The organism is Streptomyces sp. NBC_01750 (assembly GCF_035918095.1).
GTDB lineage: Bacteria > Actinomycetota > Actinomycetes > Streptomycetales > Streptomycetaceae > Streptomyces.
Genome location: NZ_CP109137.1, coordinates 1944647 through 2001171, shown reverse-complemented (window position 1 = coordinate 2001171; position 56525 = coordinate 1944647). Strand labels below are relative to the sequence as shown.

Here is a 56525-nt window from a genome sequence, read left to right as displayed (position 1 = left end):
GCCTTGGACCGTGCCGAAGACCTCGGCGCGCCTGGCGATGCGCTCGCCGGTCACGGCGGGCCTCCGCCGTGTGTGTTGCGGGGGCCGCGCGCAGCCGCGTCCCGGTGGCGGACGATGTCGTCCTCCACCCGTGCGACGAGTGCTTCGACCCTCGCGGCAACCGGCTCCGACAGGCCCGTGCCGAGCGAGGTGTCCGCCCCTTCGACGGCGTACACCACGAGATGGCCGGGCAGGCGCCCCAGCGCCCGCGACAGCTCGACGGCGTCACCTAGGCCCAGCCCGTGCGAACTCGTCGTGCTCGGGCGCCCCAGCTCGGCTGCGTCCAGCTCCAGCCGGTGCACCCGACCCGGGTGGCCGGGATGGGCGTGCGCGGCGTCCAGCACCACCGCCAGGTCCGCGTTCTCCCACAGCTCGATCAGCCGCCCCGGATCTCCGTCGCACACCGACAGGACCGTTCCCGGGGGCAGGGGACGGCCGTCAGCCCGCTCCCGGAGCCGGGCGATCACCGCCCAGGCCGCCCCGTCGTCGTGGCGGAACTCGTTGCCGACCCCGATGATGGCGATACGGGCGGAGCGTGGGGAGCCGGACATAATTCCTCTCCCTCCACTGCGTTTGTCTCAAGCCTGCGTGCGGACCTGCCGTGGAGCGTTGGGCCGAAGGGCCCCAGGAAGGGTCTGGGTGGCCCCTGCGCACCCGACCGCGCACACGCCAGGCTCGACGGCAAGGCACGAAGCAGAGCCCTGCAGAGGAGGTGCGGATCATGCATCGACACGTCGTCGCCGGAATCGACGGATCCCCCGAGAGCCTAGCCGCCGCGCACTGGGCGGCCCGGGAGGCTCTGCGCCGCAGCCTGTCGCTGCGGCTGGTGCACGCCTGGCAGTGGCAGCCGCGTCCTCCCGTCTACGTACCCGTCGGCACGACCCAGCGCTACTGGGCACACCGGACCCTCAGCCAGGTGAGCGACACCGTGCGAGCCTCGCACCCCGCGCTGCACATCGCCGACGAGGCGGTGGCCGAATCGCCGGTCACCGCCCTGCTGACGGCGGCCGAGCAGGCCGAGATGCTGGTGCTCGGCTCCCGAGGACTCAGCGGCGTCGCGGGATTTCTGGTCGGCTCGGTGTCCCAGGCGGTCGTTGCGCGGGCACCGCGTCCCGTGGTTCTCGTACGTGCCGGTGAGGAAGCGTCCGACGAACAGTTTCCTGCCCCGGACGGAGCGTCCCCGGACTCGGACCGGGATTCGGTCGAGACCCCGTACCGGAATGTTGTCCTCGGCCTCGACACCAGCAGCCCGTGCGACGAACTGATCGAATTCGCTTTCGACGCCGCGCAGCATCGTGGTGCAGCGCTGCGCGTGATTCACACCTTCAGCGCCCCGCCCCCGTATGCCGCCATCGACCAACTCGTCCCGAAGCCCGGCCCGGAACTGCTCGCCGAGCACGAACACGCCGTGAGTGCGGCGCTGTACCCGTGGCGGGAGAAGTTCCCCGAGGTCACTGTCACCGGGACCGTCACCGAAGGCCGGGCGGCATCCGAACTGACGCGCGCCTCGACCGGGGCTGGCATGGTCGTCGTCGGGCGCCGGATCCGGAGCGGGCACCTCGGCATCCACATCGGCCCCGTCGCCCACGCGGTGCTGCACCACGTCGGCTGCCCCGTGGCCGTCGTCCCGCACGTCTGACCCACCCCGCAGGAGATCGAGACCCATGAGGCAGTACGTGTACGGATTCGGCGAGGGCAGCCGTGAGATGGCGGACCTGCTCGGCGGCAAGGGAGCCAACCTGGCCGAGATGACCCGGCTGGGGCTGCCCGTGCCCCCTGGGTTCACTGTCACCACGCACGCCTGCCGTGAGTACCTGGCCGCCGGCGAGGAACCGGCGGAGCTCGGGGTGCAGGTCGCGCGGGCACTCGCGGATCTGGAGCGGCGCGTCGGCCGGCGGCTGGGCGAGAGCGACAACCCGCTGTTGCTGTCCGTACGTTCGGGCAGCAGGTTCTCGATGCCCGGCATGATGGAGACGATCCTCGACATCGGCCTGAGCGACACATCCGTACGCGGACTCGCCAAGGCGACCGGGCAGGAGCGGTTTGCCTGGGACTCGTACCGCCGGCTGCTGCAGATGTTCGGCCGCACGGTGCTGGGCGTAGCCCCGGAGCTGTTCGAGGACGCCCTGGCCAGGCACAGCGCGGACCGCGGTGCGGCGAGCGACACCGGGCTGGACGCGCACGATCTCGCGGCGCTGGCCGACGAGTTCAAGACGCTGATCCGGGAGGCGAGCGGTGAGGAGTTCCCACAGGACCCGGTTGAGCAGCTGTACCAGGCGATCCGTGCCGTCTTCCGTTCCTGGAACGGCGAGCGCGCCCGCCTCTACCGCAGGCGTGAGCACATTTCCGACGACCTGGGCACCGCCGTCAACATCCAGGTGATGGTGTTCGGCAACCTCGGTCCCGATTCCGGCACGGGCGTCGCTTTCACCCGTGACCCGGCCACCGGGGCACGCGGCGTCTACGGCGACTACCTGACCGACGCGCAGGGGGAGGACGTCGTCGCCGGCATCCGCAACGCCGTACCCCTCCAGGAGCTCAAGCACATCGACCCGTCCTCCTATCTGCAGCTCGGCGACCACCTGCGGACTCTGGAACGCCACTACCGGGACCTGTGCGACGTCGAGTTCACCATCGAACGCGGCACGCTGTGGATGCTCCAGACCCGGGTCGGCAAGCGCACAGCCGGGGCTGCGTTCCGTATCGCGCACGAGCTCGTCGACGAGCGCCTGATCAGCGAGGACGAAGCGCTCGCCCGGGTCGGCGGGCATCAGCTCGCCCGGCTGATGTTCCCCCGCTTCGACGAGGACACGACCGGCCAACCGCTGGCACACGGTGTCCCGGCCTCGCCGGGCGCGGCGGTCGGAGCGGCCGTGTTCGACTCCGCCGAAGCGGTACGCCGCGCCGCGGCCGGGGAGAAGACAGTCCTCGTACGACGTGAGACCACGCCCGACGACCTGCCGGGGATGGTCGCGGCGGAGGCGGTACTGACCAGCCGGGGCGGCAAGACCAGTCACGCGGCCGTCGTCGCGCGGGGCATGGGCAAGGTCTGCGTGTGCGGGGCCGAGGAACTCGTGGTGGACACCGGGGCACGGCAGTTCACCGCGACCGACGGGACCGTGGTCACCGAAGGAACGGTGATCTCCGTGGACGGCACGGCGGGCACGGTCCACCTCGGCGCTCTGCCGTTGACCGAATCGCCGGTTGCGCGCTTCCTGGAGACCGGCGAACAGGACGGGGCGCTGACGAGTGCTGTGGCCCGAACCCTCGAATGGGCCGATGCCGTACGCCGACTTGAGGTCCGAGCCAACGCCGACACCCCCGAGGACGCGGCCCGTGCCCGGCGCTTCGGCGCCCAAGGCATCGGGCTGTGCCGCACCGAGCACATGTTCCTGGGCGAGCGCCGAAGCCTCGTCGAGGCGATGATTCTCGCTGAGGACAAGGCCGGGCAGCGCGCGGCGCTGGAAGCCCTCCTGCCGCTCCAGCGCAGCGACTTCACCGGAATCCTCGCCGCCATGGACGGCCTGCCGGTGACGATCCGCCTCATCGACCCGCCCCTGCACGAGTTCCTGCCCGACCGCACCGAACTCGCCGTGCGTGTAGCCACCGCCCCGACGGGCCACGACAGGCGGCTGCTGGCGGCCGTGGAGCGCATGCACGAGAGCAACCCCATGCTCGGGCTGCGCGGTGTGCGCCTGGGGCTCGTCATCCCGGGCCTGGTGCAGATGCAGGTACGGGCGATCGCGGAGGCCGTCGTGGAGCGGACGCGGGCAGGCGGCGACCCACGGGCCGAGATCATGGTCCCGCTGGTCGGTACGGCCGAGGAGCTCCGGATCGTACGGGCCGCCGCGGAGCGCGTCCTTGCCGAGGTGTCGGAGGCATCCGGCATCGCTGTGCGGTGCCCGGTCGGCACGATGATCGAACTGCCTCGCGCCGCGCTGACCGCCGACCGGATCGCCGAGGCCGCCGACTTCTTCTCCTTCGGCACCAACGACCTGACCCAGACCGCTTGGGGTCTTTCCCGGGACGACGTCGAAGCCTCGTTCTTCCCGGCCTACCTCGACCAGGGGATCTTCGCCACCTCGCCCTTCGAGACGCTCGACAGGGACGGCGTCGGCCGGCTGATCCGCATCGCTGTCGAAGAGGGGCGCGCAGCCCACCCGGGCTTGAAGATCGGCGTCTGTGGCGAGCACGGGGGTGACCCGGACTCCATCCACTTCTTCCACGACGCCGGACTCGATTACGTCTCCTGCTCCCCGTTCCGAGTCCCGGTCGCCCGACTCGAAGCGGGACGCGCCGCCCTCGAGGGCCGGGCGGCCTGAGCGGCCCGTGCCATCAGGCGTATCTGTGGAAGAGGCGGGGCGTGAACTCGTCGGAGAGCAAGGGTTCGCGGGCGCGGCTCGCCGGGTGGTCACTGGTCGTTCCCCCGGGCGCGGCTCCACTGCTGGTATGCGGCCACGGCGGTCGGCAGTGTGGGGAAGATCCGGTCGGGGCCGACCGATTCGGTCAGCCCGTACGCGTCCAGTTCTTCGCGCAGGTCCTGCTTTACACGGGCGAGTGCGAAGACGATGCCGCGACCGGTCACTTCGTGGCGCAGCGATTCCACCGAGTCCAGCGCGGTGATGTCCACCTCCACATTGGCCTCGGTGTTGAGGACGAACCACGACACGTGACCTTCCTGCTCGTCCACGGAAGCCAGGGCGCGGCGTCTGAAGTCCTCGGCGTTGGCAAAGAACAGCGGCGAGTCGTAGCGGTAGACGAGCAGCCCGGGAATGGTGCGGGCCTGCGGGTAGTCGTCCACGTCGTGCATCCCGGCCACACCGGGCACCAGGCCCTCGACGGCGTCGTGCGGCCGGGCCACCCGAGCCAGCAGCTCGGCCACCGAAAGGCCGACCGCCACCAGCACGCCGTACAGGATGTCCAGGACCAGCACGCCGGCCAGGCAGCCGAGTGCCAGCAGCAGTTCCCGGCGGCGGAAGGAGGCCAGCCGCCGAAACCCCGCCAGGTCGATCATGCGGACGGCGGCGTAGACGACCAGGGCTCCGAGCACGGTCGCGGGCGTGTCCGCCAGCAGCGGGCTGAGGAAGAGCAGCACCGCCAGCACGGCCGCGCACGCGACGAGTGAGTACGCCTGGCTGCGGCCGCCCGCCGAATGGGCGAGCGCGGTACGGCTGGCGCTGCTGCTGACGGGGAAGCCGTGCAGGACGCCGGCGCCGAGGTTCGCCGCGCCCAGGGCCAGCAGTTCCTGGTTGGCGTCGAGCCGTCGGCCGCCGTCGCGTGCCGCGAAGGCCCGCGCTGTGAGGATCACATCGGTGTAGGCGACGAGGAGGACGCCGAGTGCGGGCAGCAGCAGGTGCGGCAGCTCGCCCAGGGCTGGTACATCGGGCCGCGGGAGTCCCGCAGGGACCTCGCCGATCACCGTGATGCCGTGGTCCGCGAGGCCGAAAGCCGCCACGACGGAGGTTCCGAGGACCAGGGCCAGCAGCGGGGCGGGCACGGCACGGGCGTACCGCGACATCGCGAAGAGGAAGATCAGCGTGGCCGCCGCGAAGACGGTTGTCGCCGCGTGGATCTGGGGAAGATGCCGCACGAAGGAGGCGAGCTGGGGGAAGAATCCGGACCCCTCAGTTCGTACGCCGGTGAGCTTGGGCAGCTGGTCCACGATCATGATGAGCGCCACGCCGGCCAGATAGCCGACCAGGACCGGCCGCGACAGCAGATCGGCCACGAAACCCAGCCGTACCGCCCACGCCACCAGGCACAGCAGCCCGACCGCGACGGCGAGCGCGGCCGCCAGCACGGCGTACCTGCCCGGATCTCCGGCGGCGAGCGGCCCGACCACCGTGGCGGTCATGAGAGCGGTCGTCGACTCGGGGCCTACCGAAAGCAGCCGCGACGAGCCCAGCAGGGCGTACAGCACCAGTGCGGGAAGGATTGCCCACAGCCCGGCGACCGGCGGCAGTCCCGCCACGCCCGCGTATGCCATGACCTGTGGCACGAGATACGCGGCCACCGTCACCCCGGCCAGCAGGTCGCCACGCAGCCAGGAGCGCTCGTAGCCCACCAGTACTGCCATCCCGGGCACCAGGCGCCACCTCGGGTCGTCCGTACCGGCGCGCTGGGACATGGCACTCCTTTCGTTCCGGCCCCTCAGCATCCAGCCGCCCCCGCGCAGTCGCGAGGGCCGACCGGCCCCATGATCCGCTTCCGTACCCCAACGAGCCCCGGAACCAGGGCCGTTCGGCCCCAGCAGTACCGCCCTTCGGCCCCCGGCGGCTCGGGGCGCCGACCACGACAGTGAGCGATATCAGGCACCGACCCGGCATCCTCCGAAGGGAACACCACCATGGCTGTGCACGAGCACCCTCACAAGCGCCCCGTCTTTCACTTTCCCTCTTGGCGCAGGGCCAGGACCGCATCCGCGACGGGCGCCGGAACACAGACCCGGCCGGCCTACGCCATCGCGGCCCTGCGACTCCTGACCGGCTTCGTCTTTCTGTGGGCTTTCCTCGACAAGACCTTCGCCTGGGGGTATGCCACCCCGTCGGGCAAGGGCTGGATCGACGGCGGCTCGCCGACCAAGGGCTTCCTGAGCTCCGTCGCGGCCGGGCCCATGGAGTCCACGTTCCATGACTGGGCAGGGGCCGCCTGGGTGGACTGGCTGTTCATGCTCGGTCTGCTCGGCATCGGTGCCGCCCTGCTGACCGGTACCGCGCTGCGCCTGGTGGCAGTCGCCGGCACGGCGATGATGGCGTTGATGTGGCTCGCGGAGTGGCCGCCTGCCCAGCACCTGTCCGACGGCTCGCCGAGCATGTCCACCAACCCCGTCGTGGAGTACCACGTCATCTATGCGGCCGCCCTTGTCGCCCTCGCCCTGACGTCCGCGGGCGAGACCTGGGGGCTCGGGCGGATCTGGCTGCGACTGCCGTTCGTACGCAGCAACGGCTGGCTGCGCTGACCCCTGTGCCACCTTCCGAAGAGGGGGCTGCCGGTCCCCGGTCGCCGGTCGCCGGCCGCCCAGGGTATGGGCCGGTCGGCCCCGGCCGGGGACCTGCGGCCCTTCCAAGGCGCCCGCCCCGCCCACGACGCTGGAAGCGGGTCGTCCGACAGATCCGCCCGCCACCCAGGAGGTACGCATCATGTCCCGCACCGTGACCGTGGGCCTGGACGGTTCGAACGAGAGCCTGGCCGCCGCCGAATGGGCGGCCCGCGAAGCGCGGCTGCGCGCTCTGCCGCTGAGGCTCGTCAACGTCTGGGAACCGCAGCCCTACATTCAGGCTCCGCTCCTGGGTGGCGAGACGCTGCAGCACTGGGCGGAGCGTATTCCCCGCGAGACGGCCGACGAACTGCGGATCCGTCACCCCGACATGGAGATCACCGCGGATCAGGTCGCCGGCCGGCCCGGCACCGTTCTGCCCGACGAGGCCCGGGGCGCCGAGCTGCTGGTCCTGGGCTCCCGTGGCCTGAGCGGCGTCGCCGGATTCATGGTCGGGTCCGTCGGCATGGCAACCCTGGCCCACACGGAGCGGCCCGTCGTCCTCGTAAGGGCAGAGGAGAAGGCCGAGGACGAGCACGCGCCCGGTCCCACTGCGAACCGGCCCGTTGTGCTGGGCCTCGACACCGAGCACCCGGACGACTCGGTGATCGAGTTCGCCTTCGATGCGGCTGCGCGCCGTGCCACGGCCCTGCACGTCGTCCACGGCTGGAACTTGCCGCCCTACTTCGCATACGGGCTTCCTGCCGACCCCAGGATGAACGCCCAACTGGCAGCCCAGGAGGCGGACTCCCTGGCCGAGACGCTGCGCCCCTGGCGGCAGAAGTTCCCGGCCGTCAGGGTCGTCGAGCGGTCGAGATCGGGCAAGCCCGCCAACCACCTCGTGGACGCCTCCCATGACGCGTCCCTGGTCGTTGTCGGCCGCCGTACTCGCCGTTCGCCGCTCGGCGCCCACATCGGGCCCGTCACACATGCCGTGCTCCACCACGCCACTTCGCCCGTTGTGGTGGTCCCCCACGACTGAGCCCACGCCAAGGGCCCGCCCCAGGAGAAACGGACCATGAAAGCAGCAGTCGTACGAGCCTTCAGCGAGCCTGTGGTGGTCGAGGAGCGTCTGGACGGACCCGGCCAAAGTCCTCAAGCGGCGTGGCGATGCCCACACGACCTCGACGAGGTGTTCCAGTTGCACACCCGCGGGCCGCGGCCGGGTGGTCTCCGTGCCTCGGCCGCGGGCCTCGGTGCACGACTCCTTCGAGGACGTACTGCGCGGCCAGGCCGATGCCCGCATTGTCTTCGAACGCTGAGAGAAGTCCGCACTCCGAAGGACTAGGAAGAAGGTGGGGACAATGGAGCTGCCCCTTGTTGTGGGCGTGGACGGATCCGAGTCCAGCCTGCGGGCCGTGGACTGGGCGGCGGGCGAAGCAGCCCTGCACGGTGTACCGCTTCGCCTGGTGAACGCGTCGATGTGGGAGCGGTACGAAGGGTCCGCGCTCGCCCAGGAGTTGGGACGTCCCTCGGAGCAGGTCATGGCCGAGAACATCGTCGGTACCGCCGCGGAACGCGCCCGCCGTCGCGACCCGGACCTCAAGATTCAGACGGACATCTTGCCCGAGGACACGGTGAGCGCCCTGCTGAGTGAGGGCCGCAACGCCTTCGCCCTCGTCACCGGCTCGCGCGGCCGTAGCGGACTCGCCGGGATGCTGCTCGGCTCGGTCGGCCTGGCAGTCGCCGCCCGCGCCGACTGCCCGGTGTTCGTCATTCGGGGCAACCACGACCCGCAGAGCGGCACGCATCGGCGGATCATCCTCGGCGTCGATGAACCCCCGGAGGGCTCGGCCGCTGTGCGTTTCGCGTTCCGCGAGGCGGAGAGGCGCCGGGCTGCCCTGCACGCCATCCGGGCGTGGCGCTGCCCCGCGCACGAGGCGGCCGACCATCCTCTGCTTGTGGGAGACGCCGCCCGTTACCACGAGAGCCAGGCCGCGGAGATCCTCGAAGCGGCGCTACGGGAAGCCGTAGCGGACCACCCCACCTTGGAGCTGCACCGGGCAACGGCCGAGGGTCCCGCCCGCGTGGTGCTCATGAACGCCTCGGCCACGGCAGATCTGCTGGTTGTCGGCGCCCAGCGGCGGCACGGGCACTTTGGACTCCAGCTCGGCCGGGTCGCCCACGCGGTGCTGCACCACTCCGTGTGCCCCGTGGCCGTCGTACCGCAACTGGTCTGAGCGGGTGAGCGCCCCCTGCGGTCTCAGTCCGCCAGACCGGCCGCGTGGTCGGGCACGTACGTCTGCAGATCGCGAGGCGGCCGCACATAGCCGGTGGACGGCGGCCGGGGCGGCAGTTCGAGCGCAGTCGGGGACACATCGTGGTACGGGAGGGATGTGAGCAGATGGGCGATCATATTGATGCGAGCCCTGCGCTTGTCGTCGCTCTCCACGACGTACCAGGGCGCCTCCGCGATGTCCGTGTGCACCAGCATCTCGTCCTTGGCCCGGGAGTACGCCTCCCAGTGGGTGATCGACTCCAGGTCCATCGACGAGAGCTTCCACCGCCGCGTCGGGTCGTCCAGGCGGCGGCGGAACCGCTGCTCCTGTACGGCGTCGCTCACCGAGAACCAGTACTTGCGCAGCAGGACGCCGTCCTCGACGAGCATCCGCTCGAAGATCGGGCACTGGTGGAGGAACCGCTGGTGCTCCTCCTTCGTGCAGTAGCCCATGACGTGCTCGACACCCGCCCGGTTGTACCAACTTCTGTCGAACAGCGCGATTTCGCCTGCGGCGGGCAGATGCGCAATGTAACGCTGGAAGTACCACTGGGTGCGCTCGCGCTCGGTGGGCTTGGGCAGAGCCACGATCCGCGCGACCCGGGGGTTGAGATGCTCCGCGACCCGCTTGATGGTGCCGCCCTTGCCCGCCGCGTCCCGCCCCTCGAACACCACTACGAGCCGCGCGCCCTCGGCGCGCACCCACTCCTGGAGCTTCATGAGCTCCGTCTGCAGCCGCAGGAGCTCCCGCTCGTAGAGCCCGTGCGGCAGCGCCGCCGACCGATCCTTCTTGCCGGCCATGGCCGCCTCCTCCCTCCTACGGAGTCACTCATGCCCAAGGTCAAGCACCAGGACAGCACCGTACTGACCGACGAGGAACTGCGCACCCTGGACGCTCACTGGCGGGCAGCGAACTATCTTGCCGCCGGTCAGATCTATCTGATGGCCAACCCGCTGCTGAAGAAGCCCCTGGAACCCCTGCACATCAAGCCGCGGCTCCTCGGCCACTGGGGCACCTCCCCGGGGCTCAACCTCGTCCACACCCACCTCAACCGCGTCATCAAGGCCCGCGACCTGTCGGCCCTGTGCATCTGGGGTCCTGGCCACGGCGGTCCGGCGGTCCTGGCCAACTCCTGGCTGGAAGGCAGCTACAGCGAGATCTATCCGGACGTCAGCCGGGACGCGGCCGGGATGGACCGGCTGTTCAGGCAGTTCTCCTTCCCCGGCGGGGTGCCCAGCCATGTCGCCCCGGAGACCCCTGGCTCCATCCATGAGGGCGGTGAACTCGGCTACGCCCTGGCGCACGCGTACGGGGCCGCACTCGACAACCCGGATCTGCTGGTCGCCTGCGTGATCGGCGACGGCGAGGCCGAGACCGGCCCGCTCGCCGCCTCATGGCATTCCAACAAGTTCCTGGACCCCGTCCACGACGGGGCGGTGCTGCCCATCCTCCACCTGAACGGGTACAAGATCGCCAATCCGACGGTCCTGTCCCGCATCCCCGAGCCCGAACTCGATGACCTGCTAAGGGGATACGGACACGATCCGATCCATGTCACCGGCGACGACCCGCTCCAGGTCCACCGGGACATGGCCGCCGCCCTCGACCACGCCCTGGAGCAGATCGCCCTCCTGCAGCGCACCGCGCGCGAGGAGGGCGTGACGGAGCGGCCGCGCTGGCCCGTCATCGTCCTGCGCACGCCCAAGGGCTGGACCGGACCGGCCGAGGTCGACGGTCAGCCGGTTGAGGGGACCTGGCGCGCACACCAGGTCCCGCTGGCCGGCGTACGGGAGAACCCGCAGCACCTGCGGCAGTTGGAGGCATGGCTGCGCTCGTACCGGCCCGAGGAACTCTTCGACACGCTGGGCCGGCCCACTGCGGACGTCCTCGCCTGCGTCCCCGAGGGCACCCGGCGTCTCGGTGCCACCCCGCACGCCAACGGCGGCCTTCTCGTACACGAGCTGCCGATCCCGGAGCTTGACCGCTTCGCCGTGCCCGTCGACAAGCCGGGATCGACTCTGCACGAGCCCACCCGTGTTCTCGGCGATCTCCTCGAAAAACTCATGGAGGCTACGGAGGGGCGCCGTGACTTCCGGCTCGTCGGGCCCGACGAGACCGCCTCCAACAGGCTGGGAGCCGTCTTCGGCGCCACCGGCAAGGCCTGGCAGGCACAGACCACGGGGACGGACGTACACCTTTCCCGGCACGGCCGGGTCATGGAGATCCTCTCCGAGCACCTCTGCCAGGGCTGGCTGGAGGGCTATCTCCTGACCGGCCGGCACGGACTGTTCTCCTGCTACGAGGCCTTCGTCCATATCGTCGACTCGATGGTCAACCAGCACATCAAATGGCTGAAGACGTCCAGGGGACTGCCATGGCGGGCTCCCGTCGCCTCCCTCAACTACCTGCTGACCTCCCATGTCTGGCGGCAGGACCACAACGGCTTCTCCCACCAGGACCCCGGCTTTGTCGACCACGTACTCAACAAGAGCCCCGAGGTCGTACGGGTCTATCTGCCGCCGGACGCCAACACCTTGCTGTCCGTGGCTGACCATGCCCTGCGCAGTCGCGACTATGTCAATGTGATCGTCGCGGGCAAACAGCCCTGCTTCGACTTGCTGTCCATGGATCAGGCCCGCGCCCACTGCGCACGCGGCGCCGGAATCTGGGACTGGGCGGGCACGAACCACGAACGTGAGCCGGACGTCGTCCTCGCCTGCGCCGGCGATGTCCCCACCCAGGAGGTGCTGGCCGCCGCGCAGTTGATGCGCCGACACTTGCCGGACCTCGCGGTGCGCGTCGTCAACGTCGTCGACATGACCCGGCTGATGCCGCGCGAGGAACATCCGCACGGGATGAGCGACTTCGAGTACGACGGACTGTTCACCGGCGACAAGCCGGTCATCTTCGCCTACCACGGCTACCCCTGGCTCATTCACCGGCTCGCCTACCGCCGCACCGGACACGCCAACCTCCATGTTCGCGGCTACAAGGAAATGGGCACCACCACGACCCCGTTCGACATGGTCGTCCGCAACGACATGGACCGCTTCCGGCTGGTCATGGACGTCATCGACCGCGTCCCAGGCCTCGGTGTCCGGGCCGCCGCCGTACGCCAGCAGATGGCCGACGCCCGCACCCGCCACCACGCCTGGATCCGCGAACACGGCACCGATCTGCCCGAGGTCGCCGACTGGACCTGGACCGGCTGACCCCCTTCACCACATCAACGCCGAGGAGCCTCACCATGACCGCACGCGTCGGCATCAACGGCGCCCTGGAGGGCATCGCGGTCCGCGTCCCCGTCGAGGACGGCTCGCTCACCGACCTCGCGGTGCTGCTCCGGCGCGCGACCACGACAGAGGAGACCAACGCCGCCTTCACCGACGCCACCGAGGGTCCGTTGCGCGGCATCCTGCGCGTGTCCACCGCGCCGATCGTCTCCCGCGACGTCTTCGAACCCGCCTCCTGCGTCTTCGACCCCGCCTTGACCCAGGCAAACGGCGAGAAGGCGAAGGTCTTCGGCCGGCACGACAATGAATGGGGACACAGCAACCGGCTCCTCGAACTCGCCGCCCTGGTGGCCGACGACTCATGAACCCGACGCAGAACGGTACGGCCGACGTGCCCCGCGCACTGCGGGGCACGGAGGCCGTGGTCCTCGACACCGACGGAGTGATCACCGACTCGGCTCGGGTGCACGCCGCCGCCTGGAAGACCGCCTTCGACGCCTTCCTGCGAGATCACCCGCCCGCCGATCCCGCCCAGCGGCGACCCTTCGACGTCCGGGAGGACTATCGGCGATACGTCGACGGCAAGTCGAGGCTTGACGGTGCCGCAGCCTTCCTGGAATCCCGCGGGCTGCGGCTGCCCGACGCGGAAGTGCAGGAAGTCGCCGCAAGCAAGGAGCGACTGTTCACCACGCGGCTGCGTGAGCACGGCGTCGACGCCTACCCGGGCACGGTCCGGCTGCTGCACACCCTGCGCTCCGCCGGCGTACCCCTGGCCGCCGCCTCCGCCTCCCGGCACGCCCGCGAACTCCTCGAGCACGCGGGAGTGCTGAGCCTCTTCGACGCTCTTGTGGACGGCGGCGAAGCGGCACGCCTGCATCTGCCCGGCAAACCCGACCCCGCCCTCTTCCTGGAGGCAGCCCGCCGCCTCGGCGCCTCCGCCTCCCGTACCGCGGTCGTCGAGGACGCCCTGGCCGGAGTCGAGGCCGGGCAGCGCGGCGGCTTCGGCCTGGTCATCGGCGTGGACCGGGCACGTACGCCGCAGAGCCGCGCTGAACTGCTGAAGCACGGCGCGGACATCGTGGTCCGCGACCTCGCGGAACTCCTCACCGACAGCGACTGCCCGGAGGGCTGACGATGCGCGACTGGACCTGGGAGTACGAAGGCTACGACCCGGCACAGGAGCGGCTGCGCGAGTCGCTGTGCACGCTCGGCAACGGCTACTTCGCGACCCGTGGCGCGGCGCCCGAGTGCACGGCGGACTCCGTCCACTATCCGGGCACGTACGTGGCCGGCTGCTACAACCGGCTGACCTCGGACGTGGCGGGACGGCACGTCGAGAACGAGGACATGGCCAATCTGCCCAACTGGCTGCCGCTGCGTTTCCGTACGGGCTCCGGGAATTGGCTCTCCCCTGACACCCACAAGCTCCTCGACCACCACCAGGCGCTGGACCTGCACGCAGGCACGCTGGAGCGCACGCTGCGGTACGAGGATGAGAACGGCCGGCGCGTCGCTGTACGACAGCTGCGCGTGGTCCACATGGCCCACCCTCATCTTGCCTTGCTGCGCACCGAGTTCACTGCCGAGGGCTGGTCCGGGGAGATCGAGGTCGAGTCGGCGCTCGATGGAGCGATCGCCAACACCGGCGTCGAGCGCTACGGACAACTGGCCAGCCGTCATCTCACCCACGTTCACACGGGGACCTCCGCGTCGGACACCGTGTGGATGCGCTGCCGCACCAGTACCTCCGACATCCGGGTGGGCCTGGCCGCCCGCACCGTGGCTGACGTCCCGGCCCAGGCCACCACCCGCCACGAGGACCTGCGGGTTGCCCACGTCCTGCGCCTTCCCCTGGCCGCGGGCCGGACCGTCACCGTCGACAAGACGGCCGCCCTGCACACCTCCCGGGACCGGGCGATCAGCGATCCGCTGCACGCCGCCGTCGACCGGGTGGGCCGTGCCCCGGACTTCGATGCCCTGCTGGCCTCGCACCGCACGGCCTGGCAGCAGCTGTGGCGCACCGCCGAACTCGACGTGCCGAACAGCGCGGGCCCCATCCTGCGGTTCCACCTCTTCCACGTCCTGCAGACCCTGTCCCCGCACACCGCGGACCTGGACGTCGGTGTCCCGGCCCGCGGGCTGCACGGCGAGGCCTACCGAGGGCACGTCTTCTGGGACGAACTGTTCGTCCTGCCCTTTCTGAACCTCCACTTCCCCGAGGTCTCCCGGGCCCTGCTCGGCTACCGCCACCGGCGTCTGGAACGAGCTTGCTTCGCAGCCCGTGACGCGGGACGGGCCGGGGCCATGTACCCCTGGCAGAGCGGCAGCAACGGCCGCGAGGAGACCCAGCAGCTGCACCTCAATCCGCGCTCGGGGCGCTGGCTGCCCGACCACTCCCGGCTCCAGCACCATGTCGGCTCGGCGATCGCGTACAACGTGTGGCAGTACTGCGAGGCGAGTGGCGACACGGAGTTCCTGCACACCAAGGGCGCCGAGATGCTGCTGCAGATCGCCCGGTTCTGGGCGGACGCGGCGGTGTACGACGAGACGCTGGGCCGCTACCGGATCCGCGGAGTCGTCGGCCCCGACGAGTATCACGACGCCTATCCCGGGGCGAAGGAGCCGGGCCTCGACGACAACACGTACACCAATGTCACCGCGGCCTGGGTGCTCGCCCGCGCCCTCGACGTGCTGCACTCTCTCGCGGAACCGCGCCGCCGAGACTTGGCCGAGCGCATCGGGCTCGCCGACGGCGAGCCCGATGCGTGGGAGGAGGTCTCCCGCAAGTTGCATGTCCCCTTCCATGCCGGGGTGATCAGCCAGTTCGAGGGCTATGGCGAGCTCGCTGAACTCGACTGGGACAGCTACCGGGACCGCTACGGCGACATCCGGCGCCTCGACCGGATTCTTGAGGCCGAGGGCGACACGGTCAACCGGTACCAGGCATCGAAGCAGGCCGACGTGCTGATGCTCGGATATCTCTTCTCACCGGCCGAGCTCCAGGGGCTCTTCCGTCAGCTCGGCTACGAGGTGGACGACACCGTCTGGCAGCGGACCGTCGACTACTACCTGCGCCGCACCAGTCACGGCTCGACGCTCAGCAGCCTCGTGCACGGCTGGGTGCTGGCGAGAGTGCGGCGCGCGGAAGCCTGGACGTTCTGCCAGGAGGCACTGGCAGGAGACATCGCCGATCTGCAGGGTGGCACCACCGGCGAGGGCATTCACCTCGGCGCCATGGCCGGCACCCTCGATCTCGTGCAACGAGGACTGACCGGCCTGGAGACCCGGGGCGGTGCGCTGCGGCTCAACCCGGTGCCGCTGCCGGAGCTGTCGGAGTACGGCTTCGCGATCCGTTACCAGGGCCACTGGGGCGTACGGCTCCGGCTGCGCGCGGGGGAGCTGCAGATCACCGTGCCCGAATCCGACCGCTCCCCGATCGACATCGCCCTGCCGGACCGGACGGTCTCGGTGGCGCCCGGGGAATCCTGCACGCTCATCCTGCCCCAGGAGTAGCGCCAGGACATGGACGGTGCGACAGCCCACCGGGCACGGTGCGTGACCGCGTGGCCTCGCGACGGAAGCATTGCTTCGGAGCGTAGACATCGGATGAGCTGCCCGGCGCCAGTTCGGGGCCCGGTCGGCCCGATGTAGGTCCGGTCGGCCCTTTCAGCAGGGCATGTCGCCTCATGCGTCGGCATGCTAGGGCGTGGCACGTTGGGTGCGATGAGCCGGAAGGCGGTGACGGTCATGCGAGCCCAACTCGGTGATCAACTCGTGGTGGAAAGCCCGACCACGGGCGTAACCGGACGGGACGGCGAGATCGTCGGACTCCACCACGAGGACGGCACGCCTCCCTACGACGTTCGCTGGTCGGATACCGAACGGATCACGCTGGTGTTCCCCGGGCCCGACGCGCATGTACAACACATCGAGCACGGGCCCAAAGCGCCCCGACACCTGTCCTTCCCGAGGACGGACGATTCAGGAGGGGAGGCGGTCGCCGGGTCCGACACGACCCCGTCACAACGAGCGCCCGACCCCGGCGACATCGGCCGGCGCGTGGCCCTCGAACGCAAACGCCAGGGACTTACCCAGGCGGAAGCGGCTCGCCGCGCCGGAATGGCACCGGCGTACCTGAAGTATCTCGAAGAGCGGCCGGCCGACCCGAGCCCGGCGACTCTCATCAGGCTGGCCGGCGCCCTGGGGACCAGGGTCGCCGACCTACGCGGAGCCGGCATCGATCTGCCGCCCGGCCAGGGACAGGCGCTCCTCCACCCCCGGCTGCAGGACCTGACCGCGGAGGAATGCCGCTCCCGGCTCTCCACACATGGCGTCGGGCGCGTCGCGGTATCCACGCCCGATGGCCCGGCGGTCATCCCGGTGAACTACGAGGTCATCGACGACGCGATCCTCTTCAGGACCGCCCCTGGCTCCAGCCCGGCAGTGGCTGTGGGAACAGACGTCGCCTTCGAGGTGGACCATGTGGACGAGGCCATGAGCCGGGGCTGGAGCGTGCTCGCCGTCGGCCCCGCGCGGGCGGTTACCGAGCCCGACGACGTGCGCCGGCTGGCCGAGCGGGCCCACACCGAACCGTGGGCAGGGGGCAACCGCGAGCTGTGGGTGTCGATCCAGCCGACGCGCCTCACGGGACGCCGCATCACTCCATCTGATCAGTGAGTGGCCGCCGGGTGCCTCCCACGGCCACGATCCCCTGACGGCCGAAGAAACGGGCCCGCATGTGGTAGCACGCCAAATAGGCTCCGGTGAGCGTGTGACGGGACGCTGCTGCCGTCCCGTTGCTGAACAACGCGCAGCCGTGGCGCTGCAGTTACTTTCAAGGCGCCGGACCGTGGGCTACTCCTCGGGTCGGACGAGGACGTTGTCGCTGGTGCGTCCGGCGAGATAGTCCGCGACGTTTCGCACCGTAGTGTCGATGATCTGGCCGACCGCGTCCCTGGTGAAGTACGCCTGATGGGAGGTCACCAGGACGTTCCGGAAGGTCATTAGGCGGGCGAGGGTGTCGTCCGTCATCACCTCCAGGGAGTGGTCGACGAAGAACACCCCGGCCTCTTCTTCGTAGACGTCCAGTCCCACCCCGTCGAGTCGGCCCTCGCGCAGCGTTGCCACCAGCGCGGCCGCGTCGATGAGCCCGCCGCGGCTGGTGTTGATCAGGATTGCGTCGCCTTTCATCCTTCCCAGGGCGTCGGCGTCCACGATGTGGTGAGTCGCGGGCAGCAGGGGGACATGCAGGCTGATCAGGTCGGCTTCGCCGAACAGGCGCTCTTTGTCCACGTACTCCATGCCGAGTGCCAGGCAGTCCCTGTTCTCCTGCACGTCCCAGCCCAGCAGGCGCATTCCGAAACCGTGGGCGATGCGGCTGAACGCGGTGCCGATCTTTCCCGTCCCCATGACGCCGACGGTTCGGTCGTGGAAGTCCCTGCCCATCAGACCGTTGAGGCGAAAGTCGAACTCCCGGGTGCGCCCGACAGCGCGGACGGTACGGCGGTTGAGGGCCAGGGCGAGAGACCAGGCGAACTCGGCGACCGAGTACGGGGAGTAGGAGGAGACTCGTGCCACGGTCAGGCCCAGCTCCCTGGCCCGGTCCAGATCGATGTTGTTGTAGCCGGTCGAGCGCTGGGCAATCATCCGGGTGCCGCCGTCGGCGAGGGCAGCGAGGACGTCCGCGTCCAGGACGTCATTGACGCTGCTGGAGACGACCTCGTATCCGCGGGCCGCCGGCGCGGTGTCCGGGTTGAGGAACAGTTCGAGACAGCGCACCGCGTGTTGGTCGGCGAACGCCTGCTCCAGCTGCGGGCGCTCATCGGCGAGCACCCCGAACGCGATGATGTCCATCCCTGTCCTCCTCGATTTCGGCGGATGCGGCGGAGTCTGCCGTGCGTGGTGCCAAGCCGGCATGAACCGGCACTGCGCGGGGCCCCACGTTACGGAGGCCGGCAGGCTCTCATTCGTGCGGAACTACCGCGACGGGGCAGGTCGCATGGTGGAGGACGGCATGGGCGACGGACCCGATGCGCGTACCGATGGGGGAGCGGCGTGCGCGGCGGCCGACCACGAGCAACCGCGCACGAGAGGCGGCCGACAGGAGCACCTGCCCCGCGCTCCCGATTTCGACATGCTCGATCACCGGCACGTCCGGAAACCGCTCGCGCCAGGGGGCGAGTGCCTGCTCCAGTGCCTTCTTCTCGAACGGTTCCAGCCCTCCTGCCTCGTCGGCAAGGCGCATCGAACCAGGGCTGTAGGCGAAGACGGGCGGCAGACTCCAGGCCCGCACCGCTCGCACGGTCGCCCCCCGTACCGCCGCGGCCTCGAAGGCGAATCCCAGCACCGCGTCGCTGTACTCCGCCCCGCCCTGCTGCCCCACGACGATCTCAGCGCCCTCCGGCTCGCCTGCGTCCCCTGCCTGCGCCCGGACCGAGACCACCGGACGCGTGGCGGCAGCGATCACTTGCTGACCGTACGAGCCGAGCATGAAGCCGACGAGGGCGCCGTGCCCCCGTGATCCCAATACCAGCATCTCGGCCTGCTCGTCGGCGCCGAGCAGCGCCGCAACCGCGGTGTCGGGCACCACCTCGGCGGACATCGACAGGTCGGGATACCGGGCGGCCACATGCGTCTCGGCTTCCCGCACCACAGCGTTCGCCGATTGCGACAGTGCCTCCCTGTCCTGGACCACGGGCACGTCGAGGGGCTGCCAGAGCCAGGCGTGCACGATCCGGACCGGCAGCCCCCGAAGTGTCGCTTCGCGGGCTGCCCAGTCGGCCGCGGCCAAGCTCTCCGGGGAACCGTCCACTCCTACAGCGATTGCGCGGGCCATGAGGCTGCCTCCGTACCGGGTAGAGGGCACGGTCACCTGAACCGGCCCATGCCCTTCAGCATCTCGGAACCGGGGCAGCCGGGCCGAGAGCCGGTCGGCCCAACACTGGTACCCGTTCGGCTGCCACGGCTGAAGCGGCGACAGCTCCGATGCGGACCGATGCCAGAGAGCACCGACAGCACGGTCCCGCACAGCAAAGTCCGTTGCCCAGTTCGATGGCTTCAATGGCGCCGGGTGTGTTCGACGACGCCGTGGCGGTTGGCCGTCGCGGCCGCCCCAAGCTCGTTGCTGTCGCGGGCAGCACGGGCACCGGGGGGCGGCTCCTTTGCGCGGAGGGGGGACGTTTGGCCCCTGAGTCGGGCCTCAGCGGCCCTCCCGGCCTCGCGGACACCGTGGCAGCGTCAGCATATGTCCCCCCGCCAACCGCGACACGAGGAGGAGGACACCATGGCCAACATTGCTTCCGCGCCGGGTACGGAGACACCCGGGCCCGTAGTGGTCGGCACGGACGGCTCGGCCCATGCGACGAAGGCCGTGCTCTGGGCCGCAGGCGAGGCCGAAGCCCGGAAACAGCCTCTCAACATCGTTCACGCGACAGATACTGAGGCCAGAGCACGGCACTTGTCCTCTGACGCCGTTCGGCTCGTCCACGACTCCGGCGGCGGCCTGCTGGACGGGGCGGCCGGCGAGGTGCGCGGTGCTTTCCCAGGCGTACCTGTGGCTATGACACTCAGCGAAGCAGGTGCTGCGGAGTCCCTGCTGACGGCGGCCGGAGCCGACGGCACGATCGTCGTCGGCTCACGCGGGCTCGGCGGATTCTCAGCGCTGCTCCTGGGATCGGTGGGTCTGCGGGTCGCGGCGCGGGCGGAGGGCCCGGTGATCGTCGTGCGGGGCGATGCCGAGCCCGCGGCGACGGGCGTCGTGGTTGTCGGGATCCGGGACGACCGGGACCTCGACGCGCTCCGCTTCGCCGCGTGGACCGCCCAGCAGCGCAAGGCGTTGCTACGTGTGCTGAGTGCGTGGATGTTCCTGCAGAACGTCGGGAGCATGGCGCCGATGTTCGACGACGCGAGTGAAATCGCTTCGGCGCAGCTCGCTGAGACAGCTCGCATCGTCGCCCCAGTCCGCAAGGAGTTCCCGGACCTTGCGGTGACGGAGCACATCGTCCGGGCGGTGTCCGCTGCAGGGGCGCTGGTGGAGGCGGCTGCGGACGCAGACCTGCTGGTGGTGGGTGCCCGCAGGCCAACGCATGCGATCGGTTCACGTCTGGGACCTGTCGCCCACGCGGTCCTGCACCACGCGCCCTGCCCAGTGGCTGTCGTGCCCCACCGGGACGCGACGCCTCGGGCGCACGAGGGCTGAACGGTCTGGTGTCACGGTCGTCCCCGCTCACCAGGGGTGTGGAGTGAAGATGAGGAGCAACGGGCCTAGAAGTACGAGGTTCTGGCGATGGCGGCGCAGCCCGCTCAGGCGCCGCAGCGACGTGGTCGAGGCCTGGATCGTGCTGGCCCTATGGGTGCTGGCGCTGGTCGGCGGAGCAGCGGTCACCCTCGCGGCGGGCTCGACCGTCGTGCACACCCATGAGCGGCATCGGGCGGAACGCTATGCCGTCCAGGCCGAGCTCACCGAGGCCGTGCCGGCCGCTATGCCCACGGCAGACGGTGTGAAGGCGCAAGTCCGGGCGCCGGTGCGCTGGAGGGACCGATACGGCGTGGTCCAAACCGCGACCGTGAGTGTCGAGGCAAGCGGCCCTGCCGGATCGAAGGTCGTGTTCTGGACGGATCGCTGGGGGACTCCGACCACGCCGCCGGTCACCGGCGCGGGGGTGGCGGCTCAGACGCTTGCCGCCGGAGCACTGGCCCTCGGCGCCTGGGGTGGCCTGGTGGTGGCCGTCGGCTTTGCCGCGCGCGGGCGCCTTGACCGCATCCGCATGGACCAGTGGGCGAAGGAGTGGGCCGAGGTCGGCCCGGCGTGGCGGCGCAGGACCACCTGATCCGCCCCAGCCGGTCCCCGACGGGGCCGGTCGGTCCTGGAGTACGGACCAGGAGCGGGAGGCTGGAAGCGACGGTAGGCCCACCCGCGGGAGCGCATGATGAGTGCAATGATCGAACGGCTGCCTGCCTGGCCACCACTTCTGCCGGACCCGTTCGGGTGGGTCGAGGGCGGAGTTCCGGGTCTGCACCAGATCCCCGGACTGCACAGCATCCGCATCGAGGAGAGCTTCACGGACGGTACGTACGTCTCACGGGCTGAGCTCCCGGGCATCCCCCCGACAGCGACATCGAGATCAGTGTCGCGGAGGGTGTGCTGACCCTGCGCGCAGCGAGGAGACGACCGAGAGGCACCACACAGAATCCGCTACGGCACTTTCGCCCGCTCGGTCCGGCTGCCCGCCGGAGCGCGCGGCGACGATGCGACTGCCGACCTCAAGGACGGGCGTGCTCACCATCCGGTGCCGGTGCCGAAGTCGGGTACCAGGACCATCCCCGTGCGGCAAGGCTGAGGGCCGACGGCCCGTGCCGCACATCTCGCACCCGCGCGCCATGGGCACCAGAGCGCGCGGGCGCTTCTATCCGTGAACATTGCTGCTCACACCGCCCGGCGCGGGCCGTTCGCCCCGCCTGCCAGGGACTCTCGGCCCATTCCCAAGCACCGGCCGACGCCGGAGCGTTGGGTGCATACAACCGCAGTTCGGGGCAAGGGAGGTATCGACGAGGCCTTGCGTGCCCTACCTCAATCCGGGCGGACCGCCCCAAGGATGGACGCCATGCACCACCACGACGGCTTCCGAGAGCTCGACCGGCAGGAGTGCCTGCGTCTGCTGGGGCAGGTGTCGATCGGCCGCATCGTCTACACGGACCAGGCCCTGCCTGCGGTCCTGCCGGTGAACTTCTCCCTGGACCACGACTTCTCCGTGCTGCTGCGAACTTCGGCGGCCTCCCGCGTGGCCCGCGCCGTGGGCCAGGCCGTGGTGGCGTTCGAGGTGGACCGGTTCGACGAGGCGGCCGGCACCGGGTGGAGTGTCGTCGTCATGGGCCCGGCGAACCAGGTCACTGACCCGGGGGAGCGCGAACGGCTGCTGCGGACCGGACCGCGCTCGTGGGTGCCGGTGCCGGACGGAGTATTCATCCGGATCCGTCCCGAGCTGGTGACCGGACGTGTTGTGGACCGCAATGAATTCCGTTCGGACGCGCGCGCGTCGCACGAGCAGCAGTCCGCCCCGTGATCCCGGTTGGACCTGGGAGTGGGACTCAGGGGGTGCCTACGGGTACGCGCCAGACCAGCGAGGTTCCGCCACCGGACGGGCAGGTCAACTCCAGCTCGCCGCCCAGCTGCTTGGCCCGCTCCGAGATGTTGGCCAGGCCGCTGCTGCGCCGGTCGGGAGGGAGCCCCACACCATTGTCGGCGACCGTCAGCACCACTTCCCGTCCGTCCGTCTCCAGGGCCACGTCAGCCCGGGTGGCGTGCGCATGGCGGCAGACATTGGTCAGCGCCTCGGAGAGAACCGCCACCAGGTGGTCGGCAATCTCCCGCGGCACGTCGGTGTCCAGCAGCCCTTCCATCCGGAGGCTCGGCGCGAAGCCCAGCACCGGAGCCGCTTCTCCGACCGTCCGCACGGCGCGTGCCCGCAGGCCCTGCCCGGTCCCCGCCTCATGTGAGCGCAGCCCGAAGATGGTCGAGCGGATGATCTTGATGGTCTCGTCCAGGTCGTCAACCGCGCGCAGCACACGCTCCGAAGCCGGGGAGTCCTCGATCAGACGCCCCGCGCTCTGGAGTGTCATGCCGGTCGCGAAGAGCCGTTGGATCGCCAGGTCGTGCAGGTCACGGGCGATCCGGTCGCGGTCCTCCAGCAAGGCGATCTGCTCCGCGTCGCTGCGTCGCTCCGCCAGCTCCATCGCCACCGCCGCCTGACCGGCGAAACTCCGCAGCGGGTCGGTCTCCTCGTCCGCGAAGACCGTAGCGCCCGCCTCACGGGCCAGCAGCAGCACTCCTCGTACCCCGTCCGCGGTGCCAATAGGCACAGCCACCGCGGGCCCCAGCCCGGCGAACCGCGGCGGCCCGGCCGTAACACGCTCGTCGTGGGTGACATCCGCGCTCGTTACCGGCGCGCCCGCGGTGAAAGCGGCGCCGCTCAGGCTTCCCTCCACCGGCAGCACCAGCCCACGGTGAGCGTCCGCGTTCGGCCCGATCGCCAGCTCGATCGCCAGCGTGCCGGTGTCGGGCATCGGCAGCGCCACCACGGCCAGTTCGGCGCCCGCGATCTCCTTGGCCCGTTCGGCGATCAGAGTGAGAACCTCGCTGCGGGGGCTGCCCGACATAAGGCTGTGCGTGATGTCCGCGTTCGCGCGCAGCCAGCGCTCGCGCAGCTTGACCTCCTCGTACAGCCGGGCATTGTCGATCGCCACCCCGGCGGCGACAGCCAAGGTGGACAGCACTGACTCGTCCTCATCGTCGAACTGAGCCCCGCCCCGCTTCTCAGTCAGATAGAGATTGCCGAAGACGTGGTCGCGCACCCGGATCGGGACGCCGAGGAAGGTGTTCATCGGCGGGTGATGGGGCGGGAAACCGTACGACGAAGGGTGCTCGGAGATCTTCGGCAGCCGCAGCGGCCGGGGATTCCTGATCAGCTCGCCGAGGATGCCGTGCCCGGAGGGGTACGGGCCGATCGCGGCGATCTCCTCGTCGCTGACCCCGACCGTCAGAAACTGCGAGAGAGACGTCCCGCTCGGCGCGATCACACCGAGCGCGGCGTATTCGGCGTCGACCAGTACGGCCGCCGCCTCGACGATGCTGTGCAGCACCTGCTCCAGGTCCAGCTCGCGCCCGACCGACAGCACGGCCTCCAGCAGGCTGTGCACCCGGTCCCGGGTGCCACGCGCCGCGTCCAGGCGGGCCTGCAGCTCCTCCAGCAGCTCGTCCAGCCTTAGATGCGGCAGCCGTACGCGGCCGTCCTCCGAGCTTGCCACCGCTGCTCCCTCCAGGTGTGCCTCGACGGGCCGACGGCTGACTCTGGCGACATGGCTACCGTACCGGGCCAGTTGGCGCGGCGGCATGGGGAGCTGTGGTCGGCTGCTGGGTTACCGGTCGGGCGTCTCGTCGGGCGGCGACTGCGGGCGCGCAGACTGACACTGTGTGCGGCAGAGGGCAGGGTGGGTCATGGCGCGGGCCTTCGAGCGGTCGGAATCAGCGGACCAGAACGGCCTCACCGGAGCGGGGCACGACTGTGGTCCAGCCGAGCTCCTGGTCGATACGGCCGCGAAGGGCCCCGGCGGCGCCGGGCTCACCGTGGACCATGTATGTCGTGCTGGGCGCGGGAGCGCCACGAAGCCAGTCGACGATCTGTCCCGCGTCGGCGTGCGCCGAGAAGTGCGGCACATTGGCGATCTCGGCCCGCACGGGCACGTACTGGCCGAACATCTTGAGCGTTCGGGCGCCGTCGACCAGGTCCCGGGCCCGGGTGCCCTCGGCAGCGAACCCCACGATCACGACTGCGTTGCGTGAATCGGGAAGCACACGCCGCAGATGGTGCAGGACGCGTCCGCCGGTGGCCATGCCCGCCGAAGACACGATCACGGCAGGCCCGGGGCGTCGTTGATGTCGATCGACTCCTGGACCGAACGGGCCGCGAGGAAGGGGTCCGGGCTGATCGCGGCCATGCCCTGGGCGATGACGGAAGGGTGCAGCTCGGGAGCGCGGGCGAGGATCGCATCGCGGTACACGTCCAGTGCGGCCAGTGCCATCGGGCTGTCCACGTACACGGGAACCGCGGTCGGCAGCACGCCCTCGCGCCGGAGGTCGGCGAGCCCCTGGAAGAGGCCACAGTCGAGCAGGATCCGGGCGTTGTCGCTCTCGACGAGGAACTTGCTGCCCGTGACGGTGCCTGCACCGCCGAGAAAGGACAGCAGTGCCGGCCTCGGCCGGGCCGTCGGCGCCGCTGCCGGGTTCGAGACTGTCTCGTCTTCCATGGCTGCACCCTCCTCGCTTCGCGGAGTGGGCCTCCACTGTCACACTCCGGGCGTCTCGTTCGGATGAGCCGACAGGTCCCGGCCGCAAGGTCGTCCGGCCTCGCTTCGGCCCAGTGGCCGCACTCACTGGAACGCCGCGTGGATCTCCTGCTCGGTGGCGCTGTGCGAGACGAGGAGCAACGCGTCACCGGGCTGGAGGCGGACAGCCGGTCCGGGCACGGTCGGCCGGCCGTCTCGTATGACGGTGGCGACGACGGTTCCGTCGGGCAGAGGGATGTCCGAGAGGGGTTTGCCGACTGCGCGAGAGCGCGTGGTGATCACGGTTTCGATGATGTCGACGCCCGCCTTGCTGAGGCGCAGCAGTGCCACGGTATCGGTGGCACCGGTTGCCTCCTCGATGAGGGAGATCAGCGGAGTGGCAACAGGGACGGCGATGTCGACACCCCAGCGCTGGTCGAACAGCCAGGCGTTCTCAGCATCGTTGATGCGGGCAACGACACGTGGCGCGGCACACTGCCGTTTGGCAAGCAGGCTGATGACGAGGTTGTCCTCGTCTTTTCCGGTGGCAGCGATGACGAGGTCGGCTGTGTGGGCGCCGGCCTGGTCCAGAACCGCAGGTTCGCAGGCGTCCCCCAGCATGAGGTGTACGGCGAGCTGTCCCTGAAGCGCATTGATGCGGTCGGCGTCCGCGTCCACCACAGTGACGTCGTTCCCGGCGGCGGCGAGCACCTGCGCGATCTGGGTGCCCAGTCGCCCGGCGCCGACGATGAGGGCCTTCATGTTCCCAGCTCCTTGTCGAGAAAGCCACGCAGACGACCGAGCGCGGTGGCGGCGACGGCGAAGGTGACGAGATCTCCGGGCTCGGCTGCCGTGCCGTGGGCGGGCACCAGCGAGCGGCCCGCTCTGGTCACTTCCACGACACGGATCTCACTGTCGACGTCGAACTCGGCGAGCCGGCGCCCGGTGAGGTAGGCCGGGAGCTGCGAACGGACCAGGAGCGTTTCGCCGTTGCCGAAGGTGAGTTCCGGTGTGAGATGGCGGTGCAGCAGCATCTGATGGATCTGGTTCACCGTCCAGCGGACACTCGCGATGGTGGGGATGCCCAGTTCCCGGTACATGTCGGCGCGCCATGGGTCGTAGATGCGGGCGAGCACGATGGGTACTCGGTACGTGTCCTTCGCGGTCCGCGCGGTGACGATGTTGCTGTTGTCCCCGGAGGTGACGGCGACGAGCGCGTCGGCGTGCTCGATACCCGCTTGCTCCAGGACGGCCCGGCTGAATCCGTTCCCTTCGAGGAACTGGCCGGGGAACCCTGCGGGCAGCCGCCGTCGGCTGCTCTCTTCGCGGTCGACGAGCCGTACGTCATGGCGCTCCTCGGTGAGCCGGACGGCGAGTGCGGATCCCGTCCGGCCGCAGCCCACGATGATGATTCTCATCGCTCTCCTCCGTTGTCTCGTGCGGCGCGGTGGCGCAGCCAGGCCTTGCGGGCTTCCTCTGCGGCCAGAAGCACGACTCCGAGCCCGCCGAGGACGGCCCAGTCGGTGACGGTGAGCGGGGCCGTGTTGAACACCTCCTGGAGTGGGGGCAGATAGCTGATGGCTGCCATCAGACCGATCCCGAAGAATCCGGCTGCCAGCAGCCACAGGTTGCTCAGCAGACCGGCCCGGAAGACGCTCTCGCGTTCAGTGCGCACCGCCAGGGCATTGAAGAACTGGCTGACCACGATCCCGGCCTGCACCAGGGTGATCGCCTCCCGATAGGCGACGCTGTCCTCGGTGAAGTCGGCATAGGGGATACCGGAAGCGTTGATGTGCCAGAAGAACACCGCGCAGACCCCGGCTGCCTGGATTCCGCCCAGGAAGAGGATGCGGCCCATCACTGCGGGAGAGAACAGCCGTTCGTCCCGTGAGCGCGGCGGATGGTCCATGACGTCGTCCTCCGGGGGCTCGGCGCCGAGCGCGAGAGCGGGCAGGACGTCCGAGCCGAGGTCGATGGCCAGGATCTGGACGGCACTGATCGGGACCAGAGGGAAACCTGCGAAGGTCGCGGCGAGGATTGGGACGAGTTCCCCGATGTTGTGGCTGAAGAGGTAGACCAGAAACTTCCTGATGTTCTGGTAGACGGAACGGCCCAGCCGCACCGCCGTGGCGATGGAGGCGAACGAGTCGTCGAGCAGCACCATGACGGCGGCTTCCCGGGCCACATCCGTTCCCGACGCGCCCATGGCCACACCGATGTCGGCGTGCTTCAGGGCCGGGGCGTCATTGGCGCCGTCGCCCGTGACAGCGACCACCTCGTGACGCCGCTGGAAGGCGGTGACCACACGCATCTTGTGTTCGGGGCTGACCCGGCACAGCAACAGCTCGCCTTGGCCGGCCAGCAGCTCGTCGAGGGCGTCGTCGTCCAACTCGTTCAGCCGGGCACCGGTCATGACCGTCGGATCAGCACGCTGCACGATTCCCACACGGCGGGCGACCGCCTCAGCGGTCAGCGGATGGTCCCCGGTCACCATCACGACCCGGATACCGGCCCGATGGCAGGCGGTAACCGCCTCCCGTACCTCGGGCCTCGGCGGGTCCAGCATGCCGACGAGCCCCAGGAAGGTCAGCCCCGACTCGACACACTCCCGGTCGGGATGCGGGCCTGAGAGTTCCCGCCGGGCGGCGGCCAGGACCCGCAGTCCCTGCTTGGCCAGCTCGTCATTGACATCCATCACCTCCGCACGCAGCGCGTCGGTCAACGCGATCACTTCGCTCTGCCGGTCGATGGCCGTGCACCGTTCGAGCAGCTCCTGGGGAGCGCCCTTCACACAGGCGTGGTAACCGTCGGCCCCGGAGTGCACCGTGCTCATCAACTTGCGTACGGAGTCGAAGGGATGCTCGCCGACGCGCGGAGCGGCCCCTTCTTCGGCGACCCCATCGAGTCCGGCCTTGGCGGCGGCGACGAGCAGCGCACCCTCGGTGGTGTCCCCGAGCACGTGCCATCGACCGCCCTCGGAGGGCGGCACCAGACGAGCGTTGCTGCACAGCGCCGCGGTCCGCAGGACTGCGCGAACCGGTTCGGGGTCTGCGACCTCACCGGCCGGCTCGTAACCCACCCCGGACACGGCGTGCATCACGCCTCCGACCCAGACCTGGACGACAGTCATCTCCGCCTGCGTCAGTGTCCCGGTCTTGTCCGTGCACACCACTGTTGTCGAGCCCAGAGCCTCGACGGCGAGCAGTTGCTTCACCAGCGCATGGCGGCGGGCCATGCGCCGGACGCCGATCGCGAGGGACACGGAGAGCGTGGCGGGCAGCCCTTCGGGGACCAGCGCGACCATCACACCGAGCGCGAAGACGAACGCCGACACGAGGCCCTGCCCCGCAGGCAGCCGCACGGCGAACAGAAGCGCACCCACGGCCAGTGCCGTACCTGCCACCCGGCGCGCCATCGAGGCGACCTGGTGCTGCAACGGGGTCTTCTGCCGCGGTGCGGCGGCGGTGAGCTGGAAGATCCGCCCGAACTCGGTCGACCGGCCGGTGGCGAAGACCACGGCCTTTGCGGTTCCCGCCACGACATCGGTGCCCATGAAGACACAGTTGCGCGCCTCCAGGACCGGGCCCTGGCGCTCGGGCTCGTGGCTTCGGCCGACGGCGTCGCTCTCCCCGGTGATCGCGGCGTTGTTCACGGTGATGTCGTGCGCCTCCACCAGGCGGCAGTCGGCGGAGACCGCATCCCCGGCCTCGAGAAGCACCACGTCCCCGTGCACCAGCTCCCGCGCGGGCAGTTCCCGCAGCACGGCGTCGCGCAGCACCCGGCAGGTGTGCGGCACCATCGCCTGAAGCGACTCCGCCGTCCGCTCGGCCGAGTACTCCTGGGCGAACCCGATGGACGCGTTCAGTGCCACCACGCCCAGGATCGCCACGGCGAGTTGCAGGGTGCCGACGTCCCGTGGCTCCTGGAGTGCGTACGCGAGGAATGTGATTGCTGAAGCGATGAGCAGGACTACCGCGAAGAGGTCCGTGAACTGGGCTGCCAATTGCCGCCACATGGCCGGGTGCGCTGCGCGCGGGAGTTCATTGGACCCGAACTGCCGGAGCCTGGCGTCGGCTGCGGCGGTCGTCAGTCCACGGGGCGAGGTGTCCAGTGCGGAGTACACAATGGTGGGCGACAGCGTCCGTATGGCGAGGCCGTCGGCATCTGCCGCCGCAGCTTTCCCGTCGGAGCCGTCGGGAGTCAGTACATCCGTCGGGGTGGTCACTACTGCGTCCCTGAAGCGCGCCGCCCCGGGCGGCGGGCCGGGCACTGGTGCGGGTCACATGATGTCGAGGACATCACTCACCGACCGGCGCGGGGTCACGGGACCTTCGGGGCCGTATCCGAGGCGGATCACCATCTGCACGTGACCCATCGCCGACCCCGGGTCGCGTACGGCCCACCGCAGTTCCGGCCATTCGAGGGCCTGCGACGTCAGGGACGTGACCAGGCCGTCCAGGGTGGCCTGGAGCAGAACTCGCTCCATCGCCTGACCCGCTCGCAGCCAGTCCTCCGGCCGGTCGCCGGCCGTACCGAGCAGCGCGAGGCGGGGCTGCTTTTCGAAGGTGGCCGAGCCACGACCGGGAACGGGATGCCGGCCGGCGAAGTCCCGCACGGGAGCGGTGACATCGTGCTGACGGGGGCCGAAGGCATACGCGGGGATTCCCTCCCGCCGCGAAGCGTCACCCTTGGCGCCCGTGTCGGTCCAGCGAGCCAGCTCATCCCGCACTTCGGGGTGGAGCGCTTCGCGGCCCTCGGCGTCGTGCACCAGGTTCAGCACGGACTTCACATGCCATGCGTCGGGAACGTACAGCCGGGCGCCTTCGAGCAGGGCGGCGCCGCGCAGCCCGTCCAGGATGTCGTCCGGGATCTCCTCGTCGGTGAAGGGGTGGCGGCTGGAGTGTCGTTGGCGGACAGCGGGGTGGAATAGGGCGAGATCGTGCTCAGGGCCCGCGGGTTCGGCAAGGTTCACCTCGGCGAGCAGCCACGGATCGGCGGGGTCGGGGAGCAGTGCGGTGACCGGTTCCCGGCCGGCGTGCACGGCGGCCACCCGCAGGTTGAACAGCGCGGCGGCACAGCCGAGATGGACGGCACGGTGCGTTGGGTCCGACTTGGGCATCGTGCGCTCCGGATCGGCGCGCAGCTGCATCGTTCCGGTGCTGCTCAGGTACCGGAACTTCCAGGGTTGTGCGTTGTGCATGGACGGGGCTGCCGTGGCGTCCTCGACGAGGGCTGTCACGATGGTCGAGTCGAGCGGTGGTGAGGGCACTTGATCCTCCTGCCGAGAGGGGTCAGTCGTGGGTGACGACGGCGACAGGTGCGGCGCTGTGGTGCATGACCGCGTGGGCGACGGGACCGATGTGCGAACCCAGGGGAGCCCGGCGCAGGCGTCGGCCGACGACCACAAGATCGGCGTCGGCCGCCGAGTACACCAACTGCTGCGCAGGCGAACCGATGAGAGCCCGCTCGACAACCTGCACCGACGGGAACTTCTGCCGCCATGGCAGCAGCATGTCGCTGAGGGCCTGCTCGACTTGCCGGCCCACTTCCAGCTGGATGCCGGGGTCGAGCGTCGGCGCGTAGCTGAACAGGAGAGGGAGCGTCCAGCCGTGTACGGCGCGAAGAGTGCAGCCACGCCGTGCGGCCTCGTCGAAGGCGAAGGCCAGGAGTTTGTCGCAGGGCTGGTAGATGTCCAGGCCGACGACCACGTCGCGGTACACGGATGCGGCGTCGGTCTGCTCGGCGCCGCCGGACCTGGTGCGGGACTCCTTGTCGTGGTGCTTGGGGGCCCGTACCAGCACGACCGGCTGCTCGGTGGCACTGACCGTGGCCATGCCTACCGAGCCGATGAGGAAGCCCATGATGCTGCCAAGACCCCGGGAGCCGAGCACCAGCATCTCCGCCTCACCCGCCTCGATGGGCAGGGCGGCAGCGGTCCTTCCGGAGAGCCGTCGTGTGGTGATCTCCAGTCCGGGATGGCGCTGCCTCAGCTCGTCGGCGGCATCGGCCAGAATCTTGTCGGCCCACTGCTGCTGCACTTCGGGTCCGACCATGGGTATGGCGGCGGTCGTGGGCCACTCCTCGGCGTGAACGAGGTGCAGGGGCACTTCGCGCAGCAATGCCTCCCGGGCAGCCCATGCGGCGGCGCCACGGCTCTCGGGCGACCCGTCCAGGCCGACGGTCACGTTGCGAGTCATGGTGCGGACCTCCTCAGGGGCCGCGCGTGCGGCCACAGTTCCAGCGTCTTGGTCCGGCCGCTGTCGCAGGAGGGGCCGAGGGGCCCCCGATGGGACCGACCGGCCCTGGTGCCCCGCGCGGGACCTCCTCTGATCACGGTCGGCCGGCCGGATCCGCGCCACCCATGTCCAGCCGGAACGGCGGGTACTCGTCCGTCATCAGACCCGCGTACGCGGCGACCCGCAGCACCCACCGGTTCAGCCCCATGATCAGGTCGAAGATGTCGCGCGGGTACTTCTCGGTGAAGGCCAGGACGACGGCCGCGATGACGGCGAACACGGAGATCAGGCCCACGTTCCACCATGCGGCGTGGAAGCCGCCCATGAAGAAGCCGATCACGATGTAGTGCGGGATGGCGAGCAGCCACCACTTCACCAGAACCAGGCCCCGTGACAGCCGCTCCGGGTAGGCGATGTCCAGTCGGGCCGGATAGCCGGGCTCCTCGGCGAGGCTGAACGGTGGGTAGCGGTCGGTGCCCAGTGCTCCGTACGCGTAGTACGAGACCCGCCAGGTCCAGCGCAGCACTCCGACGTTGAAGTCGAACAGCGCCATCGGATATCGCTCGGTGAACAGGATCGCGAAGAACGCGACGATGGTGACGAGGACGAAGGCGATCCACAGGAAGAACAGCACGAGGTAGTGCGGGATCACGAGGAGCCACTTCACCAGCCACAGCCAGCGCGACAGCGGCGCATCGAGCGCCGCCTCCACTCTGACGGGCCGGTACGCCGCGGGAGTCGTCGTCATGGCAGTCAGCTCCTTGTGCCGGGTGCCGCCCCGGTCAGCTGCCGGCGAAGCCCGAACGAGGCCAGGGTCAGCAGTGCCGCGGCGAAAGCAGACAGAATGATGAGATTGCGCAGGATGTCGGTGACGCCGCCGTTCTGGGACAGCAGGACGGTCCAGGCGTCGACGGCCCATGCGTGCGGCACGGCATGACCGGCGGTGCGCAGCCACCCGGCCACGAGGGCGAGCGGCCACATGCAGCCGCCCAGCATGCCAACGCCGGCGCCGACAGCGAGTGTGCGGAGCTGATGGCACCGGTGGTGGGTTGGGACAAGGAGCACATCGAGAAGGACGTAGGGCACAAAGCCGATCAGCCGCTTGGTCCGGGCGGTCCTGCCCGGCGCCACGCCGAAGCTCACCCCGTCGACGACGGTGCGCTCACCGAAGGGCCGGACGAGGTCGGTGCATCGCAGCACCGCGGACTCCGCTCGCGGCGGCGCGTGAGGCGTTGCTGGTGCGGCGGTCATGGCTCCAGGCTGGGCCCGGTATGGGCGGTGACACGAGGGCCGGGCGGGCTGCTCCGACAGGGCCGGTCGGCCCTAGCTAGGGCCAGTTGTCCGGGGTCACCAGGGCCACCCGTGCTCCGCGCCCTCCGGTGATGTGAGCCCGGCATCGTTGACGCGTGAAGAGAGACGGTCCACCACTGACACCACTCCGTCCAACCGCTGAGTGAGCTGCAGTACGACAGGGATCTGACTGTGCCGCTCCAGTTGCCCCTCCAGAGTGACCACCCCGTCGACGACATGGACATCGATCAGGTTCGGCGCCAGTCCCAGCACGTCCGTCAGCACGTCTTCGATCACGTGGCGGCGGATTTCGGAGTCGGGGCGCAAGAACACCTGGAGGAGATCGCGCCGTGTGACGATGCCGACCAGGCGGTCTTCGGCGTCCACCACCGGAAGCCGTTCGACGCCGCGCCGGAGCATCGTCCGGGCGGCCTTGGCCACGGTGTCTTCGGCTTTGACGGTGATCGCGGGCGCGGACATCAGCAGGCCGGCGGTGAGGCCTTCCCGCTTGTCGTCCCGCGTGTCCGCAGCCGAGCGGGCGGTCCGGCCGTGCTGAGGTCCCCGTTGTTCCTCGTCCGCCCCTCCGGCTGACGCCTGACGGACGAGGAGGTCGCTCTCGGAGACGACGCCCAGCACGGTGCCGTCGTCGTCGAGGACGGGCAGCCCGGTGATGTCGTGCTCCGCGAGCAGTTTGGCGACATCCTTGAACGGCGTGGCAGGCGTGACCGAGATGACCTCGCCCACCATCAGGCTTGCGACCTTGCTGAGTTTCATGTCCGTATCTCCTCCTCGATACGATGACGCACCGCGGCCGTCAGGGCCGCCAGCCGCCCGGATGTGACCGGGCGGAGTGGTTCGGGGCCGTGGATGCGCCGTGCTGATGCCGGGAGAGCGGCGACATCGGCGTCGAACCGCGTGCGGGCGTCCGACAGGCGGTCCGGCGTCCCCGTCCTGCGGCCCCCTCGCATCACAGTGCTGAGCAGCGGTTCGGCGCCGGGCGGCGGGTCCTCGTTCCACACGCCGATCACGTCGGCGCGGCCGGACCGGCGGAAGACCTGCTTCGGCGCGGGGGCCGTCACCTTCGCCGAGGAGAGCTTCATGACCGGCCGCCCGTCGTACTCGACCAGTTTGTACGCTGCGTCGAGGAAGGGCGCGTCCGCGGCCACGCCGACCCGGGTACCCACCGCATACACGTCGATCGGGACGCCGGCCCGCACGAGCTCGTCCACTGCGTACTCGTCCAGGCCACCGCTGGCGATGATGCCGACGTCCGTGAGGCCGCCGGCGTCGAGAATGTTCCGTGCCCGGCACGCGAGAGCCCCGAGGTCACCGCTGTCGAGACGAATGGCGCAGCCGGGACCGCGCCCGAGCTCCTTGAGCACCCGTGCCGCGATCGCGACTCCGCCCTCGGTGTCGTACGTGTCGACGAGGAAGGTCACCGGTCCGGGATGGGTACGCGCGAATCCCCGGAACGCCTCCTCCTCGCCCGGGAAGGCCTCAATGTACGAGTGAGCCATGGTGCCCGAAGCGGGTATGCCGAGCCTCGTCGCCGCGGCCACGTTGCTGGTGCCCACGAAGCCGACCAATGCGCCCAGCCGGGCAGCCTGGAATCCTGCCTGCGGCCCGTGCGCGCGACGCAGTGAGAAGTCCACTACGGGCCGCCCCGCGGCTGCGATGACACAGCGGGCCGCCTTGGAGGCGACCGCCGTCTGATGGCACAGCTGAGTGAGCAGGAAGGTCTCGACGAGCTGTGCCTGCGGCAGTGGCGCGGTCACTTCCAGCAGCGGCTCTCCGGCGAACACGAGCCGCCCCTCGGGGACAGCACGCACCTCGCCGTCGAATCCAAGGCCGAGCAGCAGCTCAAGGTCCAGGGCCGGCCGGTGCAGGGCCTCGGCGAATACCTCCACGTCGTGCGGACCGACGCGGAAACGGGACAGGTAGTCGAGCGACGGCTCCAGGCCGGCGGCCACCAGGAACCCGCGGCCGGGCGGCAAGTCCCGCACGAACAAACTGAAAGTGGCCGGAGCGCGCATCCCTTCCCGCAGGTAGGACATGGCCATCGTCACTTCGTACAGATCGGTCGTGGTCACCTCAGACATGGCGGTCGCCGCCCTTCGCAGCCGCGGAGTCGTCCACGTCGTAGGTGAGTCGCTCGATCACATCCACCACTCCGTCGACGCTCTCGCACAGTCGCAGAGTGATGGGGATGAGGCTCTTGCGCGTCACAGTGCCGCTGAGAGTGACCCTGCCGTCGGCGACCTCGACCGTCAGCGCAGAGGGCGGCAACTCAAGGGTGTGGGTGACGACGTCCTCAAGGATTTCCTCCTGGATCGCCCGGTCCCGCCGCAGGAACAACTGCAGGAGGTCACTGCGGCTGATCACACCGACCAGACGGCCCGACTCGTCGACGACCGGCAGCCGTTTGACCCTGTTCTTCTCCATGACCCTGGCCGCCCGGACCGCGCTCCACTCCGGCTGCGCGACGATCGCAGGACTGGACATGAGGCCCTCCGCCGCGCTGGATGTGCCTCGCGATGTCTGTCTGCGCAGCAGATCTGCCTCGGAGACAACGCCTACCGGCCGCTCGTGGTCGTCGATCACCGGTACGGCGGTGATGCCGTATTCGTCGAGGAGGCGGGCGATCTCTTTGAACGGGGTGCCCCGCTGCACGCTCACGGCCGTGGGGGTCATCAGGTCGGCAACACTGCGGTGCCTCATGGCGCGCCAGTCCTTTCCTTCACCTGCCGGATCAGGCCGTCCTGAATGCCAGCGTGGAACGAATCCCGCCCTCATGCACAGGGCCGAGAGGTCCTCGGAGCGGACCGAATGGATCAGCCTCGGCCGGACAGGGACCTTCGGCCCTGTCAGGGGCCCCTGTGGCTCTCTCCATGCTGATCTCGTGGTGACACCGTGAGGAGTGATCCCCGATGGAACTCGGCGAGGAGGAGCCATGGGCGGCAGCGCTGCGGGCGGCCCGGAACTCGGGATAGTGGTCGTGGGCGTGGACGGTTCGGCGAATGCAGCGACGGCTGCAGACTGGGCCGCGGCCGAGGCCGACCGGCGGGGGAGGCCGCTGCGCCTCCTGTACGCCGCCAACACCTACCGGAGAGCCCTGTACGCCTCGGTCGAGACCGTCGAGCGCGAGCGCCAGCGCGGGCGCGACGTGCTCAAGGACACGGCGGACCGGCTGGCGGAGCAGTACCCCGAACTGCAGATCAACAAGGAATTGAGCCAACGGGAGCCGACCGTCAGCCTGCACGACGCTGCTGGCAGCGACGGCACGATCGTCGTGGGGAACCGCGGCTACGGAGGGTTCGCCGCGTTGCTGCTCGGCTCCGTCGGGCTCCGCGTGGCGGCGGGCGCGACGGTCCCCGTCGTGGTGGTCAGGCGCGCAGCAGCAGGGGCGGAGACCGGTGTGGTCGTCGCCGCCGTGCGGGACGAGGACGACCTCGACTGTGTCCGCCACGCGGCGCGCGGCGCGGAACTCCGTAAGGCGTCGCTGCGTCTGCTGAGCATCTGGCAGGTGCTGCGGTATGTGGGCATGGTGGCCACCATGCTGGACGATGTCGACGAGATCGCCCAGCAGCACCTGCACCGTGTTTCGGCGGTGGCCGACCGGATTCGGGATGAATTCCCCGAGCTCACCGTGGCCGCGGACGTGGAGGAGGGCACATCCGTCGCCGGCGCTCTCGTCGAGGCATCGCGTCGCGCCGACCTGCTCGTCGTGGGCGGCCGGCGGCCGCCCGATGCCTTCGGCCCCACGCTGGGACGGGTGGCGCATGCGGTTCTGCATCACGCCGATTGCCCCGTGGAGCTCATCCCGCGCGAGAGCAAAAAACACCGGGAGGAACAGTGACAGCCCTCGCAGAGCGCCGCGAGATGATCGTCGGCGTCGACCCGCAGCACCAGTCCCGCCCCGCACTTGCCTGGGCTGCCGACGAGGCCCACCGCAGGCACCTTGCCCTTCGGCTGCTGCTGGCCGTGCCACCGTTGCACGACACACGCCACGCCGATGCCACCGCGCACCACATCGACCTTCGGCGGCGAGGAGCCGAGGCGCTCACTTCCGCTGCCTCATGGGCACGGGCTCGGCACGGGAAGCTTGAGGTGATGACGGACTTGCTCGACGGGGTTCCCGCCCCGGCGCTCTGCCGCCACTCGGAGCAGGCCCGGATGGTGGTCCTCGGCTCGCGTCGGCTGGGCCGGGCGGAGGAGTTCTTCAGCGCGAGTTCGGTGGTGGTGCCGGTCAGCGCACAGGCCGACTGCCCGGTCGTCGTCGTTGGAGAGCCCGAGCATGTGACGCAGCAGCCGCCCTACCTGGTTGTCGGCGTCGACGGCAGTCAGGCTTCGCGTGCCGCTGTCGCCCAGGCCTTCGAGGAAGCAAGCCTGCGGGGGGCCGGCCTGCGTGCCCTCTGGATCTGGCCGCCACCGGTGGTCTCGTTCACGGGCGAGGCGGAGGCGGTGCACGAACGCCGACGGCTGCTGTCGGAAACAACGGCGGGCTGGTCGGAGAAGTACCCGGATGTGGCTCTGACGCACGAGGTGGTCCGCGGACATCCGGTCGAGAAGCTTGCGCGGGCCTCCGAGCATGCACTGGCCATCGTGGTCGGCCGCCGGGGCCGGGGCGGGTACACCGGCATGCGGCTGGGATCGGTCGTCCACGGCGTGCTGCACCGAGCGCTCTGCCCGGTCATCACGGTTCCCACGCCGTGAACGGCGGCCCCCGACAGACGCCATGACCTGATCCGCTTCACACCGGCCCCGTCGCCGTCGATCGGAGCACCCACGTGACCTCGCGCCCCGTCCGCACACCGCCGGCCACCGACGAGCGCCGTCCAGGGCTCACTGAAGAGGATGCGACGCGCCGCCTCGCCGAATACGGCCGCAACGAGGTGGCCGCCCGGCACACCGTGCGCCTGCACACGCGTGTGGTTGCACAGCTCAGGGATCCGCTGATCATGGTCCTCCTCGGGGCCGTGGCACTGACCGTGGCGATCGGGGACCACGCCGACTCCGTCGTCATCGCCCTCGTGATCGTCGTGAACACAACGGTGGGAGTGATCCAGGAGGTCAGAGCCGACAACGCTGTCGCCGCACTCTCCGCCATGTCAGCACCGAACGCACGTGTCCTGCGCGGCGGTTCCGAGCGGGAGGTGCCCGCGGCCGAAGTTGTCCCTGGCGATGTGCTGGCACTCGGCGAAGGGGACATTGTTCCCGCCGACGCGCTCCTCACGCAGGCGTCGGCGCTGCTCCTCGACGAATCCATGCTGACCGGTGAATCCGTACCCGTGGACAAGGACCCGCGCTCCGGACGGCCGGGGGCTGCGACGCTGAGCGCGGGCACCGTCGTGGTCCGGGGCAGGGGCATCGCCACGGTGACAGACACCGGGGCCGCCAGCGCTCTGGGCCGTATCGCCGCGCTGCTCGAAGGGCGACTCGAGGCGACACCTCTGCAGCGGCGGCTCGCCGCACTGGGACGGGTTCTCGCCGTGGCGACCCTGGCACTGTGCCTGCTGGTGTTCGCCCTGGGACTGATCCGTGGCCTGGCACCGGGCACCATGGCGGTGACCGCGATCAGCCTCGCCGTGGCCGCGGTACCCGAGTCGCTCCCTGCCGTTGTCACGCTGGCTCTGGCCCTGGGCGCGCGGCGCATGGCGGCACGTCACGCCGTCGTGCGACGCCTCCCCGCCGTGGAGACGCTCGGATCGGTGACCGTACTCGCGACGGACAAGACCGGCACGCTCACCGAAGGCCGCATGGTCGTCGAACGCGTATGGACACCTGAAGGCGCCGTCGACTTCACAGGCACCGGGTATGAGCCTTTTGGCGACGTACGCGTCGACGGCCGGGCAGCGGAGCCCGCCGAACTCAGGCCCGTACAAAAGCTGTTGACCACCGCAGCGCTGTGCAACGACGCCGCGCTGCGCCCACCGGACGAACCGCCCGAAGACACCGGCACCCGCTGGACTGCCCTCGGCGACCCCACCGAGGCCGCGCTGCTGACGGCCGCGGCCAAGGCACGCTGCGAGGAACCGAGCACACTCCACCAGACCTACCCGAGGACCGACGAAGCGCCGTTCGACAGCCTGCGCAAGCGCATGAGCACACTCCACGGTACGCTGTCAGGGCAAGTGATGGTGTGTCTGAAAGGCGCTCCGGAAGCAGTCCTCGACCCCGCTGTGCTCGACGAGCCCGCGCAGCTCCTCGATCGGGCCCGGGACGAGGCAGCGCTGCTCGCCGCGCGGGGATACCGGGTGCTGGCCGTGGCCTGCGGCGAGCGGACCGAGGCTCCGGCGCGGGCAGAGGACGCCGAATCGGAGCTGCGGCTACTAGGCCTGGCGGCGATCAACGATCCTCCGAAGCCGGCGGCAGCCGCCACGCTGGCCGCGTGCCGGGCCGCGGGCATCACGCCCGTGCTCATCACCGGTGACCATCCCGCCACCGCACGGGCCATCGCCACGCGCGTCGGTCTGCTGTCCCCGGACAGCGAGCCGGGCGAGGTCGTCACAGGTCAGTCCCTGGCGGCGGGAGCCGTGGACGACCTCACGGCGGTAAGGGTGTTCGCCCGTACGGACCCGCAGCAGAAGCTGGACATCGTCGAAGCCTGGCGCGACCACGGGGACGTGACGGCGATGACCGGTGACGGCGTCAACGACGGACCCGCACTACGACAAGCGGACATCGGCGTCGCCATGGGGCGGCGAGGCACCGAGGTGGCGAGACAGTCGGCCGATCTGGTGCTCACCGACGACGAGTTGTCCACCGTGGTCGCGGCGGTCGAGGAGGGGCGCCGCGTGTATGACAACATCCGGCGCTTCCTCGTCTACGGACTCGCCGGGGGCACCGCAGAGATCCTGGTGATGCTCGTCGGCCCCCTGCTCGGATTGTCACTGCCGCTGAGGGCGGGGCAGATCCTGTGGATCAATCTCCTCACCCATGGTCTGACCGGGGTGGCGATGGGGGCAGAGCCAGTGTCCCCGCGCGCCATGCACCGGCCCCCGCGCCCGCCGCATCAGCACGTGTTGGGGCACGGCCTGTGGCAACGGGTGCTCTTCCTCGCAGCCGTGGTCACCATGGCAAGCCTCGCTGCAGGCCTCTCGGCCCGTGCCGTGGATGCCCCCTGGCAGAGCGTGCTGTTCCTGTCCCTGCTGGCCGCACAGCTCGGGGTCGTCATGGGGCTGCGGGACCGCCTTCTCACGCGGGAAAACCTCTTCCTGCCGGCGGCGGTGCTCGCCTCGGCCGGTCTCGCGGCGGCGGCTCTGTATGTACCGTTCCTGCGTTCGGTACTTGAGACCGAGCCGCTCGGCGGGACGGATGTCGCTGTGGCCGCGGTCATGGGTCTGGCCGGTTTCGCCGCCGCCAGGCTCAGCAGGCAGCCATGGCTGCGGCGGTTGGTCGTCAAGCAGTAGTCGTCAAGCGGTATGGGAGAGGTGGGGCCGAACGGCACCGAAGGTGGGACTGTTCGGCCCTGGCAGCAGCGCACGCCCCGTGTTTCCATGGAATTGACGGAAAGGGCCCTGACGAGGACGTGGAGAAGCGGCTCGTGGCCGTGCACCACGCAATCAGGATCCGCGAGAAGCGGATGGGCCCTTTTCGCCTTGACGTGCCCGGACCGAGGTTGTCGTGCTGATGCCTCAGGGCGCTGCGGGTGCCTGGTTGTTGCGGCTCAGGCGGACGTTCACGACACCTTCGACCGCGCGGGCGGCCCGGGCAAGCAGGGAGACCAGCGCCCGGTCCCTGAGGTTGCCGTGAAGGGTGACCACGCCGTCGGTGACGGAGACTTCCACTTGTGCCGCGGGCGGAAAGTGCTGGATGACGGTACGACGGATCTCGTCGGCGATGGCCTCGTCGGGCCTGAGGAACACCTTCAGCAGGTCGCTGCGGCTGACGACACCTTCCAGCAGGCCGACCTCGTCGACCACGGGCAGGCGCTTGACGCGACGGCGCGCCATGATGCGTGCGGCCTCGGCGACCGTGGCGCTCGCGTGAACGGTGATGGCCGGGCTCGACATCAGCTCCTCTGCGGAGACCGCCCTCGCCTTCGCCATGTCGGACAGCGGCCGGTCTGCCTGTGCGGGGTTGTCGAGGCGGTACTCCTCCTTGGGGAGCAGATCGGCCTCCGAGACCACGCCGATCACACGGCTCTCGCCCTCCAGCACCGGCAAAGCACTGACCTGCCACTGCTCCATCAGCTCCACGATCTCCTTATAGGTCGCATGGCGCCCCACCGCGACTGCGGTGTGAGTCATGACATCGCTCACTGTGTGCGGGGAATCGGGCATGGCGGGCCTCCCGGACGCCGGTCACAGAGTCATGCCGCTGCCGTGAGGCGCGTACAGATCGAGCAGGCGGATACGGGCGGCATGCAGCCGGTGAGCAAGCACCCTGCCGACCCAGTGTCCGATCGCGGAGCCGAAGGCAGGGTCGGCATCCATCATCATCCGCACCGTCGACGCGTCGAACTCCTGAGCGCGTACGGGTGTCATGGCCTCGGCGCCGAACTGCCACACATACGGTGAGAACAGCCAGGACCAGCCCACGAGTTCACCGAAGCCCAGGTTCTCGATCACTGCCGGGCGCCGTCCCGGAACTTGGATGTCGAGAGTGATAGTGCCGGACTGGATGATCCAGAACCGGTCGGCGGGGCGGCCTTCTTCGAAGATGCGGGTCCCCTCAGGGAATTTGACGTCCCGGGTGATGCCCAGCAGCCGGGCACGGTGCTCGGGGGACAGAACGGCGGTCATACGGGTGGGGGAGGGGGTGCTCATTGCTGGGCCTCCGTTTCGAGCGCGCGGCTTCCTCGCTGATGACCGGTGAGCCGTCCGGGCCGCACTCGCCGGTTTCTCCTGCGGGGCCGCTGTCTGTGCTCAGCTTCAGTCACCCGATCGGCGCTGGGGAAGGGCCGGGCGGCCCTGTCCGCGGCCCGACAGGCCCAGTTCTGCCCCGCTTTGGTGTCGCGGTCAGGCAGGCGGCGATGCTTTCGGCCCACAGGGCAATCCGTTTTTAGTCGCGGCAGTCGTCGCCGTCCTCCTCCAGGATCACCCGGGCGATGCGTCCTCGCGCTCCGTCCGCCGGCCGTCCGCCGAACGTGACGTGCTCCAGCGCTCCCAGTCGACGCTCGACTTGGCGGACGCCGCGCACGGCAGGGAAATCCCGTTCCAGCGCCGACGGGTCGAGGGGGCCGCTGCTGAACAGCCACAGCGGCCGCCCGGCCAGAGCATGGCGGTGGCACGCCGGGCCCTCGCCCGAGCAGCTGCTCGCCGAGCGGTTCGCCCGCGGCGACATCGACGAAGAGGAGTACCAGCGGCGTCGTGCGGCCCTGCGCTCCCCCAGTCCCCTCACCAAACACTGACGCCCGCCCACGGAGGAGGATCGGCCATGAGGAACAACCGGAACGGCCTGTATGCAATTGCGGCCGCCATCGCGCTCGTCGGCGCACTGGCGCTCGGTGTGCCCCTGGGCACCTTCGCCTTCCTTTGCGGGCGTCGTGGATGTCGAGTGGGCTCTGGGCGGCGACGCCCCGGCGACAGCGGACAAGCCCTCGGGGACGGACGACTGATCCGCTTGATGCCGATGTGACGGGCCATCGGCCGAGGCGCCCGGCTCGGCAGGGGCGTCAGCTCGTGCGTTCCACGTCCTTGTGCTCAGGGCCACCGAGCACGACCTTGAGCGCACCCGTGTCGGCCGCGCGTGAGAACACGTCGTACGCCTCCTCGATCTGTCCCAGTTCGAAGCGATGGGTCGCGATCGCAGCCGCGGGCAGTCGACCGGCAGCCAGCATGCCCAGCAGAACCGGTGTGGAGTAGGTGTCCACCAGGCCGGTCCTGATCGTTACGTTCTTGATCCAGAGGTCTTCCAGGTGGAGCGTGGCGGGTTTGCCGTGCACGCCCACGTTGGCCACGTGGCCTCCCGGCCGTACCACACGCGTGCAGAGTTCAAAGCTTTCCGGTACTCCGACGGCCTCGATGGCCACATCGGCCCCGAGCCCCTCGGTCAGATCCGACACCAGCTGCTCAGGGTCTTCCGCCGCGTTGACGACGGCGTCCGCACCGAGTTCGCGGGCGGCGTCCAGCCGCGACTTGGCCAGGTCCACCGCGATGATCCTGCCGGGCGAGAACAGCCGTGCCGTGGCGATGGTGGCGAGCCCGATGGGGCCGGCTCCCACGACCACGACGGTGTCGCCGGGCCGGACTCCTCCGTTGAGGACGCCCACCTCGTACGCAGTGGGGAAGATGTCGGACAGCAACACGGCGTCGCTGCTGCTCACTGCTGCGGGAAGCGGATGGACGGAGAAATCGGCGAAGGGAACGCGTACGTACTCGGCCTGCGTGCCGTTGATCAGGTGGCCGAGCACCCATCCCCCGTTGCCCCGGCACTGCCCGTACATCTGCTCGCGGCAGTAGCGGCAGCGGCCGCAGGGGGAGATGCAGGAGACGAGCACCCGGTCGCCGGGGCGGACCGTGCTGACATCGCTTCCCGCCTCGACGACCTCGCCGACGGCCTCGTGCCCGAGGACGGTCCCTGGGGTCACTTCAGGTACGTCTCCCTTGAGGATGTGCAGGTCTGTTCCGCAGATGGTCGTGGTGTCGATGCGGACGACGATGTCCGTGGGCGCTTGGATGCCCGGATCTGCCACCTTGTCCCAAGAGGCCTGGCCGGGGCCGTGAAAAACGAGTGCCTTCATGACGTTCCTCTCCTCAGCTGTCCGATGTGTGTCTGTTGTCTCTCCACCCAGCCTGTGGTGGAGAGACAACAGACGCACAGGGGCCGATCGGTCCCTCGGTGGGGGGTTCACCGGCCCGATCGGCACAAGGGCACATGGTGTGATGGTGAAGCCGGAGACAACGGCAGGAGGCGGCAGCCATGGACCTCGCGGACTACGACGCGGTGGCCGACCACGGCACGGCGCCCTCGGTGATGCGCGACGAGGCCGACATCGCCCGCGAGCTGGTCGCGGAGGTTCACCATGCCTTCATCGTGGAGTCCTTCGCGGGGGCCGCATCCGGGGCGGCCGTCGCCTGAGATGTGATGGATGTGCGCGTCCCGCCCGGGGAACACGACGGGCTTCGACGACGAGTTGATCGCCAAGGTGAGCTCGCATGAGCGTCACCGCTCCTGCGAAGCGTCGCTGACCCCCAACCTGCCACGCGCGCGAAGCCCGAGTCGGAGGGCCGTTCGGCCGGTCTCGGCCCGATCGGCCCCAAAGGGGGGCCGGACGGCTCATCCGAGGATGCCAGGCTCCTGACAGGCTTGATCCGTGACGGTGACAGTCACGACGCCGAAGGGAGGGCGGAATGCACCACCGAACAGTCGGAGAGCTCATGACCCGGAATGTTGTCCGGGTACGGCGTGATGTGCCGTTCAAGGAGATCGTCAGGCTGCTTGCCGAGAACGATGTCACCGCCGTACCCGTCGTGGACGAACTGGACCGCCCGATGGGTGTGGTGTCCGAGGCCGACCTACTGCGCAAGTCGTCCGGTCAGTCCGACCCGTCGGGTCGGGTGCCGATGCCGCATCTGGAGGCGTGGCAGCGGGCCAAGGCCGAGGGAGCCTGCGCCGAAGAGCTGATGTCGGCTCCGGCCGTTTGCGCGCGTCCGGAGTGGACTGTTGTCGAGGCGGCGCGCCTCATGGCAGTACAGAACGTCAAGCGGCTGCCCGTGGTGGACGCGGCGGACAGGCTCCAGGGCATCCTCGGCCGGAGCGACTTGCTGCGGATCTTCCTTCGCCGCGACGACGCCATCCGCGATGAGATCAACCGGGATGTGCTGCATTCGACAATGCGCCTCGGCCCTTCGGAGATGACGGTTGAGGTGGACGAAGGGCAGGTCACGCTCGGTGGCTCCGTCGATGTCAGGAGTCTGATCCCGATCATTGTGCGGCTGTGCCGGAGTGTGGACGGCGTGGTTTCGGTCTCGGAACACATCACGTACCGGACCGACGACAGCACGAGTTCCACCAGCGGCACGTAGGCCGTCCGAATGTGGCACCGCACGCGTGGTCGACCAGATGTTGTTCGCGACCACCGCAGGGAGGATCACGATGTCCACACTCCGAACCGACGCATCCGTGCTCCGGACATGCACCGGCATCGATGCAACGCCGCTCCCGCGAGCAGAGGTCTGCGAAACCCATACGGCGGTCGTTTTCTTCGTCGGCGACCGCGCCTACAAGGTCAAGAAGCCGGTGGACCTGGAATTCCTGGACTACTCCACCGTGGCGGCTCGGCGTGCGGCGTGCGAGCGGGAACTGGCTCTCAACCGTCGCTTCGCCCCCGACGTCTACCTGGGCCTGGGAGAATTTCGCAGCCCGGGCGCGGACACCCCAGAACCCCTCGTCGTGATGCGCCGCATGCCGGCGGAGCGCCGCCTCTCCCGGCTGATAAGCGAGGGCGTCGTCGTCGACGGTGCCCTGCGGACTGTCGCCCGGCAGCTCGCCACCCATCACGCGGATGCGCCCCGCAGCGCGGACGTGGACGAGCAGGGCACCCGAGACGCGCTGTCCTCGCGCTGGGAAGCGAGCTTCGCGCAGGTACACGCGCTGGCCGACGACGCACACGCTTCCGACGAGGTGGAGGAGGTCGAGCGACTGGTGCGCCGCTACCTCGTCGGCCGCAAGCAGCTGTTCGACACACGCATCGCGCAGGGGCGGATCGTCGACGGCCACGGCGACCTGCTCGCAGAGGACATCTTCTGCCTCGACGACGGCCCCCGCCTCCTGGACTGCCTGGAGTTCGACGACCACCTGCGCTACGTCGACGGCCTTGACGACGCCGCCTTCCTTGCCATGGACCTGGAGCAGCTGGGAGCCCCGGAGGCCGCGGGGTTCTTCCTTGCCCAGTACAGCGAGTACTCCGGCGACCCGGCACCGCCGTCCCTGCGGCACCACTATGTCGCCTATCGCGCCTTCGTCCGTGCCAAAGTCTCGCTGATCCAGGCCCGGCAGGGCGCGCCCGGCGCTGAGGCCGCGTCACGGCGACTGGTCCTGACAGCGCTGCGTCACCTGAGGACGTCCGCTGTCGGCCTCACGCTCGTCGGCGGGCTGCCGGGCAGCGGCAAGTCCACACTCTCCGGCGCGCTGGCCGATCGCCTCGGCGTCACGCTCCTCAGCAGTGACCGTCTCCGCAAAGAGCTGGCGGGCATCCCCGCAGAGGTGTCCGCCGCGACCGGCTACGGCGAAGGCCTGTACACACCCGAGTGGACCGCCAAGACCTACACGGCCCTGCTCGACCGCGCATCCGCCCTGTTGTCCTCGGGCGAGTCCGTCGTCCTGGACGCTACCTGGTCCGATGCGGAACAGCGCGAAGCTGCCCTGCGTATGGCCGAACGCGTCAGCGCCGACCTGGTGGCCCTGCACTGCCAGGTGCCGGACGCCGTGTCGGCGGCCCGCCTGCGTACGCGCGCCCCCGGAGCATCCGACGCCGACCTCGACGTGGCCACTGCCATGGCAAGCAAAGAGCCGCCATGGACGGAAGCCGTCACGGTCGACACCAGCGGTCCCTTGGAGGCCGCGGTCGTCCAGGCGCTGGCAGCCGTACGCCCCAACGGCACCGGCCAAGCCCCTGTCTTCCGCCGCCCCTATATGGAAACGGACTGAGCCGAGTCGACGGTTCAGCGGCGGCCCCGCCTCCGACAGCGCCGCTCCGCCCGGCGGACGGTGCCGAGAGATCCGGGTGCGAAGGTTCGCGGCGGGGTTGGGCCGAAGAGCCCGTACCAGGGCCGAACCGCCCCTCCCGAGCGGCCCGCCCCGAGTGCGACGGTGACAACGGGAACGTCTCCCCTCAGCCGAACGGAAGGCGGTGGGCACGATGGAGCTGCCCTTGGTCGTGGGTGTCGACGGATCCGAGTCCAGCCTCCAGGCACTCGACTGGTCGGTGGACGAGGCAGCGCGTTATGGAGTGCCACTGCGGCTGGTGTACGCCTCCAAGTGGGAGCATTACGAGGGCGTCGCTCTTGCCGGGAGCCTCGGACGTCCTCACGAGCAGGTCTTCGCGGAGAACATCGTCGGATCGGCCGCCGAACGAGCCGGCCGACGGAACCCGGATGTGAAGGTTTCGGCAGAGGTACTTACCGACGACCCGGTAACCGTGCTTCTTCGCGAAAGCCGCAAAGCCTCGGCGGTGGTCACGGGATCGCGCGGCCGTGGGGAGTTGAGGGGGCTGCTGCTGGGCTCGGTCGGTCTGGCCGTGGCGGCCCGGGCGCACTGCCCGGTCATCGTGGTGCGCGGCGACAAGGCGGCACTCGGGAGCACGCACGGGCGGATCCTCCTCGGCGTGGCCGACACCGCCGGGGGACGGGCGGCGGTCACGTACGCCCTGCGCGAGGCCGAAGCCCGCGGCTGCAACGTCGATGCGGTCCGTGCCTGGCGCCGCCCGGCGCAAGAGACAACGGACCATCCGCTGCTCGCCGACGATCCTGCCCGCTATTACGAGGAGCAGGCCGCGACGCTGCTGGACGAGGCGCTTGGGGAGTCCGTCCGTGACAACCCGGCCGTGCAAGTGCACCGGACCACGGTCGAAGGCCCGGCCCACAAGGTGTTGGTGCAGCGCTCGGCCGCTGCGGATCTGCTCGTCGTCGGCGCACAGCGGCGCCAGGGCCACTTCGGTCTCGAGCTCGGCCGGGTGGCGCATGCCGTGCTGCACCACGCCGACTGCCCCGTGGCCGTCGTACCGCAGCCGGTGTGATCGCGGCCTTACGTCCGGAGCCCCGTCACACGGTCGGCGCGTCGGTCGCCTCTGTGGGAGCGCTTGCGTTGAATGTGTGCTGATTGCCGGGGAGCGCCGACAGGACCTGGAGGCACCCTTTTCCTGGAACGCTGCTCGCGGAGGCGGACGAGGACTTCACCGTGCCGCGCACGGGCCCCGACGAGAGGGCCGCGCTGCCGCGCTGCTGCACTTCACCATCGGCACCACCGATGTCCCCAAGGGCGCGGTCCATGTCCACGAAGCCGTCGTCGCCCGCACAATCACCGCCGCGTACGTCCTGGATGCGGGCCCGGACGACGTGTACTGCTGCACTTATGTCCGATCGCACGGGCGTACCCATTGATGAGGGTGACTATCCCCACTCACCGGCCCTCGCCGATGCCGTTCCTGTCGCTCGAACGGTCCAGCGCGTCAGCGGTTGACGGTCAGCCGCACCGTCTTGACGATCACCGCCACGCCGCGCACGGGCACAACAGAGAGGCGAAGCCATGAACGTTCTGGTGGGATACGCCACCGCACACGGCTCCACACGGGAGATCGCGGAGCGCATCGGGGCACGACTCGGCGAGGCGGGTCTGAAGGCCGACGTGCGGCCCATGAGCGAGGTCGAGGACGAGGACGCGTACGAGGCTTTCGTGCTCGGCAGCGCGGTCCATGGGCAGGCCTGGCTGGACGCGGCGAAGGACTTTGTGCACCGCAACAGCGATCTGTTCCGGGTCCGCCCCGTGTGGATTTTCAGCGTGGGGATGCCCGGCGCGATGCGCGGCCCGTGGAGGCGCTTGGCTGGCGAGGAGGAAGCGGTCATCATCGACGACCTCCCTGATCACATCCCCTACAGGACCCATCGCCTCCTGTCGGGTGTCATCAAGCCCAGCCAGCTGCCCGTCACCGGGCGAGTGATCTTCCGGCTGATGGGCCTCAGGTACGGCGACTACCGCGACTGGCCGGCCATTGACGCCTGGGCGGATGGGATTGCCAGGGAGCTTTGCACCCCGTGACGGGTTCGCTGGACCGAGCGGGACGGGACGGTGCACGATCCCGCGGTGGGCACGACTGAGCACGCCACCCTGCGGGTCTGCGTGGCGGTGCCGGGGCCGCTCTTCGCGTGGCGGGCTTCGCTGAGGGCGGGCAGCGTGGATTACAGGGGTCCGTGCGAGAAAGGCGACAGGGTATGGAGAGCAATGCATCGGCGGGCCGGGTTGTGGTGGGTGTCGATGGTTCGCCGTCGTCGCAGACGGCTCTGCGGTGGGCGATCAGGTACGCCGGTCTCATCGGGGGCTTCGTGGAGGCAGTGGGTGCGTGGGAGCTTCCGGGGATGCACGGCTGGTCTGCTCCGGCGGTGGACGCCGATCTCGACGAGGAGGTGGCGCGCTCCGGGTTCGTCGAAGAGCTGCGCGGTGTGGTCGGGGACGCGCCGTCTGTGGAGGTGCGGCAAAGTCTGGTGCGTGGCAATCCGGTGGCGGTGCTGCTGGCCGCGGCGGAGGGGGCTGAGGTGCTGGTGGTGGGCAGCCGGGGGCGGGGTGGTTTCGCCCGTGCTCTCCTGGGCTCTGTGAGCCAGCAATGTGCTCTGCACGCCACGTGTCCGGTGGTCATTATCCGGCCGGACAGCAAGGCAGGAGTCGGCCCGACCGAGGCCGCCTGAGCCACGTTGCCTGCGTCCTGCCCGGCAGGGGGACGGCGAACGGCGCCTTCGTCGGCAAGAGGGAGGCGGGACAGTGCAGAGCGCGACACCGGCGATCGAACTCAATGCCCCTGACGAAACGGTACGGGAGGACCGTCGGCGTCGAGCGGCTGGACATCACCGTGAACAGGGGCGAGGTGTTCGGATTCCTCGGCCCCAATGGGGCGGGCAAGACGCGACCATCCGCTGCCTGGCCGGGCTCCTGCGGCCGACGTCCGGGCGGGTCCGTGTGCTGGGCCTGGATCCCATTGCCGACCACCTCCGGCTGACGCCGACACTTGGGTATCTGCCCGGTGAGCTGCGGGTCCAGGTAGACCGGGCTGCCGTCGAGTGCGGGAATCACGCGGCGGCCCCGCTGTCCACGGGCAGCGCGGCCAGACGCCACTCCAGCATCCCGTCGGTCAGCCGGACCGCCTTGCGGTCATGCTCGTGCAGCAGGCGTACGGCGTCGTAGGCGAGGACACAGTAGGCGCCACGGCAGTAGGCGACCACCTCGACATCTGCCGGCAACTCCGCGATGCGCTCAGCGAGTTCGTCGATCGGGATGGACACCGCGCCGGGGATGTGCCCGGCGGCGTACTCCTCGGCCGGCCGGACGTCGAGGACGACGACCCCGCCCGCCTGGGCGCGGGCCAGGAGATCCTCGCGGTCGACCTCCTCGGCTTCGTCCGTTCCGAGGTAGGCGGTGCGGGCGGGCTCGACATCGGTCTGATGCCTCTGGGCGACCTGGCGCAGGAGCGCGTAGAGGGCTGCGACATCGTCGCCGGCCAGCCGGTAGTAGATGCGTACGCCGTCGCGGCGGGTGGCCACGAGTCCCGCCTGCCTGAGGGTCTGAAGATGCGCCGAGGCGGTGGTCAGGTTCAGCCCCGCAGCCTTGGCGAGCGCGTCGACGGGGCGCTCGCCCTGCGCCAGCAGATCGAGCAGTTCCAGGCGCTTTCCATTGCTTAGCGCCTTGCCGGTGCGTGCGAAGGCGTCGTACAGCGCGGCTTTGCGCGCAGGGTCTCCCATAGCATCCTCCATCATTCCATGGAATATTGTAGCTAAGGGCGGGCGCTGAAGCGACCTGCACCTTCCGTGACACCTGGAGGATCCGATGGGCTTCGCCAACGATCACTTGATACCGCTGGTCGATGAGGGGCTGGGCAACAGCGCCTACCTCGTCGACCTCGGCGACGGACGGGCCCTTGCCGTGGACGCGAACCGAGATCTGCGCGCCCTGCGGACAGCTGCCGCGCGGCGCGGGCTCACGGTCGCCTTCGCCGCCGACACCCATCTGCACGCCGACTTCCTGTCCGGTGCGGTGCAGCTGGCCGCCGACGACGGCGCCGCCGTACTCGCCTCCGCCGCCGGGAACCGCGCCTTCGAACACACCGCGCTCGCCGACGGAGACGAGATCGACCTCGGCGGACTGACCCTGCGGGCTCTGGCCACCCCCGGGCACACCGACGAACACCTGTCCTTCCTGCTCCTGGACGGCGCACGCGAGCTCGGAGTCTTCACCGGCGGCTCGCTGATCGTCGGCTCGGCAGCCCGCACGGACTTGCTCGGTGCCGACCGAGCGGAGGAGCTGGCCCGGGCCCAGTACCGCTCGCTCAAGCGCCTGGCCCAGCTGCCGGACGCGACCGCGGTGTGGCCCACGCACGGCGCCGGATCCTTCTGCTCCGCCCCGCCCGGCGCGGAACGCACCACCACCATCGCCGCGCAGAAGCAGGCCAACCTGCTGCTGGCCGCGCCCGACGAGGACGCCTTCGTACGGGAGTTGCTCGGCAGCCTCGGCTCCTACCCGGCCTACTTCGACCGCCTGGGCGAGGTGAACCGGCGCGGGCCCGCGGTGATCGGCTCCGCTCCCACACTCGGCGCACTCACGACGGCCGAGACACGCCAACTGCTGGGCCAGGGCGCACAGCTCGTCGACGTACGCCCGATCGCGGACTTCGCCGTCGGCCACATCCCCGGCGCCATCTCCATCCCGTTGCGCGACCAGTTCGCCACCTGGCTGGGCTGGTTGCTCCCCGACGAGGTCCCGCTCGTCTTCGTCACCGCCCCAGGACAGGACCTCGCCGAACTCACCTGGCAGTCCCTGAAGATCGGATACGAGCGGCTGGCCGGGCACCTCGACGGCGGCATGGCCGCCTGGACCGCCGACGGCGGACCGCAGCAGACCGTCGCGCTGGTCACCGCCGAGCGTATCGCCGGTCGCCCGGTCCTCGACGTACGCCAGCGGGCCGAGCACACCACCGGCCACATCGCCGACGCGGTCCACATCGAACTCGGCGACCTCCCCGCACGTGCCGATGAAGCGCCGGACAGCGCGGTGGTCCACTGCGGGCACGGCGAGCGCGCCATGACCGCCGCCAGCCTGCTGCAGCGCGCCGGGCACCGGGATCTCGCTGTCCTCGACGGCGGACCGGGCGACTGGTCCAAGGCCACCGGCCACCCCCTGGAGAAGACCGCGTGACCACCCACGCCACCGGTGAGACCGGCTCGGGCATACGTCTCGGACTGCGCGCCAACCTGGCCCAGTTCAGCCTGCTCGTCGCCGTCAACGCCCTGGTCGGCGGCATGCTCGGCCAGGAACGCACCGTCCTGCCGCTGTTGGCCGACGACGTCTTCCACCTGTCCGCCTACACCTCCGCGCTGACCTACATCCTCGCCTTCGGCGCCACCAAGGCCGTCACCAACTTCTTCGCCGGCACCTGGTCGGACCGCTTCGGCCGCAAACCAGTACTGATCGCCGGGTGGCTGATCGCCCTGCCGATACCGGCCATGCTCGCCTGGGGGCCGACCTGGGGCTGGATCATCGCCGCCAACATCCTGCTCGGCGTCAACCAGGGACTGACCTGGTCCACCACGGTCATCATGAAGATCGACCTGGTCGGCCCCGAACGACGCGGCCTGGCCATGGGCTTCAACGAGGCCGCCGGCTATGCCGCCGTCGCCGCAACCGCCATGGCCACCGGCGCCATCGCCGAACACGCCGGACTGCGACCCGAGCCGTTCCTGCTCGGTGCCGCCTATCTCGTCCTGGCCCTGGGCCTGTCCACCTTCGCGGTACGCGAGACCCGCGACCACGCCCGCTTCGAAGCCGCCCGCCACGTCAGTCCCACGGGCAGCGAGCACGACGGGGAACTGACCACGAGCCAGATCGCGCGCCTCACCAGCCTTCGCGACAAGGCCCTGTCCGCCGCCAGCCAGGCCGGCATGGTCAACAACCTCAACGACGCCCTCGCCTGGGGCATCTTCCCCCTCCTGTTCGCCGCGCACGGCCTCTCGATCGCCCAGATCGGCATCCTCGCCGCCCTCTACCCCGCCGTCTGGGGCGCCGGGCAGATGCTCACCGGCTGGTGGTCCGACCACATCGGCCGCAAACACCTGATCACCGCGGGGATGCTGCTGCAGGCCGCCGCCATCGCAGTCGTCGCCGCCGGTACCACCTTCGGTGTCTGGGCCACCGCCCAAGTCCTCCTCGGCGTCGGCACCGCCCTGGTCTACCCCACCCTGCTCGCCGTCATCGGCGACGTCGCCCACCCCGCCTGGCGCGCCCGCGCCGTCGGCGTCTACCGCCTGTGGCGCGACGGCGGCTTCGCCGTCGGCGCCCTCCTCGCCGGAGTCCTCGCCGACGCCTTCAGCCTCACCACCGCCATCTGGGCCATCGCCGCCCTCACCGCAGCCTCCGGCCTCCTCGTCGCAGTACGCATGTACGAGACCCACCCACGCAACTGACACCAGGCCGCGCCAACCACCGGTACGGCCGACTGGCCGCATGCTTGCAGCGGCAAGGCTTGTGCACTGACGTAGCGGCATGCCCTGTCGAGTCGCTCCCCGACGTAGATCGACCACCTGCCGGTCGGGTCGCGATGCCACACGTGCGATAAGGACTGAAGGAGCCGCTCCCGAGGCGGACGTAGGCTGCGCGCAGACGTTCTGGCGCGGTAATGGCCACGAGCCTCCGCCCCCCGGATCCGCGGGCGGAGCCTCTGCGCGTTGGAAGGGGCATCAGCTGCGCGGAGGTTCGAGCCCCTTTGCCGAGCCGGCGCGATCGCTCTCGTGCACTTCGAATCTGTCCAACCGGGACGCGGTCAGGACGCGGTCAGGACACAAGGACAGGAACAGACCGACAAAGACGAATCAGCACCGACAACGGCTCGCCCCATCTGACCTGCCAAAACGTTGTGGATCGGCGTAGATTTACAAGGGCCGCCAAGATCCCCAAAGGACTCATAATCCGTCGGCCGTGGGTTCGAGTCCCACCCGCCCCACTCCAGTAGTGCCCTGACCTGCAGAAACGTCCCAGTGTTGGGGCGCGAACTCGGGCTCAAAGGAGAGAATCCGCTGCTCACGGCTTTGGAGCGTAGTGCAGCTCCTGTTCCTCGTGGAGTAGAGGACTCTGGCCTGCGATGATGTGGGCGATCAAGGTCGTTGCTGGCTGGAGGGACTGCCTCTGTCGGGCTCGAATTCAAGATCGAGGGGACGTACAGGGGACGCAGGGCGTCGGTAGTGGATCCGCGACCCCGTCTCGTGTGCCCGTTCTGGGGGTGGATCGGCGGGTGCTGTGTGGTCGTCCGGAGACGCCGGAGAGCAGGTCACCTTCGCGGGCTGCTCGCCTCCGGCATCGGTACCCGAGCGGGAGCAGACGAGAGCGCTGGGCGCCTGAAGCGGTCCGAACGAAAACGGCCCCGCGGAGTCACCCTCAGTAACGCCTTTCGCTGTCGGCCTGCGGATGCGAGCCCATGCTCGGCACCAGGCTGTCCGACTGTCCCTCGCACGCGTGATCTCGATGCGCCTCCCAGCCGTCTGTCCGACACCCTGCAGTGCCCCCTCACCTCGCCGACGGCGAAGCACCGCATTGCTACCCGACAAGCGCACGAGTTGGGGGGACGGCAAGGGCCTTGGGCGCTTGTCCCGACCCGCACGCCGGGCTCCGTCATCCTCACCGTGCCCCAGCGACCCGTGTTCTCCACGGACCCGGCCCACTGCCGTTCCGCCCTTCGGACGGGGCGGCATCGGTGCCGTGCGGTGGCGGATGTGCATGCCGTCTGCGCCGGCAGCGCAGAGCCTCGGTGTGCGGAAAAGTTCGGGTAGCGGCCGAATGTGGAACGCAGGAGGGCCCGGAAGCGCCGTGGTGGTGCTTCCGGGCCGAAACCCTGCCCTCGCGCGGACCGACGGGAGGCGAGTGCGCCGCGGTGCGCTCAGTTGGAGAACGCGGTGGGGAAGGTCAGTTGTGCGGGACGACCGCCACGGGGGCGGTCGCGCGGCGCAGCACCGCTCGTGTGACGGGTCCGATGTGTGTGCCGATCGCCGAGCGGCGTATGCGGCGTCCGACGACCAGCAAGGAGGCGTCCTTCGAGGCATCGACGAGGTGGTCCTGGGCATGGCCCACGAGGCACTGGCTTCACCTCGATGCCGGGGAAGTCGCGGCGCCACGGGAGTTGTGAGGTTGGGGCCCGGCACGACGGCCTGGCGTGGGTATGGGTGCGCCCACCCGCCCTTCCGTGGCCGGGACGGCCGTGTCCGAGGCGGCTGTGAATCGCGCGGTGGGGCAGTCGGCCGCCTCACGCCGAAGGCGGTGGGAGCACGGCTGCGGAGGGCGACGCTGCGGTGTGGCTGCTGTTCCGCGGGGGTTCTACCGGGCGGGAGTGATCAACCCGTAGTTGCCGTCGTACCTGTGGTAAAGCACGCGTCCCCGGCCGGTGGCGGAGTCGGAGAAGAAGACGAACGGAAGTCCGGTGAGACGCATACGCTGGACGGCCTCGTCGACGCTGCACTCGGGCACCGGAGCCGAACTCACACTCAAAAGGGGTCCGGCTTCGTGTGCCGGGCTGCCCGCGCCGACCGAAGCCACGCGATGCCGGCCGGTACGGCCGTCGCGGTAGACGACGCTGTCACGTCCCGACGTCATGTCGGTGAACAACCAGAAGTCGTAGCTCATGGACTCCAGGTCGATGACGGCGTCCTCGGGCGTCTGCCAGCCCACACTGAACGACTTGTGCCGCACGATGCGACGTTCCTCGGTCGGCGGCTGCTGCCGGTCGGGGTAGTGCCCGTGACGGCGGCTCTCCCGCGACGTCCCCTCGGCGGCCGGGCCGCCGCGGTGCTCCGGGCCGATGTGCCGCCGGGTACGGGCCAGTCGTGCGGTCAGCCGGTCTTGCAGGAGGTCGACCGCCTCGAACATCGTGTCCGCGGCAACGTGAGCGCGCACCGGGTGCCCGTTCACGTCCACCACCGCCTGAGCTGTGGCCGGACGGCTCGCCGACGGATTGGCCGCCTGGGTGAGCTGCGCCCGAACGGCCAGGACCGGCGAACTCACGTGCGCGATCGCCGCAAGCACCTTCTCCTGGGCGTACTCGGATGCGCCCTCGGGTACTGGCCCACGGCTGTTCACCAGGACATCGACGATCGGACTGGACTTGAGACGGTTCATGGAAGACTCCTTCTTGGTCGTCCCCAGCCTTGCTTCCGCCCGCCGTCCGAGGTCAGTGCCGTCCGGCCCCAGCCCCGGGCCCACCAGTACCTGGCCACCTGGGTTTCGCGGGCTGTTCGGCCACTCAGGAGGGACCTTCGGTCCACAACGCGGGACGGATGCACGCCCCTTGGTGTGGGTCTCCACCGCTCTCGCGGGCGACGGAACCCCAGGTCGCAAGGTGGCCGGGCGCTCATTGACCATGTGCTGGCCACTGCCTGTGGCCCTGCCGCCCACGCCCCACTGCAGCCGGATTTGCCGTGCGTACGTCGCGGTCGTCGACGGCGTAGGTCAGTCCGTAGATGACTGGCCGCCACGCCGTCGACCCACTCGGTCATCCGAAAGGCGACCGCCTTCATTCTCCGCCGTTTCAACTCGCCGGACGGAGTGATGACACCGTGCGCGACGGACACATCGATCGCCTGGGGGGCGATTCAAAGACTGTCCTCGATCACGTCCTTGACGATCGCCCGGCCGATGGCGTCATCGGGCGCTTCGGAAATCGTGGCGTCCACCCGCACGGTGACGGCGGGAGCGGTCAGCAGCGCGCTTGCCATGCGAGCGTGCGCTTTGGTTTCGGCCTTGGCGGCCGGACGCCACCATCTGCGCAAGAGACGCCGGATCCCGTGGCGCGGCGAGGCGTGGACCCGGGTACGTGGCTCGTGAGGAGCGTTCGGCGATGTCCGCCGTGGGTGGTCCGCACCCACGTCGAGCATGCTCAGGGCGATTTCCCCGTCCCGCTGCCCCGGCGGTCCGCGCTCGTGGCGGCAGCGAGCGCGATGGCCCCGACGGCCATCATGATCAGTCCGAC

53 protein-coding genes (1 of these 53 cut by a window edge) are annotated in these 56525 nt (G+C 69.8%); 25 read left to right on the top strand and 28 right to left on the bottom strand.

Annotated features, from left to right (window positions below):
* Positions 1–50: 50 nt before the first annotated feature.
* Positions 51–590, bottom strand: a complete 540-nt coding sequence (locus tag OG966_RS09005; RefSeq protein ID WP_326648931.1) for a hydrogenase maturation protease — start codon at positions 588–590, stop codon at positions 51–53.
* Between the two features lie 170 nt (positions 591–760).
* On the opposite strand from OG966_RS09005, the gene OG966_RS09000 reads away from it, so the two are divergent.
* Positions 761–1678 carry a universal stress protein gene (locus OG966_RS09000; protein ID WP_326648930.1) on the top strand — a complete coding sequence of 306 codons (918 nt, stop codon included), beginning with the start codon at positions 761–763 and terminating at the stop codon, positions 1676–1678.
* Between the two features lie 25 nt (positions 1679–1703).
* Positions 1704–4361 carry a pyruvate, phosphate dikinase gene (gene ppdK, locus OG966_RS08995; RefSeq protein ID WP_326648929.1) on the top strand — a complete coding sequence of 886 codons (2658 nt, stop codon included), beginning with the start codon at positions 1704–1706 and terminating at the stop codon, positions 4359–4361.
* 89 nt (positions 4362–4450) lie between these two features.
* On the opposite strand, the gene OG966_RS08990 is transcribed toward ppdK, so the two are convergent.
* Positions 4451–6166, bottom strand: a complete 1716-nt coding sequence (locus tag OG966_RS08990) for a SulP family inorganic anion transporter (RefSeq protein ID WP_326648928.1) — start codon at positions 6164–6166, stop codon at positions 4451–4453.
* A gap of 219 nt (positions 6167–6385) precedes the next feature.
* Here OG966_RS08990 and OG966_RS08985 point away from each other — a divergent pair, with 219 nt between their 5' ends.
* From OG966_RS08985 to OG966_RS08975, 3 genes are all read left to right on the top strand, one after another.
* Positions 6386–6997 carry a hypothetical protein gene (locus OG966_RS08985; protein ID WP_326648927.1) on the top strand — a complete coding sequence of 204 codons (612 nt, stop codon included), beginning with the start codon at positions 6386–6388 and terminating at the stop codon, positions 6995–6997.
* A gap of 181 nt (positions 6998–7178) precedes the next feature.
* A complete protein-coding gene (locus tag OG966_RS08980; RefSeq protein WP_326648926.1) occupies positions 7179–8057 on the top strand; it encodes a universal stress protein in 879 nt (292 codons plus the stop codon).
* 322 nt (positions 8058–8379) lie between these two features.
* Positions 8380–9255 carry a universal stress protein gene (locus OG966_RS08975; protein ID WP_326648925.1) on the top strand — a complete coding sequence of 292 codons (876 nt, stop codon included), beginning with the start codon at positions 8380–8382 and terminating at the stop codon, positions 9253–9255.
* 23 nt (positions 9256–9278) lie between these two features.
* Here OG966_RS08975 and ppk2 read toward each other — a convergent pair whose 3' ends face one another.
* The gene (gene ppk2 / locus OG966_RS08970) at positions 9279–10094 is read right to left on the bottom strand and encodes a polyphosphate kinase 2 (RefSeq protein WP_326648924.1); all 816 of its coding nucleotides are present in this window, start codon (positions 10092–10094) and stop codon (positions 9279–9281) included.
* 30 nt (positions 10095–10124) lie between these two features.
* Here ppk2 and OG966_RS08965 point away from each other — a divergent pair, with 30 nt between their 5' ends.
* The 5 genes from OG966_RS08965 to OG966_RS08945 all read left to right on the top strand — a co-directional run bounded on the left by OG966_RS08965 (position 10125) and on the right by OG966_RS08945 (position 17204).
* Positions 10125–12506: a phosphoketolase family protein gene (locus OG966_RS08965; RefSeq protein ID WP_326648923.1), complete on the top strand. Its 2382-nt coding sequence runs from the start codon at positions 10125–10127 to the stop codon at positions 12504–12506.
* Positions 12507–12541: 35 nt separating this feature from the next.
* Positions 12542–12892: a hypothetical protein gene (locus OG966_RS08960; RefSeq protein WP_406732550.1), complete on the top strand. Its 351-nt coding sequence runs from the start codon at positions 12542–12544 to the stop codon at positions 12890–12892.
* A complete protein-coding gene (locus OG966_RS08955) occupies positions 12889–13659 on the top strand; it encodes an HAD family hydrolase (RefSeq protein WP_326648922.1) in 771 nt (256 codons plus the stop codon). Before OG966_RS08960 ends, OG966_RS08955 begins: the two co-directional genes overlap by 4 nt.
* Positions 13660–13661: 2 nt before the next feature.
* Positions 13662–16040 carry a glycoside hydrolase family 65 protein gene (locus OG966_RS08950; RefSeq protein ID WP_326648921.1) on the top strand — a complete coding sequence of 793 codons (2379 nt, stop codon included), beginning with the start codon at positions 13662–13664 and terminating at the stop codon, positions 16038–16040.
* Between the two features lie 234 nt (positions 16041–16274).
* Complete coding sequence (locus OG966_RS08945; protein WP_326655135.1) at positions 16275–17204, top strand: pyridoxamine 5'-phosphate oxidase family protein; 930 nt, start codon at positions 16275–16277, stop codon at positions 17202–17204.
* 177 nt (positions 17205–17381) lie between these two features.
* On the opposite strand, the gene OG966_RS08940 is transcribed toward OG966_RS08945, so the two are convergent.
* Both OG966_RS08940 and OG966_RS08935 read right to left on the bottom strand, forming a co-directional pair.
* Complete coding sequence (locus OG966_RS08940; RefSeq protein WP_326648920.1) at positions 17382–18380, bottom strand: 2-hydroxyacid dehydrogenase; 999 nt, start codon at positions 18378–18380, stop codon at positions 17382–17384.
* Between the two features lie 109 nt (positions 18381–18489).
* Complete coding sequence (locus tag OG966_RS08935; protein WP_326648919.1) at positions 18490–19362, bottom strand: universal stress protein; 873 nt, start codon at positions 19360–19362, stop codon at positions 18490–18492.
* 447 nt (positions 19363–19809) lie between these two features.
* Here OG966_RS08935 and OG966_RS08930 point away from each other — a divergent pair, with 447 nt between their 5' ends.
* The 3 genes from OG966_RS08930 to OG966_RS08920 all read left to right on the top strand — a co-directional run bounded on the left by OG966_RS08930 (position 19810) and on the right by OG966_RS08920 (position 22588).
* A complete protein-coding gene (locus OG966_RS08930) occupies positions 19810–20724 on the top strand; it encodes a universal stress protein (RefSeq protein WP_326648918.1) in 915 nt (304 codons plus the stop codon).
* Complete coding sequence (locus OG966_RS08925) at positions 20612–21355, top strand: Rv1733c family protein (RefSeq protein WP_442806670.1); 744 nt, start codon at positions 20612–20614, stop codon at positions 21353–21355. The genes OG966_RS08930 and OG966_RS08925 overlap by 113 nt, the downstream gene beginning before the upstream one ends.
* 774 nt (positions 21356–22129) lie before the next feature.
* Complete coding sequence (locus OG966_RS08920; protein ID WP_326648915.1) at positions 22130–22588, top strand: pyridoxamine 5'-phosphate oxidase family protein; 459 nt, start codon at positions 22130–22132, stop codon at positions 22586–22588.
* A gap of 25 nt (positions 22589–22613) precedes the next feature.
* On the opposite strand, the gene OG966_RS08915 is transcribed toward OG966_RS08920, so the two are convergent.
* The 13 genes from OG966_RS08915 to OG966_RS08855 all read right to left on the bottom strand — a co-directional run bounded on the left by OG966_RS08915 (position 22614) and on the right by OG966_RS08855 (position 35590).
* Positions 22614–24329, bottom strand: coding sequence for a sensor histidine kinase (locus OG966_RS08915; protein WP_326648913.1), 1716 nt, complete (start codon positions 24327–24329; stop codon positions 22614–22616).
* Positions 24330–24546: 217 nt separating this feature from the next.
* Positions 24547–24936 (bottom strand): MBL fold metallo-hydrolase RNA specificity domain-containing protein, encoded by a 390-nt coding sequence (locus OG966_RS08910; RefSeq protein WP_326648912.1) that lies wholly within the window; start codon positions 24934–24936, stop codon positions 24547–24549.
* Positions 24933–25328 (bottom strand): hypothetical protein, encoded by a 396-nt coding sequence (locus OG966_RS08905; protein WP_326648911.1) that lies wholly within the window; start codon positions 25326–25328, stop codon positions 24933–24935. Before OG966_RS08905 ends, OG966_RS08910 begins: the two co-directional genes overlap by 4 nt.
* Positions 25329–25451: 123 nt before the next feature.
* Positions 25452–26108 (bottom strand): potassium channel family protein, encoded by a 657-nt coding sequence (locus OG966_RS08900; RefSeq protein WP_326648910.1) that lies wholly within the window; start codon positions 26106–26108, stop codon positions 25452–25454.
* Positions 26105–26764, bottom strand: coding sequence for a potassium channel family protein (locus OG966_RS08895; RefSeq protein ID WP_326648909.1), 660 nt, complete (start codon positions 26762–26764; stop codon positions 26105–26107). The genes OG966_RS08900 and OG966_RS08895 overlap by 4 nt, the downstream gene beginning before the upstream one ends.
* Positions 26761–29571, bottom strand: a complete 2811-nt coding sequence (locus tag OG966_RS08890) for a cation-translocating P-type ATPase (protein ID WP_326648908.1) — start codon at positions 29569–29571, stop codon at positions 26761–26763. Before OG966_RS08890 ends, OG966_RS08895 begins: the two co-directional genes overlap by 4 nt.
* A gap of 54 nt (positions 29572–29625) precedes the next feature.
* Positions 29626–30615: an Acg family FMN-binding oxidoreductase gene (locus OG966_RS08885; RefSeq protein WP_326648906.1), complete on the bottom strand. Its 990-nt coding sequence runs from the start codon at positions 30613–30615 to the stop codon at positions 29626–29628.
* A gap of 22 nt (positions 30616–30637) precedes the next feature.
* Positions 30638–31543, bottom strand: coding sequence for a universal stress protein (locus OG966_RS08880; RefSeq protein ID WP_326648904.1), 906 nt, complete (start codon positions 31541–31543; stop codon positions 30638–30640).
* A 133-nt stretch (positions 31544–31676) separates the two neighbouring features.
* Positions 31677–32330 carry a DUF4389 domain-containing protein gene (locus OG966_RS08875; protein ID WP_326648902.1) on the bottom strand — a complete coding sequence of 218 codons (654 nt, stop codon included), beginning with the start codon at positions 32328–32330 and terminating at the stop codon, positions 31677–31679.
* A gap of 5 nt (positions 32331–32335) precedes the next feature.
* Complete coding sequence (locus OG966_RS08870; RefSeq protein ID WP_326648900.1) at positions 32336–32833, bottom strand: ABC transporter permease; 498 nt, start codon at positions 32831–32833, stop codon at positions 32336–32338.
* A 96-nt stretch (positions 32834–32929) separates the two neighbouring features.
* Positions 32930–33646, bottom strand: coding sequence for a CBS domain-containing protein (locus tag OG966_RS08865; RefSeq protein WP_326648899.1), 717 nt, complete (start codon positions 33644–33646; stop codon positions 32930–32932).
* Complete coding sequence (locus tag OG966_RS08860; protein WP_326648898.1) at positions 33643–34971, bottom strand: nicotinate phosphoribosyltransferase; 1329 nt, start codon at positions 34969–34971, stop codon at positions 33643–33645. The genes OG966_RS08865 and OG966_RS08860 overlap by 4 nt, the downstream gene beginning before the upstream one ends.
* Positions 34964–35590: a CBS domain-containing protein gene (locus tag OG966_RS08855; RefSeq protein WP_326648897.1), complete on the bottom strand. Its 627-nt coding sequence runs from the start codon at positions 35588–35590 to the stop codon at positions 34964–34966. Before OG966_RS08855 ends, OG966_RS08860 begins: the two co-directional genes overlap by 8 nt.
* Positions 35591–35822: 232 nt before the next feature.
* On the opposite strand from OG966_RS08855, the gene OG966_RS08850 reads away from it, so the two are divergent.
* From OG966_RS08850 to OG966_RS08840, 3 genes are all read left to right on the top strand, one after another.
* Positions 35823–36728: a universal stress protein gene (locus OG966_RS08850; protein WP_326648896.1), complete on the top strand. Its 906-nt coding sequence runs from the start codon at positions 35823–35825 to the stop codon at positions 36726–36728.
* Positions 36725–37585, top strand: a complete 861-nt coding sequence (locus OG966_RS08845) for a universal stress protein (protein WP_326648895.1) — start codon at positions 36725–36727, stop codon at positions 37583–37585. The genes OG966_RS08850 and OG966_RS08845 overlap by 4 nt, the downstream gene beginning before the upstream one ends.
* A gap of 74 nt (positions 37586–37659) precedes the next feature.
* Positions 37660–40281 (top strand): cation-translocating P-type ATPase, encoded by a 2622-nt coding sequence (locus OG966_RS08840; protein ID WP_326648894.1) that lies wholly within the window; start codon positions 37660–37662, stop codon positions 40279–40281.
* A gap of 225 nt (positions 40282–40506) precedes the next feature.
* On the opposite strand, the gene OG966_RS08835 is transcribed toward OG966_RS08840, so the two are convergent.
* The 3 genes from OG966_RS08835 to OG966_RS08825 form a co-directional block, all read right to left on the bottom strand.
* Complete coding sequence (locus tag OG966_RS08835; RefSeq protein WP_326648893.1) at positions 40507–41154, bottom strand: CBS domain-containing protein; 648 nt, start codon at positions 41152–41154, stop codon at positions 40507–40509.
* Between the two features lie 21 nt (positions 41155–41175).
* Complete coding sequence (locus OG966_RS08830; RefSeq protein ID WP_326648892.1) at positions 41176–41640, bottom strand: Crp/Fnr family transcriptional regulator; 465 nt, start codon at positions 41638–41640, stop codon at positions 41176–41178.
* A 235-nt stretch (positions 41641–41875) separates the two neighbouring features.
* Positions 41876–42157, bottom strand: coding sequence for a hypothetical protein (locus OG966_RS08825; protein ID WP_326655565.1), 282 nt, complete (start codon positions 42155–42157; stop codon positions 41876–41878).
* Between OG966_RS08825 and OG966_RS08820 the strand changes: the two genes are divergently transcribed.
* Positions 42126–42224, top strand: a complete 99-nt coding sequence (locus tag OG966_RS08820; protein ID WP_406733920.1) for an SHOCT domain-containing protein — start codon at positions 42126–42128, stop codon at positions 42222–42224. The two genes, OG966_RS08825 and OG966_RS08820, sit on opposite strands and share 32 nt — an antisense overlap.
* Positions 42225–42488: 264 nt before the next feature.
* On the opposite strand, the gene OG966_RS08815 is transcribed toward OG966_RS08820, so the two are convergent.
* Positions 42489–43556, bottom strand: a complete 1068-nt coding sequence (locus OG966_RS08815) for a zinc-dependent alcohol dehydrogenase family protein (RefSeq protein ID WP_326648891.1) — start codon at positions 43554–43556, stop codon at positions 42489–42491.
* Positions 43557–43735: 179 nt separating this feature from the next.
* On the opposite strand from OG966_RS08815, the gene OG966_RS08810 reads away from it, so the two are divergent.
* The 4 genes from OG966_RS08810 (at position 43736) to OG966_RS08795 (ending at position 47552) form a co-directional block, all read left to right on the top strand.
* Positions 43736–43894: a hypothetical protein gene (locus OG966_RS08810; RefSeq protein ID WP_326648890.1), complete on the top strand. Its 159-nt coding sequence runs from the start codon at positions 43736–43738 to the stop codon at positions 43892–43894.
* Positions 43895–44166: 272 nt separating this feature from the next.
* Positions 44167–44841 (top strand): CBS domain-containing protein, encoded by a 675-nt coding sequence (locus tag OG966_RS08805; protein WP_326648889.1) that lies wholly within the window; start codon positions 44167–44169, stop codon positions 44839–44841.
* Positions 44842–44911: 70 nt separating this feature from the next.
* Positions 44912–46465 carry a bifunctional aminoglycoside phosphotransferase/ATP-binding protein gene (locus OG966_RS08800; protein ID WP_326648888.1) on the top strand — a complete coding sequence of 518 codons (1554 nt, stop codon included), beginning with the start codon at positions 44912–44914 and terminating at the stop codon, positions 46463–46465.
* 211 nt (positions 46466–46676) lie between these two features.
* Positions 46677–47552 carry a universal stress protein gene (locus OG966_RS08795; protein ID WP_326648887.1) on the top strand — a complete coding sequence of 292 codons (876 nt, stop codon included), beginning with the start codon at positions 46677–46679 and terminating at the stop codon, positions 47550–47552.
* A 25-nt stretch (positions 47553–47577) separates the two neighbouring features.
* On the opposite strand, the gene OG966_RS08790 is transcribed toward OG966_RS08795, so the two are convergent.
* Positions 47578–47901: a hypothetical protein gene (locus tag OG966_RS08790; RefSeq protein ID WP_326648886.1), complete on the bottom strand. Its 324-nt coding sequence runs from the start codon at positions 47899–47901 to the stop codon at positions 47578–47580.
* A 160-nt stretch (positions 47902–48061) separates the two neighbouring features.
* Here OG966_RS08790 and OG966_RS08785 point away from each other — a divergent pair, with 160 nt between their 5' ends.
* Positions 48062–48571, top strand: coding sequence for a flavodoxin domain-containing protein (locus OG966_RS08785; RefSeq protein ID WP_326648885.1), 510 nt, complete (start codon positions 48062–48064; stop codon positions 48569–48571).
* Positions 48572–48744: 173 nt separating this feature from the next.
* The gene (locus OG966_RS08780) at positions 48745–49215 is read left to right on the top strand and encodes a universal stress protein (RefSeq protein WP_326648884.1); all 471 of its coding nucleotides are present in this window, start codon (positions 48745–48747) and stop codon (positions 49213–49215) included.
* Between the two features lie 378 nt (positions 49216–49593).
* Here OG966_RS08780 and OG966_RS08770 read toward each other — a convergent pair whose 3' ends face one another.
* Complete coding sequence (locus OG966_RS08770) at positions 49594–50262, bottom strand: ArsR/SmtB family transcription factor (RefSeq protein ID WP_326648883.1); 669 nt, start codon at positions 50260–50262, stop codon at positions 49594–49596.
* 85 nt (positions 50263–50347) lie between these two features.
* On the opposite strand from OG966_RS08770, the gene OG966_RS08765 reads away from it, so the two are divergent.
* Complete coding sequence (locus OG966_RS08765; protein ID WP_326648882.1) at positions 50348–51712, top strand: MBL fold metallo-hydrolase; 1365 nt, start codon at positions 50348–50350, stop codon at positions 51710–51712.
* On the top strand, positions 51709–52977 hold the full coding sequence (locus OG966_RS08760) for an MFS transporter (protein WP_326648881.1): 1269 nt from the start codon (positions 51709–51711) through the stop codon (positions 52975–52977). Before OG966_RS08765 ends, OG966_RS08760 begins: the two co-directional genes overlap by 4 nt.
* A 1492-nt stretch (positions 52978–54469) precedes the next feature.
* Here OG966_RS08760 and OG966_RS08755 read toward each other — a convergent pair.
* The 4 genes from OG966_RS08755 to OG966_RS08740 all read right to left on the bottom strand — a co-directional run.
* On the bottom strand, positions 54470–54634 hold the full coding sequence (locus OG966_RS08755) for a universal stress protein (RefSeq protein WP_326648879.1): 165 nt from the start codon (positions 54632–54634) through the stop codon (positions 54470–54472).
* 243 nt (positions 54635–54877) lie between these two features.
* Entirely contained in the window at positions 54878–55675 is a 798-nt protein-coding gene (locus OG966_RS08750; protein WP_326648878.1) for a ribosome hibernation promotion factor, read from the bottom strand.
* A 473-nt stretch (positions 55676–56148) separates the two neighbouring features.
* Positions 56149–56271, bottom strand: coding sequence for a hypothetical protein (locus OG966_RS08745; protein ID WP_326648877.1), 123 nt, complete (start codon positions 56269–56271; stop codon positions 56149–56151).
* 161 nt (positions 56272–56432) lie between these two features.
* Positions 56433–56525, bottom strand: the end of a protein-coding gene (locus OG966_RS08740; protein WP_326648875.1) for a hypothetical protein. Its footprint extends 102 nt past the window's final position; the window shows 93 of its 195 coding nt (coding positions 103–195); the start codon falls outside the window, past its right edge — the gene reads right to left on this strand; its stop codon occupies positions 56433–56435.

Excerpts from the sequence above, each read along its gene's own strand:
- OG966_RS08925 (WP_442806670.1), top strand. The coding sequence starts at position 20,612 with ATGCGATCGGTTCACGTCTGGGACCTGTCGCCCACGCGGTCCTGCACC.
- OG966_RS08875 (WP_326648902.1), bottom strand. The coding sequence starts at position 32,330 with ATGACGACGACTCCCGCGGCGTACCGGCCCGTCAGAGTGGAGGCGGCG.
- ppdK (WP_326648929.1), top strand. The coding sequence starts at position 1,704 with ATGAGGCAGTACGTGTACGGATTCGGCGAGGGCAGCCGTGAGATGGCG.
- OG966_RS08870 (WP_326648900.1), bottom strand. The coding sequence starts at position 32,833 with ATGACCGCCGCACCAGCAACGCCTCACGCGCCGCCGCGAGCGGAGTCC.
- OG966_RS08975 (WP_326648925.1), top strand. The coding sequence starts at position 8,380 with ATGGAGCTGCCCCTTGTTGTGGGCGTGGACGGATCCGAGTCCAGCCTG.
- OG966_RS08850 (WP_326648896.1), top strand. The coding sequence starts at position 35,823 with ATGGGCGGCAGCGCTGCGGGCGGCCCGGAACTCGGGATAGTGGTCGTG.
- OG966_RS08830 (WP_326648892.1), bottom strand. The coding sequence starts at position 41,640 with ATGAGCACCCCCTCCCCCACCCGTATGACCGCCGTTCTGTCCCCCGAG.
- OG966_RS08880 (WP_326648904.1), bottom strand. The coding sequence starts at position 31,543 with ATGACTCGCAACGTGACCGTCGGCCTGGACGGGTCGCCCGAGAGCCGT.
- OG966_RS08940 (WP_326648920.1), bottom strand. The coding sequence starts at position 18,380 with ATGGACATCATCGCGTTCGGGGTGCTCGCCGATGAGCGCCCGCAGCTG.
- OG966_RS08860 (WP_326648898.1), bottom strand. The coding sequence starts at position 34,971 with ATGTCTGAGGTGACCACGACCGATCTGTACGAAGTGACGATGGCCATG.
- OG966_RS08865 (WP_326648899.1), bottom strand. The coding sequence starts at position 33,646 with ATGAAACTCAGCAAGGTCGCAAGCCTGATGGTGGGCGAGGTCATCTCG.
- OG966_RS08785 (WP_326648885.1), top strand. The coding sequence starts at position 48,062 with ATGAACGTTCTGGTGGGATACGCCACCGCACACGGCTCCACACGGGAG.
- OG966_RS08950 (WP_326648921.1), top strand. The coding sequence starts at position 13,662 with ATGCGCGACTGGACCTGGGAGTACGAAGGCTACGACCCGGCACAGGAG.
- OG966_RS08945 (WP_326655135.1), top strand. The coding sequence starts at position 16,275 with ATGCGAGCCCAACTCGGTGATCAACTCGTGGTGGAAAGCCCGACCACG.
- OG966_RS09000 (WP_326648930.1), top strand. The coding sequence starts at position 761 with ATGCATCGACACGTCGTCGCCGGAATCGACGGATCCCCCGAGAGCCTA.
- OG966_RS08985 (WP_326648927.1), top strand. The coding sequence starts at position 6,386 with ATGGCTGTGCACGAGCACCCTCACAAGCGCCCCGTCTTTCACTTTCCC.
- OG966_RS08980 (WP_326648926.1), top strand. The coding sequence starts at position 7,179 with ATGTCCCGCACCGTGACCGTGGGCCTGGACGGTTCGAACGAGAGCCTG.
- OG966_RS08965 (WP_326648923.1), top strand. The coding sequence starts at position 10,125 with ATGCCCAAGGTCAAGCACCAGGACAGCACCGTACTGACCGACGAGGAA.
- OG966_RS08930 (WP_326648918.1), top strand. The coding sequence starts at position 19,810 with ATGGCCAACATTGCTTCCGCGCCGGGTACGGAGACACCCGGGCCCGTA.
- OG966_RS08805 (WP_326648889.1), top strand. The coding sequence starts at position 44,167 with ATGCACCACCGAACAGTCGGAGAGCTCATGACCCGGAATGTTGTCCGG.
- OG966_RS08750 (WP_326648878.1), bottom strand. The coding sequence starts at position 55,675 with ATGAACCGTCTCAAGTCCAGTCCGATCGTCGATGTCCTGGTGAACAGC.
- OG966_RS08955 (WP_326648922.1), top strand. The coding sequence starts at position 12,889 with ATGAACCCGACGCAGAACGGTACGGCCGACGTGCCCCGCGCACTGCGG.
- OG966_RS08800 (WP_326648888.1), top strand. The coding sequence starts at position 44,912 with ATGTCCACACTCCGAACCGACGCATCCGTGCTCCGGACATGCACCGGC.
- OG966_RS08990 (WP_326648928.1), bottom strand. The coding sequence starts at position 6,166 with ATGTCCCAGCGCGCCGGTACGGACGACCCGAGGTGGCGCCTGGTGCCC.
- OG966_RS08960 (WP_406732550.1), top strand. The coding sequence starts at position 12,542 with ATGACCGCACGCGTCGGCATCAACGGCGCCCTGGAGGGCATCGCGGTC.
- OG966_RS08770 (WP_326648883.1), bottom strand. The coding sequence starts at position 50,262 with ATGGGAGACCCTGCGCGCAAAGCCGCGCTGTACGACGCCTTCGCACGC.
- OG966_RS08855 (WP_326648897.1), bottom strand. The coding sequence starts at position 35,590 with ATGAGGCACCGCAGTGTTGCCGACCTGATGACCCCCACGGCCGTGAGC.
- OG966_RS09005 (WP_326648931.1), bottom strand. The coding sequence starts at position 590 with ATGTCCGGCTCCCCACGCTCCGCCCGTATCGCCATCATCGGGGTCGGC.
- OG966_RS08920 (WP_326648915.1), top strand. The coding sequence starts at position 22,130 with ATGCACCACCACGACGGCTTCCGAGAGCTCGACCGGCAGGAGTGCCTG.
- ppk2 (WP_326648924.1), bottom strand. The coding sequence starts at position 10,094 with ATGGCCGGCAAGAAGGATCGGTCGGCGGCGCTGCCGCACGGGCTCTAC.
- OG966_RS08795 (WP_326648887.1), top strand. The coding sequence starts at position 46,677 with ATGGAGCTGCCCTTGGTCGTGGGTGTCGACGGATCCGAGTCCAGCCTC.
- OG966_RS08895 (WP_326648909.1), bottom strand. The coding sequence starts at position 26,764 with ATGAGAATCATCATCGTGGGCTGCGGCCGGACGGGATCCGCACTCGCC.
- OG966_RS08780 (WP_326648884.1), top strand. The coding sequence starts at position 48,745 with ATGGAGAGCAATGCATCGGCGGGCCGGGTTGTGGTGGGTGTCGATGGT.
- OG966_RS08905 (WP_326648911.1), bottom strand. The coding sequence starts at position 25,328 with ATGGAAGACGAGACAGTCTCGAACCCGGCAGCGGCGCCGACGGCCCGG.
- OG966_RS08745 (WP_326648877.1), bottom strand. The coding sequence starts at position 56,271 with ATGGCAAGCGCGCTGCTGACCGCTCCCGCCGTCACCGTGCGGGTGGAC.
- OG966_RS08935 (WP_326648919.1), bottom strand. The coding sequence starts at position 19,362 with ATGGCCCGCGCAATCGCTGTAGGAGTGGACGGTTCCCCGGAGAGCTTG.
- OG966_RS08765 (WP_326648882.1), top strand. The coding sequence starts at position 50,348 with ATGGGCTTCGCCAACGATCACTTGATACCGCTGGTCGATGAGGGGCTG.
- OG966_RS08825 (WP_326655565.1), bottom strand. The coding sequence starts at position 42,157 with ATGTCGCCGCGGGCGAACCGCTCGGCGAGCAGCTGCTCGGGCGAGGGC.
- OG966_RS08835 (WP_326648893.1), bottom strand. The coding sequence starts at position 41,154 with ATGCCCGATTCCCCGCACACAGTGAGCGATGTCATGACTCACACCGCA.
- OG966_RS08810 (WP_326648890.1), top strand. The coding sequence starts at position 43,736 with ATGGACCTCGCGGACTACGACGCGGTGGCCGACCACGGCACGGCGCCC.
- OG966_RS08815 (WP_326648891.1), bottom strand. The coding sequence starts at position 43,556 with ATGAAGGCACTCGTTTTTCACGGCCCCGGCCAGGCCTCTTGGGACAAG.
- OG966_RS08900 (WP_326648910.1), bottom strand. The coding sequence starts at position 26,108 with ATGAAGGCCCTCATCGTCGGCGCCGGGCGACTGGGCACCCAGATCGCG.